The organism is Belliella aquatica (assembly GCF_014637795.1).
Lineage (GTDB): Bacteria > Bacteroidota > Bacteroidia > Cytophagales > Cyclobacteriaceae > Belliella > Belliella aquatica.
The window spans coordinates 1-57,671 of record NZ_BMFD01000010.1; the positions used below are offsets into that span (position 1 = coordinate 1).

A 57,671-nucleotide genomic window follows, 5' to 3' on the forward strand; every position below is an offset into this window, starting at 1 on the left:
ACGTCTTGGATATCTTTATTCTTAATCTATTTCAATACACCTAAATGTATCCAATTGTCGTTTCGTCTTACAATACTTCAATGAACTTGTACACCGTCATTCCGATGTCTTGTCAACAACTCTTCTGTCGCCGTTTTACTCTTGGGTTTGCAAAGGTAAGAATGTTTTTTTATCCCACAAAAAAGAAGTGATAAAAATCTTAAAATTCTTTTCGCTAATCCCTCTTTTCAATCGCTTTGCCCTCGTTTGGGATTGCAAAACTGCAACATATTTCCCGATTTACAAGACATCATCAACAAAGTTTTTTACTCCCTAAACAAACTGCACTGATTATCAACCCTAAAAAGTTTTAACGAAGGGATCTTAATTGTTAATACTTAAATGTAGGAAGCCTTTTTTGACTATTTTTCAAATAATACTGATTGACGAAAGAATACCGGATCGATATCTCATGAGCTCCACCAGAATTTCTCCAACCCAGCTTAGACAAAGTAAAATCATAACTGTAGCCAATATCTAAGCCACTATCTAATGTAATACCAACCATCGTAATCAAAGCTTCATTGTTTGGTAAACCAAAATTAGTGGGCAATCCCCGATACCAAAGTCCAAGGATCAAAGGTTCCAAATACAACTCAGTTCCAATATCCAACTGATCGTAAACACCTTGTTTTTTGTAATTGAATGCAAATGACAATGTTCTTTCTTGTTGGGTATTATTAAAATAATCGTTGATGCTCCCTGCTAATAAATCAAATTTTACTCCACCATGTGCCGCATACTTAATAGCAAGTCGATCTTGGTCGTCTGTTAAGAATGATAATTCAGGCCTGAGAAGATGGTGTCCTGAAATACCAAACCAATACTTATTATTATAGTATAGTAATCCTGTGTGCAAATCAGCAAAGGTCTGATTTCTGTCGTCCATATTATTTATTCCGTTCCCAGGATTTATCACACCTCTATCTATATCAAGTTGAGTACTTAAAATTACTTCATCGAAACTTGCAGATCTCGTCGCGTATGAACCTTGGGCTCCCATATGCAAGAAGCCATTTTCACCAACTCTTAATCTGTATGAATACAATAGTCCTATTTCATTATTTTGAAACCCAGTTAGACTTTCCTTACTCCCATTAACGATAATCCCTATACCTGAATTTTTGCTATCAATGAAATGATCTGCATAAGCGGAAAATACAACAAAAGTCTGATTTAAGGAGGGCCATTGATTTCTAAAATTAAACCCAACTCGTGTCATTTCGGAACTTCCCGTGAATGCAGGATTCAAATACATCGAGGCTGCATAAAACTGAGAAAACTGAACATCCTGAGATTTTGCCATAAAACTCAAGAACATGAATATAATCGTTAAAACATTTCTCATCATCTAATCAATAGAAACCTCCCATTTTCTTCTATCCTATCACCATCAATGGATTCCGTTATCACTTTATATACATAACTTCCACCTGGCATCAATTCATCATTGACTCGACCATCCCAACCTGGTGAATTGACATCTTTGGTTTCAAAAATCAAATTTCCCCAAATATTGAAAATACGTAGTTCCATCTTTGCAATGCCCTTAAACTTTGGCCTGAAATAATTATTTTCTGATTGATTTGGGGTAAAACCAGTTGGATACATGATTCGAAAAGATTGTGTAATTGCAACTTCCGCTTCAAAAACACTTTCACATCCAATACTATTAAATACAGTCAGACTAACTAAGAAAGTCCCTTTTTTACCAAAAACATGAATAGGACTTTCTTCTTCACTTGTATTCCCGTCTCCAAAATCCCAGAACCAACCTACTGCACCACCTGAGGATTCACTAAAAAATCTAATTGGGTCATCAATAAAAACTCCTCCATCTGCATCTGATTTAATCCCCGTTCCGTCTATCTCGTAATCAAAAGCAACAAGTAATTCCTCTTCAACAAGCTGTACTTCAAATTCAATTGGGTCTGACCAACAAGAAAGGTCTTTGTCTTTAATGCTTAAGAAATAAATTCCAGATCTATTGATTTCGGACATTTCTTCATTCATAAAAATTATTCCTTCAGAAGAAAGTAATTGATAATCATAATTTAAAACATCATACTCTACTATAAAATCCCGAATATCAACAGGCACACCTATCTCACAACCTATCACAGGGTTTTCAATTTCTACGGTTGGAAAATCTGGATTTACGAGACTGATAACTTCTGACTCGACCGGGCAACTTTTTGAATTAAACGCTAAAACTTTATAATCACCTGCTGCAGTAACTTCTATTTGTGCGTTTTCGGATTCGGCTATCAATTCCTCTCCAAGAAACCATTGGTATTTTACATACGCTTCTCCCCCAACGGCATTAAGCATTACAAAATCACCTTCACAAAGTCTGATTTCATTTTTATCAAGATTGATTAGTTCACTTTCAATAGCAACAGGAGCAGGAGATTCTTGAACCAATAATTTGATAGAGTTACCTGAAGATGATTTCCCATAGTTATCTGTAATAGTATAAAAGACTTCCACGGTTTCATCAATGAATTCAGGGCTTGGGAAAAAAGTGAAGCCTCCACCTTCTGTATCTGCTTTGAAAACTCCTTGTGGTAATATCAATTCTCGATTCTCAGGTCTACAATTCCCCTGACTGCAAATATCTTCATCTTCCGAAATAATATCTTCTAATGATTCATAGAACTGAATACATCTCAAAGAAGAATTTTCATTCGGCAAATTAATATTCGTATTAAATAAGTTATAGGTATTTTCCTGTCCTGCGCAAGACGCAATGTCATCAATATCAATCCCCATAGGATCAACTAATCCATCATCATTAGAAACTTCCACTATTACATTCCGGATTTCATGAAAATTATTTTCTCCACCAGTAGAGGCTGCAAAACCAATCTTCAATTGATCAGGGGCTATAAACGGATACGGCTCCTGATTGAAAATCGAAACCATTCTTGGATTCCCTGCTTCTGTAGTGACCAGCATTTCAACAGTTAATAAATAGCCAATATCCTCAGGATTGGGTTCCAAGTTTAAAAAAACCTGACGATAGCCAACGTTTTGTGGATTGGTCACTCGATTGGTACCTTGACCACCTGAACTTAAAGGAAATTGCTGCGCTGCAGGCAAACCAAGAACTCCTCCTTCATTTACCTTTTTTCCTACGATATATTGATATCCAGAAAAACCTTGTCCCGGACCTCTAACAACTATTGCGTTGGGATGCGACCCACCTACATTACCTGGAAAACCACCGACTCTTGATTCTGTATTATTTCCAAAATTACCAAACGTATCGAAACCAATCCCCAAATAGGCTCCGGATAACCCAGGCTCATTATTTCTTCTTGCATATCCTAATGACCCTCCAAAACCTCCTGGATTAAAATTAGTCACAGCCCCATCAAAAAGAAAAGCCGTCAAGCCATCAGCTCCAGTTCCACCATAACAGAAATATTCAAATGATGACTTTATGCCGAATGTAGATGAAAATGGGATATCAATATAAACAAAGCCACTTTGATCATTTTGATTGCTTGTCAATCTCAAAACTCCAGAGGTAAGGCTAGCATTTCCTCCAAAAACTGTAGAAGATTGTGTACTGCCCCCATCGAAATTTTCACAATATGGAAATCCTACTTGAGCTATCGAAATAGAGCTATCGAAAATTAAAAGGAAATGTAAGAACAGTATAAAAAATCTAGGTTTTAATAGATTTGCCATCTGGCTTGGGGGAAATATTGACAGTTAAATGAATCGTAATCTAATGAAAACTGTCCGAAAAATAAAAAAAGGCTTCTGAGAATTTCAAAAGCCTTTAATGCAAGTAAGATATTATCTTAAAATTGTTTGATTTCTATCAGGTCCTATAGAGACCATTTTGATTGGGACTTGAAGTTCTTCTTCCAAGATTGTAACATAATCTTTTAACTCTTGAGGAAAACCATCATAATTCGTCACACCTTGGAGTGATTGGTTCCATCCTTTAACGGTCCTGTAAATCGGCTTTACATTTTGATCGTTATGCTCGTAAGTCAATTTGTCTACTCTTGTTCCATCAGGAAGCTCGTAATGTGTACAAATCTTGATTTCTTCAAAAATATTCAACACATCACCTTTCATCATGAAAAGTTGCGTGACACCATTGATCATAATGGAATATTTCAAAGCAGGTAGATCAATCCATCCACAGCGTCTTGGCCGGCCTGTAGTAGATCCAAATTCATTCCCTTCTTTTCGCATGTCTTCTCCATCTTGATCGAACAGTTCAGTTGGAAAAGGCCCACTTCCTACTCGCGTACAATATGCCTTGAATATACCATAAACCTCTCCGATTTTAGAAGGCGATACGCCCAAACCTGTGCACGCTCCTGCAGCCATAGTACTGCTACTTGTGACAAAAGGATAACTTCCAAAATCTATATCTAAAAGAGAACCTTGCGCTCCTTCTGCAAGTATTCTATCTCCTTTTACAAGATGATCATTTACTTGATACTCACTATCAACAAGATTCAAAGTCTTAAAAAACTCAACAGAATCAAAGAAAACCTTTTCTAATTCCGGCAATTCCTCTAAGGGAAAATTGTAAAAAGAAAGTGTTGTTTTATGTCTTTCGACTAAAGCATTATACTTATCTTCAAAATCCTCTGCTAAAATGTCTCCAACACGAAGCGCTACTCTTCCAATTTTATCTTGGTAAGTAGGCCCTATTCCCTTCAGTGTAGAGCCGATCTTCTTATCTCCTTTCGACTTTTCGTAAGCTGCATCAAGAAGCTTGTGGGTAGGGATAATGATAGTTGCCTTTTTCGAAATGAAAAGATTCTTATTAAAATCAATATTAAACTTCTTTAAGCCTTCAATTTCTTTTCTCAATACTACTGGGTCAAGTACTACCCCATTTCCTATAATATTGGTTAGATTAGATCTAAAAATTCCAGAAGGAATTTGGTGTAAAACATGCTTTATCCCATCAAATTCCAATGTATGACCTGCATTCGGTCCTCCTTGAAATCTGGCAACTACATCATATTGGGGAGCAAGTACATCTACAACTTTACCTTTTCCTTCGTCGCCCCATTGTAGGCCCAAAAGCACATCCATTTTCATTTGGTTTAAATTAGTCTGATTTTTTTATTTCTTTTTGAGCAGCGAAGTTTGGAATAAGCTTAAATAATTGCAAGAAAAACAGCTAATTTATTATAGCACTCTGCTGTTTATATTTAAAAGATATATCAATCTAATGTTTTCAAAAATCTATCTCCACAAAATAGTAATTCAAATAATTCTCGTTCTCTTGATTTTTAGCTTTAAAAAACAATTTGTTTTCAACAGAAAAATAAAAAGTACTGAGATCTGGTTCAAGTTCTGTAAGGTTTACTTCTCCAACTTTTTCTAGAAAAGAGTCGAAAACTTCAAGGTTAATTTGATCTGAATTTTGGAGTCCTCTATTTGGAGACTTTACAATTCTGCAGAAGCCTTTTCCATTCGGTAACTTTTCAAAATTCCCAAATGACACATCGCCATCCCATTCTGATAACAATTCCCAAACCTTGGGTGGTAGATACTAGATTATTGAAGTTTTCAATTTTTCTCGGACCATCACTATCATAATAAGGTCCTTCCTTGATTCTTAAGCTATCCGATTCAAAAAAAAGTGTGTCTAGTGAGCTTCTAACCATGTTATGAGCTAGAAGCCTGTTAGAATCAACAAAAGTAAAACGAGGAAAAGGGTGAACAGAGCTTAAGTCGGTATCAGCATAATAAGTTGTGATTTTAGGACCGACTTTAACTTGTATTTCTTTTCCAGAATACTGTTTCGACTCGGAACAGGAAAAAGAAATTAATCCTACAGTTAAGAATAATTGGAAATATTTGAAAATGAAACATTTCAAATCAACATACTTTTTCTTTTGCTTCGTCAAGTGTGTCAAATACTGTAAAAATATTATTCAACTTCGTAATAATCAACAGCTTTTTGACATGCTCTGAAGGAGAGGTAAGGTAGACTTCACCTCCAGAATTTCTCATTTTTGTCAGCATCGTGATTAAAACACCAATTCCACTTGAGGAAATATATCTGACTTCCTTCAAATCTATGACAAAATTCTTCACTTTATCATTTACAGCATTAGTCACAATTTCGACCAATTTTGGACCTACATCATCTCCAATCAAGTCTCCTTGAATATGTAAAAATTGCGCTTTCTCTTTTTTCTCTAATTGATAAGTCAGTTTCATAGTGTAGGTCTATTTTCGCATTTTTCTTTTGTACAATTTCCGTAAAGAATCAACGAGTGATGAAGCACCTTGAAATCTAAGATCTCTCCAACTGTATTTTGAATATTTTGTATTCTCGGATCACAGAATTCTTTTACTTGATTGCAATCAACGCAAATCAGGTGATCGTGTTGCTTGTAGCCATATGATTTTTCATATTGAGCTAGATTTTTTCCAAACTGATGCTTGGTCACTAAATCACATTCAACTAACAAATCAAGCGTATTGTAAACAGTTGCACGGCTTACTCGATAGTTTTTGTTTTTCATACTGATGTAGAGAGATTCCACATCAAAATGACCTCCACGACCATAAATCTCTTCCAAGATTGCATATCGCTCAGGTGTTTTTCTAAGTTTTTTATTTTCCAGGTATGCTGTAAATATTTTCTTTACCTCTTCAAATAGAGTTTCATTCAGGGCCATCGTCAAGATTTTTGTTTCAAATATAACTGTTCTTATTTAGAAATAATTCAAATAAACCTAATCAAAAACCGTGGTGAAGAATTAATAGTCAAAACGAGTGATTTTGATGATCCCTTCTACTTGTGCTAAGTTATCCATCAGTTTTTCTAGATGCTGTGTACTGTGCACATACAATTTGATAGTCCCCTCAAATATTCCAGCATCTGAATCAACAGTGATGGAGCGCATATTAACTTTAAGTTCGTTAGAGATTACTTTCGTAACATCATTGATCAATCCAACACGATCGGTTCCTACTATTCTTAATCCTGCTAGGAATGCGATTTCTTGTTGACTAGTCCATTTTGCCTTAATAACTCTATTCCCATGATTCGACAAAAGTTCCAGTGCATTTGGGCAAGATGTCCTGTGAATTTTGATTCCTTCGTTGATGGTCACAAAACCGAAGACATCATCTCCTGGAATTGGATTACAACATTTGGCAAGTACATAATCCACCAGGTCCATGTCTTCACCGATCAACAATTGATCATGGTCTGGGCCTTTCAGGTTCTTAATTTCTTTGGTAAAACTTGACTCGTCTTTTACAACTTCAAATGAAGCCTTCCCTTTTTGTCTCTTTTCTTCTTTAAAATCTTTAAATCCTTTGATTGAAGTCGATTCAATGATTCCTTTACCAACCTTATAATAAAACTCATTGGCAGTTTTTGTCTCGAAATAAGCGCGAAGTTGTTCTACTGTCTCAGAATTAAAATCCAACTTCATCTGCTTCAGCTTGCGCTGGACAATCTCTCTCCCATCCAAAATCGAAGATTTTTTCTCTTCTCTAAGCGCATCTTTGATCTTGGCTTTCGCTCTTGAGGTGACGACTTGATTTAGCCAGTCTTCTGTTGGTTTTTGCTTACTTGATGTAAGAATTTCTACTTGATCACCATTTTTTAATTTGTGGCTGATAGATACCAATTTTTGATTGACCTTGGCACCGATACATTTTGCTCCTACCTCAGTATGGATTTCAAAAGCAAAATCAAGTGCTGTGGCACCAATTGGCATTACTTTCAAATCTCCTTTTGGTGTAAAAACAAATACTTCATCATGGAACAAATTGCCCCTGAAATCATCCATAAACTCAATTGCAGACCCATCATTTGACTCCAATAGTGTCCTAACTTGAGTGATCCAATCATCGAGTCCTGTAGTTGATTTGGTCGATGCTACTTCTTTGTCCTTATATTTCCAGTGAGCTGCATATCCTCTTTCAGCAATATCATCCATCCGCTGACTTCGTATCTGAACCTCCACCCACTGACCTGTATTACTCATAGCCGTGGTATGCAAAGATTCATACCCATTGGATCTTGGTGTGCTAATCCAATCTCTCAGTCGATCTGGATTAGGTCTATAAAAATCAGTAACTACGGAATAAACTTGCCAGCAATCTGCTTTTTCATTTTCTACTTCCGTATCAATAATAATTCTCACAGCAAAAAGATCATAAACCTCCTCAAAGGGAATGTTCTGCTTCTTCATTTTATTGTAAATAGAATAAACTGATTTAGGCCTTCCTTTGATAGTGAAATTAAAACCTTGCTCAGTTAGTTCTTCCTCTAAGGGAGCTATAAAGCTTTTAATAAACTTATTTCTAGAGAGCCTTGTCTCATTGATTTTTTCTACAATAAAATTGTAAGTATCTGTATCTGTATATTTAAGATATAAATCTTCTAATTCAGACTTAATCGTATAAAGACCAAGTCTATGCGCTAAAGGCGCATATAAATACATAGTTTCAGAGGCAATTTTGAGCTGCTTATGCCTTGGCATGCTACTCAAAGTCCTCATGTTATTAAGTCTATCAGCTATTTTGATCAATATCACTCTCACATCATCTGAGAGTGTCAATAACATTTTCCTGAAATTCTCTGCTTGTTGAGAGGAACCATAATCAAAAACACCTGAGATTTTGGTCAATCCGTCAATAATCTGCATGACTTTATGTCCAAATTCCCTCTCAATATCCTCAAGCTCCCAGTCAGTATCTTCTACCACATCATGTAATAGTGCTGCCACAATGCTCGTAGGACCTAAACCTATCTCTTCAACACAAACAAGAGCAACTTCTAGGGGATGATAAATATAAGGCTCACCGGATTTTCTTCTCATCTCCTTATGAGCCTCATTAGAAACATTGAATGCTTTTTTAATAGTTTTCGCATCATTCCCCTTTAACAAGGGTTTTGCTAGCTTCAACAACTTCCTATATCTCTTTAGAATCTCTTTTCTTTCTTCTTCCAGATCAACTTGTATCATATATTCGAAGGTAAAAACAATTCTGAATTTAATTTAAATCAATATCTAATATTTTACTCAAGAATTTTTTCATTTTTTTTCATGACAACTTTTGCAAGTTTCAAAATCATGATTACCTTTGCGTCCACATTAGATAAGCGGATGTGGCGAAATTGGTAGACGCACTAGACTTAGGATCTAGCGCCGTAAGGCATGGGGGTTCGAGTCCCTCTATCCGCACGTTTTCAAACCCTCAATCACGGTTCCGATTTCGAAGAAGCTAAAAGCAATTCGAATGAAGAAAAGAGATTGAGGGTTTTTAGTTAAAGACAAATCAAAATCAATAATACCTTGGAAATCACATTAGACAAGCATTCAGCAAATCAAGCTTCAGTTAAAATTAAACTAAACGAAGCAGATTATCAACCAAAGGTTGATGCTAAAGTTAAAGAATACGCAAGGAAAGCCAATATAAAAGGCTTCAGACCAGGAAAAGCGCCTATTACCATGGTAAAAAAGCTTTATGGAACCTCTGTATTGGTAGATGAAATTAACAATGTTCTTTCTACTTCTTTAAATGATTATTTGAAAGCCCAAACTTTTAGAATCCTAGGAGATCCGCTTCCAGTAATCGAAGATGCTGATAAAATTGATTGGAACAATCAGAAAGAATTTGATTTTGAATACAAAATTGGTTTCGTAGAAGATGTGAAGGTTGCCATTGATAAAAAAATTAATGCAACAAACTATTCTGTAGAAGTGGATAAAGCAACGATCAACGATGCTGTTTCAAATTTGAGAAGTCAATATGGAAAAATGACAAATCCTGAAGAAAGCCAAGAAGGTGATTTCCTTTATGGTGATATTAAGGCTGTTGATGGTTCATTTGAAAAAACATTCTCCCTTCCTCTTTCTAAAGTAGATGGCAGATCTTTAAAGAAATTTGTAGGATTGAAAAAAGGTGACATCATCGAATTTGATCCTTCTAGAGCTATTAAAGAAGATTTGGCAGAAACAGTTGGAATCGAAGAGTCTGAAGTTGAGAAATTAGCTGGCAAATTCACTTTTGTGGTCCAAAATATCAATAGAACTGAGTTAGCTGAGTTGAACCAAGAATTTTTCGATAAAGTATTTGGTCCAAACCAAGTGGACTCAGAAGAAGCATTTATGGAAAAAGTAAATGCAATCATGGCTGACAATTATAACAAAGAAATCAAAGTATTCAGTGATGAGAAAATCAAAGATGCTTTGGTAGCAAAAGCAAAGATTGATCTTCCTGAAGCATTCTTAAAAGAATGGTTGTTTAAAGCAAACGAAGGAAAAGTTACTCAGGAGCAAGTTGATCAAGAGTATCCAATTTATGCTAAGCAATTGTCTTGGACCATTATTTCCAATGAAATCGCTAAAGACAATGACATCAAAGCAGAACATGCTGATGTGATAGAAAAAACCAAAGAAATGGTTCGCGAGCAATTTGCATCTTCTGGATTAGGGGCACAATTGGAAGACAGCATGGATATGTTTGTTGACAATTACCTCCAAGGAAACGAAGGTCAAAATTATATGCAGATGATGACTTCTGTTCAGAATGAAAAAGTCTTAGCTTTCGTCAAGGAAAATATAGATTTGACCGAAGAAGTCATCACTATCGAAAAGTTCAAAGAGCTTTTAGAAAACTAATCTTCGAACAAAATCGTTATCAAAAAGTCCTTCTTTAAGGGCTTTTTTTATTTTTGTAAACGACTAAAAAATAATAACATGTTCAATAAAGACGAATTCAGAAAATACGCAGTTCACAATCAAGGAATTAGCGGCAATGCTTTTGATCAGTACGATACCTTTATCAACGGAATGACTCGCTCGGTAATTGAAGAAAGACCGACAAACTTCCGTGAAATTGATGTGTTTTCGAGATTAATCATGGATAGAATCATTTTCTTGGGTACTCAAGTGGATGATTTTATTGCCAATATCATTACTGCACAATTACTTTTCTTGGAATCAACAGATCCTAAGAAAGACGTATTGCTTTATGTAAATAGTCCGGGTGGATCTGTTACTGCAGGATTGGGGATTTATGATACAATGCAATACATCAATCCTGATGTAGCAACGATCTGTACAGGTATTGCAGCTTCTATGGGGGCAGTGCTATTGGCAGGTGGAGCAAAAGACAAAAGATCTGCGCTTCAGCATTCAAGAGTCATGATTCATCAGCCTTCAGGAGGAATGCAAGGTCAATCTAGAGACATGGAAATTTCTCTTAAATTGATCATGTCAATGAAAAAAGAACTTTATGATATTTTGGCGATGCACTCAGGTAAATCTTATGAAGATATCGAGAGAGATTCTGACAGAGATTATTGGATGAAAGCGCCCGAAGCCAAAGAATATGGCTTAATTGATGAAGTTTTGATAAGAAAAGCAAAATAATGGCTCAAATTACATGCTCCTTTTGTGGAAGGAATAAAAAAGACGTAGATCTGATGGTGTCGGGAATCTCTGCACACATCTGTAATTTCTGTATAGACCAAGCCTATCAGATCTTAGGTGAAGAGCAGAAGACAAAAAAGCCTGAGAAAAATCAAAAATTTAAATTAAAAAAACCAAAAGAGCTTACTGAGTTTCTCAATGAATATGTCATTGGACAACTTGAGGCAAAAAAGGTTTTGACAGTAGCTGTTTACAATCACTATAAGAGGCTACAACAAAAAACCAATGATGATGAAATCAAGATTGAAAAATCTAATATCATCATGGTAGGAGAAACAGGTACTGGAAAAACATACTTAGCAAAAACACTTGCAAAAGTTCTGGAAGTACCATTCTGTATTGCTGATGCGACTGTTTTAACTGAAGCAGGATACGTAGGTGAAGATGTAGAAAGCATCCTAACTAGACTTCTCCAAGCTGCTGATTATAATGTAGAAGCAGCAGAAAAAGGCATCGTATACATTGATGAACTTGATAAAATCGCTAGAAAATCAGATAATCCATCTATCACTAGAGATGTAAGTGGAGAAGGTGTTCAGCAAGCATTACTCAAATTGCTAGAAGGAACTGTTGTCAATGTGCCACCTCAGGGAGGTAGAAAACATCCTGATCAAAAAATGATCGCAGTAAATACAGAAAACATCTTGTTTGTTTGTGGTGGTGCTTTTGATGGAATTAGTAGACACATTGCAAGGAGGTTGAATACGCAGCCTCTAGGTTTTGGAAAAGCAGAAGATAAAGCACATGCTGACAGAGACAACTTATTGCAGTATGTCACAGCCCAAGATTTGAAGTCATTTGGCTTGATTCCTGAGTTGATCGGTAGATTGCCAGTAGTTACTCACTTAGATCCTTTGGATAAGGTAGCTCTAAAAAGCATCTTAACAGAACCAAAGAATGCCCTTATCAAGCAATATCAAAAATTGATGGATATGGAAGGCGTGAATTTGATCTTTGAAGAAAGTGGAATAGACTATATTGTGGAGAAAGCGATGGAGTACAATCTAGGTGCTCGTGGATTGAGATCCATCTGCGAAGCAATCATTACAGATGCCATGTATGAAATGCCTTCTAATGATACGATAAAAGAACTGATAATTGATGCAAAATATGCGCATGAACAGTTTGATAAGTCGAAATTCAAAAAGTTGCAAGTTGCATAATATCAAAAAAGTCAGACTTTCCAGTCTGACTTTTTTACTTTTAAGTCTTGTTCAAACTTTCCCACATCAATTGGGCTGTCGTATCTGAAGCGCGCTGTTCTCCGATTTTTTCTTTGATTTCATCATAACCCTGCAGCATCATTCCTCGATAAACAGTATTCGACAAAATCTTATTCAATTCTTCTGCGACATTGTAGACACTAAAATCATCTTGGATCAACTCTTTTACCACTTCCCTATCAGCAATTAAATTGACTAGAGAAATGAAAGGAACACGAATCAGATTTTTCGCAATCGTATAACTCAATCCGCTAGTTTTATAAACCACTACCTGAGGCACACGTAGCAAGGCTGTTTCCAAAGTGGCCGTTCCTGAAGTTACAATTGCCGCATTGGCATGGTGAAGGAGATCGTAAGTTTGGTCATAAATTACCTTGATTCCTGCTTTGATAGCAGGTTGGTAAAGCTCATCTGAAAGGTTCTTTACTCCTGCTATGATAAACTGTGCATTCGGGAATTTCCCTACCACTTGAAGCAAGATTGCAAGCATATTCTGTAATTCCTGTTTACGGCTTCCTGGCAATAAAGCAATGATGGGTTGATAGCTCAATTCGTTTTTCTGATGAAAAAATGAATGCGGCTCAAAGGCCTTTAGCTCGTCAAGCAAAGGATTCCCAACATAGTGCGTTTGCATCTCAAACTTCTTGAAAAAATCGGTCTCGAAGGGTAGAATACAATAAATCTGATCCGTATATGCTTTGAGATTTAGTGCTCGTTTCTGATTCCAAGCCCAAACTTTTGGGGGAATGTAATAATGAACTTTGATATCGTGTGCTTTAGCAAATTTGGCGATTTTCATGTTGAAACCTCCGTAATCGACCAAAATCAAAACATCAGGTTTATATGTAAGAATATCCTTTTTTACTAGAGATAGATATTTCAGGACTTTTCTAAAACCGAGAACTACTTCCAAAAACCCCATTAATGCGACTTCATCATAATGCACATGAAGATACTGACCTTGAGCCTTTGAATAATCTCCTCCCATACCTCTGAAATTGGCATTTGGATCAAGCTTATTCAAAGACTTGATCAGATTTGAAGCATGAAGATCTCCGGATCTTTCCCCTGAAATAAGGTAATATTTCATTTATTTCGAATTAAATGGAAGGCCAAAGGTCGCATTTTTCGAACAAAACTTAATCACGAATTATTCCCTTCCTCTAAATGTGTAGCGAATTCCTAAATTTGCTCGCAGATTGAAATAAGAACTCAACGTAAAGACATTGGGTGTTGCTTCCATCAAAATCGCAAAATTTCGGTGATTTTCTATTGGTTTGATGGTGAAACCCAAAGGAATTCCAAAACGAACTTCATCATAAAAATAGTAACCCAGCATCAAACCTGCATGAAAATTAAACCAATCACTTTGATGAATATTTCTATTAAAATGTCCTTCTATTCCAAATCTACTTTCAAGAACGTCATTTGCTCCGAAGCGAAGCTCACCAAAATGCTTCTTTTCTATATCAGTCCCTATTCCTACCTGCCCCACTAGCCCACTTTGATAAACTCCAGCAAATGTCGGTCTCAACGCACTCTGAGCATAAGTACTAGAATAACTCAAAGCAAAAATAAGGAAAGCGAAAATTACTGTTTTTTTAATCATAATTTTTATTCTAATTTTTCAAATGAAACCTAAAAAGACAACTATATTATTAGAATTCCAAGTTTTATCCTCTTAATATTTCCATCGGTGGTTTCTTGATAATCTTTCTGCCATTGAGCCATCCCAGTATGATAGTCAAAACTGTGATGCTGATATAAACGATAAATGCTTCAAAATAAGCCCCTCTAAATGGCAAATTAAAGACAAACTCACTGAGCAGATAAGTAGCTAAAAATGACAAAACAATTCCACTTAAAGATGCCAATGAACCCAAGAAGAAATATTCCAGTGTATTGATCTTTCCAACAACAGAACTATCTGCACCAAGCGTTCTCAATAAAATACTTTCTCGCATTCTTTGATATTTACTGATAATCAGCGAGCTGATCAAAACCAATATTCCAGTAGCAATACTAAAGAATGCCATAAATTGAATCACAAAGCTGATTTTACCCAATATCTCTTCTAAAGTTTCTACAATAGCACCTAAATTGATGACAGAAATATTCGGAAATTTCCGAACAATCTCAGATTGAACATCAGCGGCTTGCCGATCATTTTTGGTTTTGGTGATGATTACATGAAATTTCGGGGCTTTGTCAAGCACTCCCTCAGGAAATAAAACTAGAAAATTTGTAGAAACCTGATTGAATTTCACATCTCTGAAACTTCCAATATAGGTTTTGATGGGACGACCCTGAACGTTGAAAATGATTTCATCGCCCAATTTCAAACCTGTTCTCAAAGCATAGCCTTGATCAAAAGAAACAAAAATCGAATCTCCTTCATTTTCGACTTTCCTCAATTTGCCTTTGAGCAAGCGCTCTGAAGAAATTAAAGTATCTCTATAAGTCACTCTAAACTCACGATTATACAAGCCTCTTGATCTTCTATCATCCTCAGGAAGTGTATCATTGACCAGCTTAGTAAGGCCATTAATGGATTCTAAGCCCATCGTAATAATCGGGACTTGCTGAAGAATTGGAATATCACGCGCTTTCACACTTGCTACAACTTCTTCTATTTGATAATCTTGAATATCAAATAACAACATATTCGGCTGATCTTCTTTATCAGCAAACTTTGCTTCATCTAACAATTGACCTTGGATAAAGAAAAGTGTACTGATCATCGCTGTCCCCAAACCAATCGTCGCAATCAAAGAAATTGTCTGATTATTTGGCCTATACAAATTAGCCAAAGCTTGTCTTATCGTGTAAGTCAAATTGATTGGGAGAAATCTTTTGATTAGCCACATGATTCCTAGAGCCACTGCCCAAAGTACCGCAAAAGCAAAAACGACAAATCCAGTAAATCCAAGAGCTGACTTCCAGCCATCCAAAAGGGCAAAGCTAAAACCAAAAATAAATAAAAGGATGCCTGCTATCACTGCCCATCTCAAAGGATCTTTTTTCAAGGTATTCTCTCCTTCTTCAGGTCTCAAAGTGGCCATTGGAGATACTTTCCGCATTTTCAATAAAGGGAGGAGGGCAAAAAGAAATGCCACAATCAAACCTGTGAGAATTCCAAATCCAACACTTGACCAAGAAACAGCCATGCTGACTTCTACGGGAAGAAAATCCTTGAAAACCGCAGGTAGTGCAAATTGTAATCCTGTACCCAATAAAGCTCCCAGAACAGAGCCTACAAATCCCATCAATAAAATCTGAAAAAGATAAATTCTCATCGCATCCCAAGCAGAAACGCCCAAACATCTCAAAACTGCAACGGATGCCAATTTCTCTTTTACAAATACATTTACGGCACTTGCTACTCCCACGCACCCTAACAAAAGCGCAATAAATGCAACCAAACTCAAAAAGTTGGTCAAGTTATCAAACGAACGTCCCGTTTGTCTTCTTTTGTCTTCAACTGTATCAGCGTCTACTCTTTCTTCATCCCATTGCGCCTCATATTTCTTTACCAATTCATCGGGATTAATATCATCTGCTAATTCGTAATATCTAATGTATTGTAATCTACTCCCAAATTGAATCAACCCAGTTTCCTCTGCATAAGCCATGGGAATATAAACTGCTGGGGCTACAGTAGCTGTGATCCCTGTTTGACCAGGGACTTTCTGTAATTCCCCTTCGATTACGAAAGTCACATTTCCGACTTTAATGCTGTCTCCTATCACAGCATTAAATTGAGCCATAAGGATTTTTTCTACCAAGGCCTTCCGACCACCAGCTCTAAACGTTGCTTCCGCTTCAGCTGGAATAGTTTCTAATTTCCCATAAAAAGGAAAATTACCTTCCAAAACTCTAACTTGGGTCAATCTACTTTCATCTGTAGCCGGAAAAGCCACCATACTGGCGAAATTGATTTCATCTGCTTGTGCAATTGCTATAGAATCGATCGGTTGACTTCCGAGTGGCTTACTATTATCCAAAACCAAATCAGCCCCAACTAATTCTTTAGACTGATTTTCTATGTCACTTTTTAGATTATCCCCAAAAGAACTAATACCTACTAATGCTGCTATCCCGATTACCATGGAAGAAACAAAAAGCAACAAACGGGAAAAATTCTTCCTGAAATCCCGAAGGGCCATCTTAAAAACCCAAGCTAAATTACCCATGAACTTCCTCCTGAATTTTACCGCCCTTTATATTGATTATTCTATCTGTTCTTTTAGCCAATTCAGGATCGTGAGTTACCAAAATCAAGGTTGTGCCTTTTTCTTTATTCATATTGAAAATCAAGTCTTCGATCATTTCGCCCGTTTCAGTATCCAAATTCCCTGTGGGTTCATCTGCAAAAAGTATCTTTGGCTCGTTGGCAAACGCTCTCGCAATGGAAACTCGCTGCTGCTCACCTCCCGACAACTGTGTCGGGTAATGGGTCACTCTATCCTTCAAGCCAACTTTATCCAAAAGTTCCAGCGCTTTTTCTTTTGCATCTTTTCTCTTTTTCAACTCCAAAGGAACCATCACATTTTCCAAAGCTGTAAGTGTAGGAAGCAATTGGAAATTTTGAAAAATAAATCCAACATCCCTGCTCCTCGCTGCTGCACGCTGATCTTCTGTTAACTGCTCGAAAGCGTTTCCGTTGAGCACAACTGATCCTGTGGTTGAGGAGTCCAATCCGGCACAAAGTCCCAATAAGGTTGTTTTTCCTGAGCCCGAAGGGCCGACGATGGCAATACTTTCGCCTGATTGAATATCAAAATTCACTTGATCGAGGACGGTTAATTTTCTGTTTCCACTTTGATAGGTTTTGGAAACATCTTTCACACTAAGAATGCTCATAAATTTGGAGTCGTTAGATTTTGAGGATTACAATATGCAACTTACAAAAGGTTTGGAACATAAAGAATATTATAAAAGTTGAACGGATGAAGTATATCAGATAGTTGTAAAAAAATATGCATTACCAGTATGGTGGAAGTAATAAAATAAAAGCTCGGTTTTTAATTCAATCCCAAAATGACTGTACAGTAGATGTTTATTGATGTTGATCCGATTCAACTATTCATGATGTAAATTGAGATTATTAGCAAAGAATTGTATAACCATATAAAACAATTGATCTGGATAAGGATTAATTTCATAAGTTGTACTTTTGCTAGAGTTCTATTTATAAAAACAGGATCAAAATGAAATTATCATTCAATAGCTTTTATATAATTTTAGGTGTCATTTTCTTTTCTTGCTCTTCTCCCAAAGAAGAAAAAACCAAGGAGGTGCAGGAAACAGAAACTATAACCCCCGTCCCTACCAAAAAACTAATCCTTTTTTTCGGGAATAGTCTTTCTGCTGGATATGGAATAGAGGCTGAAGATGCTTTTCCAGGATTGGTTGCAGCTAGAATTGATAGTCTTAATCTCAATTATCGTGTCATTAATGGTGGCTTGAGTGGAGAAACTACTGCAAGTGGACTCAGCCGTCTCGATTGGTTTTTGGAGGAAGAGCCATCGATATTTGTTTTAGAATTGGGAGGAAATGATGGTTTGAGAGGTATTGATTTAGCTGAAACCAAAAAGAATCTCAAGGCAATCATACAGCTTGTGAAAAGTAAATATCCTGAGACAAAAATATTGCTCGCAGGAATGCAGATCCCACCAAATATGGGTCAAGAATACACAAGTGATTTTCAAAAGCTCTATCCACAAATTGCCCAAGAAGAAGATGTAGAATTAATTCCTTTTCTTTTGGAAGGAGTTGCAGGCGATCCAGACCTCAACCTTCCCGACAGAATTCATCCGACGGAAGAAGGACATCAAATTGTATTTGAAAATATTTGGCCATTTATTGAGACGATGCTAGAGAGGTAAGTGGCACGCGGATGATGCTGATTGAGCGGATGGTCGCTGATTTTTATTGTACCAGGTACCAAGTACAATGTACAAAGAAGCCACAAAATGAATTGGGTTCTAGACTTAATCTTAGACCCTAACCAGTACAATTTTTGACTTTTTTAATATTTTATTATTTCCCTTTTGGCATTTGACGTTATAAAATCGTGGTTTCAATTATTACAACCAATTATCCGTGAAAATCCGCATCATCCGCGTTATCTGTGTTCTATTGGAATCATCTGTAGTAATCCGCGTTATCTGTGTTCTATTGTTGGATTCTTTGAGTAGCATATTCCGTAATTTCCATTTTTCATTTTTTTTGACAATCTTACCTGTCAAACCCAACAAATAATATCCTAATAAATGAGTTTTCAAATCAAATCTTCATCTGAGCCTTATGATGTGATCATTGTAGGTTCAGGAGCTGGAGGCGGAATGGCCTCTAAAATTTTATCAGAAGCTGGATTGGCAGTAGCAGTAATTGAAGCAGGTGGTGATTTTGATCCTGCTAAAGAGGAAGATCGCACACAAATGCGCTATCCATGGGAATCTCCACGTCGTGGAAGTGGAACTAGAATAAGACCTTTTGGTGACTTCGATGCTGCAATCGGTGGATGGGATATAGAAGGAGAGCCCTATACGCGTGGAAAAGACACTGAATTCGATTGGTTCCGGTCGAGAATGGTAGGAGGTAGAACCAATCATTGGGGAAGAATCTCGTTGAGATTTGGCCCTAACGATTTCAAAAGAGCAAGTATAGATGGATTAGGACACGATTGGCCTATTGGTTATGATGAACTAAAGCCATATTACGACAAAGTAGATAAACTGATTGGCGTATTTGGGTCAAAAGAGGGGATTTATAATGAACCAGATGGTTTTTTCCTCCCTCCTCCCAAGCCTCGCTTGCACGAACTTTTTATGATGAAAGGGGCAAATAAGGCTAATATTCCAGTAATCCCATCTAGACTATCCGTTCTTACAAAACCAATAAATAACGAAAGAGGTGTTTGCTTTTTCTGTGCACAATGTAACAGAGCATGCCAGGCTTATGCAGATTTTTCATCAGGAACATGTCTTCTTCATCCTGCCATGAAAAAAGGGAAAGTTGATCTTTATACCAACTCCATGGTGCGGAAGGTAACCACTGACGATTCAGGAAAAGCTACCGGAGTTTCCTTTATAAGTAAAATGGATATGAAAGAATATAAGCTCAAAGCACGTGTAGTTGTACTCGGCGCTTCCGCTTGCGAATCGTCCAGAATTATGCTCAACTCCAAATCAAAATCTCATCCTGATGGCATTGGAAATAGCAGTGGAATGGTTGGTCGATATCTGCATGATTCAACCGGCGCTGACCGTATGGGGATTTTGCCAGATTTGATCGATCGAGAAAAATACAATGAAGATGGAGTTGGGGGTATGCATGTGTATACTCCATGGTGGTTGGATAATAAAAAACTAGATTTTGCTAGAGGTTATCATATAGAATATTGGGGAGGAATGGGGATGCCTTCCTACGGCGTGGGCTTTTCGATGGACACCATGCGCAAGTATGTCAAAGACGAATTTGGTAACCCAAGTCCAAATGGCGGTTATGGTGAAGGGTTGAAAAAAGACATCCGCAGAATGCGAGGATCTACTCTAGGAATGTCAGGAAGAGGAGAAAGTATTCCTCAATACAGCAATTATTGTGAAATAGATCCAAATGTGGTGGACAAGTATGGCATCCCTGTTTTGAAATTCCATTATCAATGGACAGACCATGAAATCAAACAAGCCAAACACATGCATGATACATTCGAGGAAATTCTAACGAATGCAGGTGCAGTATTACTTGGCAATAAACCTGGTCCAGAATCCAAATATGGCTTGGCAACTCCAGGAAGAATTATTCACGAAGTAGGTACAACGAGAATGGGAAATGATCCCGCTACATCTGTATTGAACAGCAATTGTCAGGCTCATGATTGCGACAATTTATTTGTAGTAGATGCAGGCCCATTTGTATCCCAAGCGGATAAAAACCCAACTTGGACTATCTTGGCTCTCAGCTGGAGAACATCTGATTTCATCGTGTCAGAATTAAAAAAGAAAAATATATAATTTTAAGAATATGAACAGAAGAGAAAATTTAAAGCTCCTATTCACTGGTACGTTGGCATCAGGATTCTTATTGACAAATTGTGCTCCAGAGGATAAAAAACTTGATTATTCACCTCGGATAGAAGGCGGAACTGCTGGGGGTAGAACAGAGGAAGAAAAACTATACGATCAAAAGCTACTTTCAGAGACCTTTTTGACAGAAGACGAAAGAAAAAAATTAAATGTGTTGGTAGATATCATTATGCCAGCAGATACAGATTCCCCTAGCGCTACTGAAGTGGGTGTTGTTGATTTTATAGAGTTTATGGTCAAAGATTACCCAGGCTATCAAACACCGATGCGAGGTGGATTGATGTGGCTTGATCATTACAGTGAAGACAATTATGGTAAAATATTTTTAGCATTGGATCAATCTGAAAAACTAGAAATCATAGACCAAATAGCTTGGCCTGAAAAAGCCAAATCGGAAATGGAGGGTGGTGTCAAATTTTTCAACATGTTGAGAAATCTCACTTCAACAGGATATTTTACGACCGAAGCTGGGTTTAAATATTTGGGTTATGTAGGAAACCGACCTAATGTTTGGGATGGAGTTCCAGAAGAAGTGATGAAAAGACATGGATTTGAATTACCTAAAAAGTATCTTGACACTTACCTCAAACCAGAGGAAAGGGGAGAACTTGCCCAATGGGATGATGAAGGGAACATACTTAGAAAAGTTTAAAATATTTCAATAAAAAGCCACTGCATATCAGGGGCTTTTTTAATTTTGACTGAATTTTAATGTGATTATGAAAAATATACAGTTTCCCATTGTTTTTATTCTCTTTTGCGTGCTGCCTATCTTTCTTGGCTCTTGCACGAAAAATATCAGCATGTCAAGACTCATGCCTGCAGAAATTGACGTCCCGAACCATGTTCAAAGGCTCTTAATAGTTGACAGAACGGCTCCTCAAAATGAAAACCTTGCTGTTTTGGAAGGTCTGATTTCTGGAGAAGCTCCTTTCGAAGTAAGAAATGCTGTCGAAGCCACCATCGCCACGGTCCAACAAGAATTAAATTCCTCTCCTCGTTATGAAATAATTCGAGCCAGAGAAAGGTTGCGCGGAGGTTTATTTGCACAGACTTTCCCTACTCCACTGACCTGGCCTCAAATTGAGGCGCTTTGTAGAGAATACGATGCAGATGCAGTTTTGGCATTAGAGAAATTCAGCTCTGATTTTATCGTCACTGATAAGCGACAGATTATCAAAAAAACAGAAGGAGAGGGAAGAAATTCTAGAACGGTAGAAGTTCAAGGTATATATGCCGAGGGAGTAGCTTCTGTTCAGGTAGGTTTCAGGTTATACGACCCTATCAGCAAAAATATAACTGATCAAAGAGATTTTGAAAAGACTAATTTGTGGTCAGCAGAAGCTGAGACAAAAACCCAAGCTTTGGCACTTCTAATAGACAAAGTAAAGGCGACTCAATACGTAGGTCAGTTAGCTGGCGCCAGCTATGCTAGAAGAATTGCTCCAATGTACCTCAGATTAAATAGGATGATGTACCAAAAACCAAATGACAATCCCGCTTTAGCAAGAGGTGCAAGACTGGGTGAGGTCAATAGATGGGAAGAAGCTGTAGAAGTATGGGAAAATGGACTTAACTTTCCACATAAAGACAAAACAGGAGGAAGAATCTGTCATAACATTGCCGTCGGATATGAAGTACTTGGAGATCTGGAGTCTGCAAAATATTGGGCAGGGAAAGCATATACTGACTATGGATTAAAGCAAGGACGAACATATGCTCGATCGCTAAACACAAGAATGATTCAAGAAGAAAGATTAAGACAACAGCTATCAAGAGAACAGTAAAATCAAAAAGAACTAAAAATGATTTAAGCTAAAAAACCATAAGCAGTTTGGATTTGTTTACTATAGCGATACCTAACTCAATTCTTCACACAAAATAAATTTTAAATAATTTACACAGCAGTCAGTCGTTAGCTGTCGATGCAATCTAAATGGACTGTATCAACGATAAACTAGGATAAGCCATCACGTCTAATTTCACTTAGCTTATTCTGTTTAGTCAAAATGATAGGGAAGATGGAAGAAAAACTAACAGATATAAAAGAAAATACAATGGATGATTTTTTAGAGTTTTTCAATGGTTTTCTCGACTTGAAGCTATTTAAAGTCGGTGAATCCAGTATCACCGTAAGCATAATCTTGACACTTCTAGTATCAATAATCTTACTATTGATTGTATCAGAGCTAGTCAGAAAGTTTTTAGTAAAAAAAGTTTTGATTAGATACCAAATCACTCAAGGGACAAGACAATCTGCTGGAACTATTGTCAAATACCTCATCATCTTCGCAGGGATGTTTTCAATTTTACAAACAAGTGGAATTGATTTAAGTGCCTTTGGGATTTTAGCAGGTGCGTTAGGTGTGGGTATTGGTTTTGGTCTTCAAAACATTACAAATAACTTTATTAGTGGGCTTATTATTCTTTTTGAGCAGCCCATCAAAGTAGGTGATCGAATAGAAGTTGGAGATATTTCAGGAGATGTCATTGTGATTTCAGCACGGTCAACAACTATTGTAACCAATGATAACATCTCAGTTATTGTACCTAATTCTCAATTTATTGATAGCCAAGTGATCAATTGGTCTCACAACGATAGAAATATAAGATTTAATTTCCCTGTAGGGGTTTCTTATAAAGAAGACCCCGAAAAAATAAAGTCTATTTTATTAGATGTAGCAGCACGAAATGAAGGTGTTTTAAAGAGTCCAAAGGCCGACGTTCTTTTCGATGAATTTGCAGACAGTAGTCTAAACTTTACTTTGAGAGTTTGGTCGTCTGATTATATCAATAAACCGAAAGTCCTGAAAAGCGAACTTTATTATGAAATCTTCAAAAGATTCGCTGAAGAAGGAGTAGAAATTCCTTTCCCTCAAAGAGATATTCACGTAATCACGGGTGGAGAAAAATTGAAAAGCTAAAGATTATTACTTTATTTACATGTTAAAATTACAATCGCACCTTTAATAATGTGAGGTAAAAGTTTACAAATGCTAAAAATGCTCAGAAATATCATTCTATTTTTCATACTATTTATAGTAGCTGAGCAGGCTTATACTCAAAGTTTATACCGCTATAGGTTTGAAGAACCTTGGTCAATTTCCGTTTCGACGGGACCTACTCAATATTTTGGAGAACTTTATTCTCTTTGGAAATATAATGAAGGGATTCAACCAGATTGGAATGCGAATATTGCTTTAAGAAGAACTCTTGGAACAAGAATTCGTGCTAGAGCTGAATTTTCTTATTACCAAATATCTGGTCAAGACCCCCCATCTGATCCTCGGGCTTTTAGATATCCAAGAAATCTTCATTTCAGAGCAAGAAATATGGAAGCTTCAATGATTGGTGAGTTTCATTGGAAGCCTGTAAAGGTTTATAATATTACCAGAAGTTATTTCAATCTCTATGCTTTTGCAGGAGTGGGAGTTTCTTCCAATGATCCAAAAGCGCTTGATCCTAGAGCTGCTTTAAGAAACGAGGATCTGTGGGTTCCCTTAAGACCATTACAAATTGAAAATAATCCTTACAACAAATACATTGTAGTTTTCCCAACAGGAATTGGAGCAAAATACAAACTCAGTGTCTATGCTGATCTAATTTTAGAGTTAAACTACAGATGGACTTTGACAGACTACATGGATGATATTAGTGCTTTCAATATCAGTGAGTTTTATCAAGATTTATTAGCTGATTACGGTGTCAATGGAACTGGTCCAAATCCTGACAGATTACTTTTCGCTATCAGAAATCCTGATTTTTACATAGATGACGAACTCACAATACCTGATGTTGATAGAATCATTAGCAATAGAGGCAGAATTCGTCGTGGTTCAGGTCTTACAGAAAGATTTGACGGCTACATGAGCTTGAATTTGGGTATAGAAATCTATCTTTCACCTGACATCTGGGACAACTGGATTTTCAGAAACAGACTTTACGAAAAACGTTTCAGATTCTGGTAAAATTTAGCCAAATCTATTTTTTCAACTTCATATACAATTTAGCTTTAGACAAAATACTCCTTGAAGTATTGATGATCCTACCCTCTTTTCCCGCATATTTTTCTATTTTTGCAAGCAATTCACAAATAATAAAGCGCAAATTCAAAAATGGCTGATTATAACTCGCAGGTAATAGAGAAAAAATGGCAGGCATACTGGGAAAAGAACCAGATTTTCAATGCCAAAGTTGATGTAAGCAAACCTAAATTCTATTCTTTGGATATGTTTCCTTATCCCTCCGGAGCAGGATTACATGTCGGTCATCCACTAGGTTACATTGCCTCAGATATCATTACTCGATACAAAAGACTTCAAGGTTTCAATGTCCTCCATCCAATGGGTTATGATTCTTTTGGACTTCCTGCAGAACAGTACGCTATTCAGACAGGTCAGCACCCTGCTGTAACTACCGAAGAAAATATCAGAAGATATGCTGAGCAATTAAAAAATATCGGCTTTGCCTTTGACTGGGACAAAGAAGTGAGAACTTCCGACCCAGCCTATTACCGCTGGACACAGTGGATTTTTATGCAGCTTTTCAATAGCTATTATGACAAGGACGAAGACAAAGCCAAAAGCATTGATTCTTTGATTGCTAAGTTTGAAAAGAATGGAAACGCCGGAGTCAATGCTGTGTGTGATGAAGATACAACCGAGTTTTCAGCTGAGGATTGGATTAGTTTTTCTAAAGAAAAGCAGCAAGAAATACTTCTAAAGTATAGATTGACTTTTTTGGCAGAAACCACGGTAAACTGGTGCGCTGTCTTAGGAACTGTACTCTCCAATGACGAAGTCAAAGATGGCTTTTCTGAAAGAGGAGGACATCTTGTAGAAAGAAAAAAGATGATGCAGTGGTCCATGCGAATCACTGCTTATGCAGATAGATTACTAAGAGGTTTGGACACAGTAGAGTGGACAGAACCAATTAAAGAAATGCAGCGCAACTGGATTGGAAAATCCAAAGGTGCGGAGATAGTTTTCCAAGTCAAAGGACATGACAAGCAAATCAAGGTTTTTACAACGAGAATAGATACTATTTATGGTGTAACCTATTTGGCATTGGCTCCTGAACATGATTATGTAGAAGACTTGATCACAGAAGATCAGAGAACCAAGGCAGAAGCTTATGTAGAAGTTGCCAAAAACCGCTCAGAAAGAGATAGGATGACAGATGTCAAGACCATTTCGGGAGCATTTACAGGTTCTTATGCCATCAATCCATTCAATGGAGAAGAAATTCAGATATGGATCGCTGATTATGTCTTAGCAGGATATGGGACAGGTGCTGTGATGGCTGTTCCCGCACATGACGAAAGAGATTATAACTTCGCCAAGCACTTTGGACTTGAAATCCGTCAGGTGATCGAGGGCAGCATGGAAGAAGGGTCTTTTCCTGGAAAAGGCGGAACTATCATCAATTCAGATATTTTGTCTGGCATGGAAATGCAGGCAGCAATGGACAAAGCCATTGAATTCGTAGAAGAAAGAAAAATCGGGAAAGGTAAAATTCAATTCAGAATGCGTGATGCGATTTTCACACGTCAGCGCTATTGGGGTGAGCCACTTCCAGTTTATTTCAAAGATGGACTTCCTTATTTGATCGAAGAAAAAGATTTGCCTTTGGTGCTTCCTGAAGTAGATAAATATCTTCCAACCGAAGATGGTGAACCTCCTTTGGCTAGAGCAAAAAACTGGAATTACAAAACAGCTGAAGGTGAATTTCAATTGGAAAGAAGCACCATGCCAGGCTGGGCAGGTTCGAGTTGGTATTTCTTCCGCTACATGGATCCAAAAAATGAAACTCAATTTGTAGATCAAGAAATCGCTAAATACTGGGGAGCAGTTGATTTATATATCGGTGGAGCTGAACATGCTACCGGACATCTTTTGTATTCAAGATTTTGGACGAAGTTCCTATTTGATATCGGCGTAGTCAATATCGAAGAGCCATTCCAAAAAATGATCAACCAAGGGATGATCCAAGGAAGGTCAAATTTTGTGTACAGAATTAAAGGAAGCAACAAGTTTGTCAGCTTGGGATTGAAGGATGATTATGAAACTTCTGCTATGCATGTGGATGTGAATATTGTCCACAATGATCAGTTGAACTTAGATAAATTCAAAGCTTGGAGACCGGATTTAGCAGATGCTGAATTTATTCTCGAGGACGGAAAATACATCTGTGGAGCTGAAGTAGAAAAAATGTCCAAATCGAAATATAATGTCGTCAATCCAGACGATATCATAGAACGATATGGCGCGGATACTTTGAGACTTTATGAAATGTTCTTGGGACCTTTGGAGCAATTCAAACCTTGGAACACCAATGGAATAGACGGCGTATCGAAATTCTTAAAGAAGCTTTGGAAACTTTACCATGACAGTAATGGTGAAGTATCTATTTCCAATGAAGCTCCAAGCAAGGAAGAATTAAAAACATTGCATAAAACTATCAAAAAAACTGAGGAAGATTTAGAGAATTATTCATTCAATACTTCAGTAGCTTCTTTTATGATTTGTGTGAATGAACTGACTGCACTCAAATGCAATAAAATAGAAATTTTAGAGCCACTTGCAATTTTGATTTCTCCCTATGCACCACATATTGCAGAAGAATTATGGGCAATCTTGGGCAATGAAAAATCTATCATTTATGCAAGTTTCCCAGAATTCAAGGAAGAGTTTTTGGTAGAGAACAGCCATGAATATCCAGTTTCCATCAATGGAAAAATGAGGACAAAACTTTCACTTTCTTTGAGTTTGACAAAAGAGGAAATAGAAAAAGCAGCTTTGGAAGACGAAATCGTACAGAAATGGTTGGAAGGCAATACTCCTAAGAAGATGATTGTTGTACCTGGAAAGATTGTTAATATTGTTATTTAAAAATAATGATTATCCGCAATGACAGCAGTATACAATTTTATCACAAATAATCTTGCGGATAATTGTCAACAGTCAACGGCTTTCAGTCCACACTTGTGCGCCGTGGCGTAGCACTCTAAATATAGTATTTACATTATTTTTAAGTGGCTATTGGTTTGAAAGCGGATATACATATTATAAATAAAATAAAAGTTGGATTGTTCTGAAGAGCAATTCAACTTTTTGAAACATTTGAATTTTGGACAATATTCTTAAATCTCCACAAATTGTAAATCTGCCGTTTTAGTCCAAACTACATTTCGTTTAGCCATTCTAGGTTCCTCTTATCCATTAACTCTTGTGAGATCAATTCTCCATTTTTGATGTTCTTCTCACTAAGTTCTAAAACAGCTTTTTGTTCTTTTGTTAAAACAACAATATCAGATTGAGATGAACTTGAAGTTATAAGTTTATCTAGTGCTTCTAAAAATTCTCGATTAGTTATACATGATATTTTATCGATTAAACCGCTTCTTATTTTTTCTATTGATGCCATTTTTCTATAATTTTCACTTATAAATATCCAAAAACCCAATCAATTTCCCTAATATTGACCATAGGAATATTATGAATAGATTTTTTATCACATTTGCAGCATTGTCGGCTTCCGGGATTTTTACTTATGCATATCTTAGAGAATGGATTGGGATAAAATTCTTTAGTGAAAAGCTCCACCTTCAAGTTGATAATCCTGAAGCGCCTTATTTCCATGCCTCAGAGGACTTGTACGTCTTGAATATCCTTGTTTTCGGATTGCTTTTCTTATCCATTTTCGGTTTGGCTGTTTATGGTACTTGGAAGAAAAAAAGTGGCTTAATCTTTTTAGCCTTTGTATTAAGCATGCTCGGAATGTTCGTCATCATGCTCAATGGCGCAATCAAATAAGGAAATCAGATGATTCTCAGGCCATTTATCAAAATAAATGTACCTTTGCAATCTGAAAAAATCAATATGAAAATTACAAACAACTCAGTAGTAGGGCTTACCTATGAACTCAAAGTAAGCAAGGACGAGGAAGAAGTGGAGTCTGCACCATTTAGTGTAGAAGTAAGAGACGGGGAAGATCCATTTTATTTCCTTTTTGGAAATAGTGGTTTACCTGAAAAATTCGAAGAATTGCTAGCTGGAAAAGGAAAAGGAGACAGCTTCAATTTCATCATCACTTCAGAAGATGCTTATGGAGAAGCAGATGAAGAAATGATCATGACTTTGCCAAAAAGTCAGTTTACTTCTCAAAATGGATTTGAGCCAAACATGCTTGAAGAAGGTAATTTCCTTCCTTTAGTAGATGAAAATGGCTTCCCAATGCAAGCAAAAGTAATCAAAGATCTTGGTGAAGAAATCTTGTTGGATTTTAATCATCCTTTAGTAGGATTTGACCTTCACTTCGATGGAGAAGTGTTTGAAGTAAGAGAGGCTACTACAGAGGAATTAGAACACGGTCATGTTCATGGAGAACATGGTCACGAGCATTAAAAATCTCTTGAAATAATACATTTTATAAATTAGAAAGCCCTTCTGAATCAATTCAGAAGGGCTTTCTAATTTAAGGATTTAACCTTGCTAAAATATCTTTGGCTTCGTGCCATTGTAATCGCGGACCAAATTGGCTTACGATTTTTGAACTTGCCATGGATGCTAACTTCCCACTTGAAGCATACGAATGCCCATTAGTGATCCCATACATAAATGCTCCTGCAAACATATCTCCTGCTCCATTACTGTCAATAGCAGTTGTTGAATACGGCTCAATATCGATAAAAGTATCCCCATCATAAATCATCGCTCCGTTTTTCCCTTGCGTAATCACAAAATGCTTAGCTACTTTCTTCAATTCTTCTCTCGCTTCTTTCAAATTATCCTTACCAGTGTAAAGCATAGCTTCTTCTTCATTGGCAAAAAGCATGTCAACACTATGACCAATAACGTCATCAAATGCCTCTTTGAAATACTTCACCATAGCAGGATCAGAGAAAGTCATGGCTACTTTTACTCCATTGTCTTCCGCTAATTTCTTGGCGTATCGCATAGCTGCTTTACCATTTTCGGAAGTCACCAAGTAGCCTTCGATGTATAGATATTTTGAATCTTTTATAGCTGCTTCATTGACATCCGCAACAGAATAGGTTTGAGTGATTCCCAAGAAAGTATTCATCGTACGCTCCGCATCTTCTGTGACCATCACCAGACATTTTCCAGTGATTCCTTCTTCCAGTTTTTCAGGATTCAGGTTATTTTCCACACCTGATTCTTTCATATCTGCTACGAAAAATTTACCCAATTCATCATTGGCTACTTTGCAAGAATAATATGACTTTCCACCGAATTGACTCACTGCAATTACAGTGTTAGCAGCAGAACCTCCACATTGTTTTTTAGCTTCAGCTGTATCGATAACATTCATCAAGGCATTCTGCCTGTCTTCATCTACCAAAGTCATCAAGCCCTTTTCAACTTGATTGTCGATAAAAAACTGATCTTTAACTTTAAACTCAATATCTACAAGTGCATTTCCAATGCCTGTTACGTCGTACTTCTTCATTCTATTATTTTTTCTATTTAATTGTCTCTCCGAAACACACTGTTCGGTAATTTGATTTCAATTGTTTAATCTGGACTTAATTATTCGAAAATCGGGTGTCTTTCAAATGTTTTTTCTCTGTCAAAAAGATACCTGTATGTATGGTGTGTTTTATAAATCTCTGCATTGAGTTGCTCACAGACACGCATCATTTTCGGATTAAAATCTCCGATCCAGTTCATCTCTATCGTCTTATATGGAAAGGAATCATGCTTCGCGAATTTCTCATTATAAGCCATGATCATCGCACTTTCTACACCTTTTCCTTGAAATTCAGGAACAACTCCGAAAACCAACCCTAACATCTTATTTGGTGGATTGAAAATTTTATTCCAAACAAATTTCAATTTCCCAATCAAATCCATTTTTCCATTTACAAATTTGAAAAGCTGATTGATCTCTGGAATGTTTATAAAAAAAGATACTGGCTCGCCTTTATGAAATCCGAAATAAATCAACCTCCCATCCATGATAGGCTTCATTTTTCCAAACATCAACTGAGTTTCCCGAAGTGTCAAACTTTTCCCCATGTGTCTCGCCCATGCTTTATTGTAAACAGTCATAAAGTACTCAGGAGCTTTTTCAGAAAGCTCTTTTCCAGTCATGTGCTTGAATTCAAAATCAGGATCACCAATGATTTTGTTTGCTCTTTCGATCATCTTCGGATCAAAACCAACTCCCTGAACAGGACGCATGTAGGTGAATTGCTTGAAATAGATTTGGAAGCCATAAGCTTCGAAGAAATCTTTATAGTATGGAAAGTTCCAAGGCATATTGTAATTAGGAGGCGAAAAGCCCTGAACTAACAAACCCCACCATTTGTCTCTTTCACCAAAATTGACTGGGCCGTCCATCGCTTCCATGCCTTGCTCTTCGAGCCAATTTTTGGCAGTATCCATCAACAGAAATGCAACTTCTTGATTTTCTACACATTCAAAAAATCCCAAACCACCTGTTGGCTGTTTCTCTTTCCATTTTGGATTCACAAATGCAGCAACTCTACCTATTGTTTTTCCTTTTTCATCTTGAAGCAGCCACCTCTTAGCTTTACCACCCAGCTTGAATAATTTGTTGGTATCAGCATGAAATAAACCCTCAATATCTTTATCCAAAGGACGAATCCAGTTAGGTTCATTTTTATAAAGCTGAACTGCCATTTCTATAAATTCCTTTTGATGCGCAGGGCTGCTTACTTCTACAATCTTCATGCTTTGCTTTTGATTAAGAAAAGCCAAAAATAAGCATATAATCTGAAAGTCCGAAGTTTGAGGTTTTTTAGGAAAAAGAGATAAATATTTTTATTTCACGGAGAGGCTAGGAAGAGGCTAGGACAAAAATAAGAGAGTTTTATTTGATTACTTGAAATAAATCACCGTAAAGTTTATTTTCATCCTTAAGAGTAGATATTTCATGCGGTATCCACAACCCTTTTGAAAACACAAAACTTCTTGATGGATCATATTTCCCTTTAGGGAGTGACTGATTAAAAACCACATTAAATTCATCGTCTAAAATTGTGAGGTACAGTTCTCTATTTTTAATTAAGAAATCATAGTAATAATCATCGCTATTTGGGAATTTATTCAAAGAAGACTGTGAAAATCTATAATATAATTTCCTAAATGGATCGTAAATTATCTTGAAGTAGTTAGGAGATGATAGAACCCAGTTTTCAAAATAATTTGATGTCCATTCATCCCTGTTAGTTTGTGGTTCTGCTGACTGTTTTCCGTCAAAGCTTGTAATGCGAAACTCCTTCTGAATTTCTGAAACTGTATCTATATTTACAATTGTAGGTGAAATAGAATAAATATAACTAAATCCATTTGGGCTCCATGTGACACTTGGGTAAGTTGTATAATTTAACGGAACATTATTATACTCTTCTGGATGGTAAGAAGGAAGGCTTTCCCATTCCCCATTTTTTAAATTGATTCTAGCAAAGACTTTTTTTTGCTTAAACTCACTTTTTTTCGCAAAATAAAATAAGACTGATTTAGAGTTCCTATCATAAAATAAATGTTGAGAAAACCCATCAAACGGGTATTCAGAATACACTTCATTTTTGATTTTGTCAAGTTTACTAAAAAGTCTAACGGAGTGGTACTGACTACCTTTTTGATCAGATATAAACAATGTATTTCCAGTTGAAAAAATTATAGAATCCGAATTGACATAATAAAATGTACTAGGTTGTTCATCAAAACTAAAAGAGAGAATAAGCTCATTGCCTTCCTCGCCATTTAGAGGAGTTTTTATAATTTTACTCTGATACGAATCAAAACTAAACAAAGTGTCATTAAAAATATGATAGGGCTTGTCAAAAATCAAATCGCTAGAGCCTCCCAAATTATGACTGATTGTTTCTAGAGAATAATTAAATGATTTTTCTTTTTTTGACTGACATGAAAGTGCCGCTAAAAGGCAGATAATTAAGAATTTTTTTAACATAAATAAAATTGGGGAAAGATTACCCTCTCCCCTAATAAATTTTAAGGACAATTGGTTATATGTGTTAGATGGCAATCTCCCCCTTCAGATCTATACTTGCATGCATAGGATTTTTTTTGATAGCTACAGTAAATTTTTCTCAGAGTAGGTTCTGAAAAATCAAACACATCTCACTTTTTAAGCACTCAATAAACAAAGAAACACTTTGGTTTTTTCATTCTGACTAAATCTCCTCAGTGAAACTCTGTGACTTCTCAGTGCCACTCTGTGTAATAGAATTCTCAAACTATTTCTTTGGTGCCAAATTAGGAAAATCTGTGATGATTCCATCTACACCCATATCTAGCAAGTTTTGCATTTGTTCAGTGGTATTCACAGTCCAAGGAATTACTTTCATACCTTTTCCCTTCAAATCACTAACCACATCCTTTGTCAAAGCCACGAAATAAGGAGAATAAATCTCTGGCTGAAAACCAAGTTCCTTCAATTGCTCCTGTGATTTCCTTGAGTCAGTAATGAGCATCGCCAAAGTCACCTCAGGATATTTTTGATTGTAATATTTCAAAACACGGAAATCGAAAGATTGAATATTCACTCGATCCCAAGAAATACTGGAATCTATTAATTTGTAAACCATATCCGAAAACTCAGCCGGACTAGGATGATAAACACCATCACCTTCAGGGCTACTTTTGATCTCGATATTGTAATTTGGCTTCGGTAAATTATGATCCGTCACATATTTCTCTACCACTTCAAAAAGGTCTTTCAGTCTTGGTTTGGTCACATGAAACTTGACTTGCTGTGGAAATCCTGAATGATATTTCGAGCCTGAATCGTATTGCTTCACCTCTTCGAATGTCATTTGATAAATATTATGACTTCTATCTCCTTCAGGAATTTCTTTCCCCTCAGGTGTTAGACAAATCAATGGATTCATATAAGGTTCATGCGAAATGATGACCTCTCCATCTTTGGTCACTGCCAAATCCAATTCAAGTGTGGTCACTCCCAAGTCCAAGGCTTTAATCATTCCTGGAATAGTATTTTCAGGCATCAGACCACGCGCACCTCGGTGGCCTTGAAGATCATAAGAAAACTGTGCTTGTGTGATCATTGGCAGCATCGCTAAAACTAAAAGGAGAATCTTTTTCATGTTTTTTTGTTTGCAAATTACACTTTGTCTGAAAACAAAAAATCACCACAATATGAATTAATTGTGATGATTTTTTAACCTTGGATTATTGAGTGTCTTGCACATCTCCATATAGGTCAAACTCTGTAGCGTCTGTGATTTTGACATTAACAAAATCTCCAACTCTGCAATAATGTTTGGCTGCATCAATGAGCACTTCATTATCGACTTCGACTGAGTCGTATTCTGTTCGCCCGACAAAGTGCCCTCCTTCTTTTTTATCAATCAAAACCTTGAAAGTCTTTCCGATTTTCTCTTGATTGAGATCGTAAGAAATCTGCTCCTGAATACCCATCAAATGATTGGCTCTCGCTTGTTTTTCCTCTTGCGGGATCGTGTCTTCCATCGTACCTGCATGGGTATTTTCCTCATGCGAATACGTAAAGACTCCTAAGCGCTCAAACTTCATTTTCTCCACAAACTCTACCATTTCTTGAAACTCAGCTTCTCCTTCACCCGGATGTCCAGCGATCAAGGTGGTTCGAATAGCAATATCAGGCATAATATCTCTGATAGAGTGAATCAGCTCTTCCTGCTTTTCTCTTGTCGTTCCACGACGCATGGTTTTCAATACAGAAGTGGATCCATGCTGCAAAGGAATATCGAGGTAATTACAAATATTCGGTCTTTCCTTCATCACATCTATAACATCCATTGGGAAACCCGTAGGATAGGCATAGTGCAAGCGAATCCAATCGATGCCATTCACATCTGACAAAGCACGCATCAAATCAGCCAATCTCCTTTTTTTATACAAGTCAAGTCCATAGTAAGTCGAATCTTGAGCAATTAAAAGGAGTTCCTTCGTTCCATTAGCGGCTTTATGCTCAGCTTCTTTGACTAGATCGTCGATGGAGCGGGAAATATGACCTCCACGCATCAGTGGAATCGCACAGAAAGAACACGGCCTGTCACAACCCTCGGAAATCTTCATGTAGGCATAGTGAGAAGCATGCGTCAATAAGCGCTCTCCTACCAATTCATGTTTATAGTCTGCTTTGAATTTTTTCAAAATCGCAGGTAAATCTCTAGTACCAAAAAATGCATCTACTTGAGGGATTTCCTTTTCCAAATCATCCTTGTAACGCTGAGAAAGGCAGCCTGTCACATAGACTTTATCTACCAAGCCTTGCTCCTTGGCATCTACATATTGGAGGATGGTATCTATAGATTCTTGTTTTGCATTGTCGATAAACCCGCATGTATTGATGATGATGATATTATTATCGTCCCTATCGGATTCGTGGCTGGCATTGATGCCATTTCCTTTGAGTTGGGTCAAAAGCACCTCGGAATCTACCAAATTCTTGGAGCATCCCATGGTGATGATATTGACCTTGTCTTTTTTTAATGTTCTCGCTTTCACTGATTTCTTACTTTGATGCAAAGGTAAGGATTTTAAAGCAACAGAAAGTTCAATTTCAGTATAACTTAATTCATGATATATAGATGAAATCCACCCAAGATTTGTTGCTCAAAATTGACCGGAGATTTACGAAATAAGGCAACCTGTCTTTTGAGTAAAAAGTAGTATTACCAAAATATTAACAATCCTAGAAAGAGTAGCCTTTTAATTAAAACTTCCTTAATGATTTGTTTGCATTTGATGGATAGATTCTTTCTACTTTTGAATTCGTACAGCAAACGAACATTTTTTCAACTCCTTGCATTACTTTTTAGCGTCGATGTGAATCGACGCTTTTGCTTTTTATCTTAAAAATGTCCCAAGTACCAAGTAGGATGTATAAAGAAAAAAGTCAACCAATCCGATCGATCCTCAAACTTTTAAATTTCCTTCCAATCCAAAAAAAAACTAAATCAGAAAGGTCTCTCGATCCCCGAACTTTCAAACCTTACAACTTTTCAACTTTTAAACCATCCCCAATTCTCACCTCCATCCTTCAGGACTTTTTTTAATCATCTTCTTGTAATCCGATGGAGTCATTCCCGTAACTTTTTTGAATTGGGAAGAAAGGTGTTGGACAGAGCTGTAATCGAGTTTGTAGGAAATTTCACTCAGATTCATTTCTTCATAAAACAGCCATTCCTTGACTTTATCGATTTTCAGACTGATAAAAAATTTCTCAATCGTCACACCTTCCATACTGCTAAAAAGGTGACTCAATTTGCAATAATCTTCATTGAGATTTGATTTGATATACTCCATAAGATTAAAACCCGAAGGAATCTCACCCGATTGCAATACTTGGTGAAGGCTAGACTTAATTTTTTCAATCCTTTGCACATCCTTGTCTTGGAGGATCTCGAAACCCATTCGTATGAGATCAGCTTCCAATTCAACCATCAGTTTTTTACTCGGCTTTTGCAGGAGAATCGCTTTTCCCAAAACCACCTTTTCGAAAGCAATTTGCTTGTCAAAAAGCAGATTTTCGACAGCCATAATGCATCTCGGGCAAACCATATTTTTGATTTGAAGCTCTTCCATCTATCTAATTTACTGAAAGATTGTCAATCTTGAGATATCCTGACCCGAATCATCAGAAAATTGCATAATTAACTCTATTTTGGTATCGTAAAATAAACCCACAATGAATAGAGATATTACCGCTACCACACCAGTGACTTTTGAAAGGAAAGGATACAGTGATGAAACCTTACTAAAACTCTACAAATCCTTGTTAGTCCCGAGAAAAATTGAGGAAAAAATGTTAATTCTTCTTAGACAAGGGAAAATATCAAAATGGTTTAGTGGTTGGGGGCAGGAAGCAATTTCCATTGGAGCTGTCAATGCGTTGGAAAAAGACGAGTTCATTCTCCCTATGCATAGGAATTTAGGGATTTTCACAGGAAGAGATATTCCTTTAGAAAAGCTATTTGCGCAGTTTCAGGGTAAAAGATCAGGTTTCACGAAAGGTCGTGATCGTTCCTTTCACTTTGGAAGTAGGGAGCATCATATTGTGGGGATGATTTCGCATTTAGGGCCACAGTTGGCCATTGCTGATGGAATCGGCTTGGCACATAAATTATCCAAAGAAGAAAAAGTCACCCTTGTCTTCACAGGAGATGGAGCAAGTTCGGAGGGAGATTTTCATGAAGGTTTGAATGTAGCTGCTGTTTGGAAACTTCCTGTAATTTTCGTTGTAGAGCACAATGGCTATGGGTTAAGCACACCAAGTGAAGAGCAATTTGCTTTCCGCTATTTCACTGAAAAAGGTCCTGGCTATGGCATGGAGACGATAAGAGTAGATGGCAACAATGTGATTGAAATGTACGATTGCATCAAAAATCTAGCAGAAGATATCAGAAAAAACCCAAGACCTGTTCTCGTAGAAGCCATCACTTTTAGAATGCGAGGACATGAGGAAGCTTCGGGAACCAAGTATGTTCCCAAAGAACTGATGGAAACCTGGTCGCTCAAAGATCCTGTTGATAATTACGAGAAGTTTTTGTTGGAATCAGATGTATTAAGTTCAGAAGAAAAAGAAAAGATCCATGCTAAAATCAAATCAGCGATCAACCAAGGATTAGATATTGCTTTTGCAGAAGAAGCTGCAAAACCCAATACTAAGGAAGAAATAGCTGATTTATTTTTCCCATTTAAACAAAATGCTATCGCTCCCAAAACTGATCAAAAATCCGAAAAGCGATTTATTGATGCGATTTCAGATGCACTAAGTCAGTCCATGGAAAGGTATCCCAATTTGATCTTGATGGGACAGGATATTGGAGAATATGGAGGAGCTTTCAAGATCACCGATGGCTTTAAGTCCAAATTCGGTGCAGATCGAGTTCGCAACACACCACTTTGCGAAAGTGCAATCATCGGTGCAGGCTTAGGCCTTTCCATCAAAGGTTACAAGGCCATGGTTGAGATGCAATTTGCGGATTTTGTCTCTGTGGGATTCAATCAGATTGTGAACAATCTTGCCAAAATCCACTACCGCTGGGGACAAAATGCCGACGTAGTCGTTCGTATGCCAACAGGTGCGGGAGTTGCGGCAGGCCCATTTCATTCCCAATCCAATGAAGCATGGTTTTTCCATACACCGGGATTGAAAATCGTCTATCCTTCCAACCCTTACGATGCCAAAGGATTGCTCAATGCAGCATTGGAAGATCCGAATCCATACTTATATTTTGAGCATAAAGCACTTTATCGCTCCTTGACAGCGGAAATCCCTGATGATTATTACACAGTGGAAGTGGGGAAAGCAAATCTTGTAGCAGTAGGCCACGAGCTTTCCATCATCACTTACGGCATGGGAGTACATTGGGCGAAAACTGCTGTATTAGAAATGGGAATTGATGCAGATATTCTGGATTTGAGGACATTACTTCCTTGGGATGAAGAAGCTGTCAAAGCGACTGTTCAAAAGACGGGAAAAGTAATTTTCCTTCAAGAAGATTGTCTGACTGGTGGTATTGGAGGGGAGATTTGTGCCTGGATTTCTGAACATTGCTTCGAGTTGCTCGATGCTCCTGTGATGCGCGAAGGAAGTTTGGATACTCCTGTTCCATTTGCACCTAATTTGGAGAAAAACTTTCTTCCTCTAGAGAGATTTAAAGAGAAGCTATTGAAGCTAAGAAACTATTGATATAAAGATCAACAGTAAAGATTATGTGATTAGAACCTAAATTTTAATCACATAATCTTACAAAAATTGAGAGACTTTATTTTTTCTTTTTAAACAATGAATCAACAAATTCCTTTCTGTTAAAAACCTGAAGGTCAGTCATCTTTTCGCCTACACCAATGTACTTTACTGGTATTTTAAATTGATCTGAAATACCAATTACAACACCTCCTTTAGCGGTACCATCAAGCTTGGTGATTGCCAATGCATTGATATCCGTAGCTTTAGTAAATTCTTTAGCTTGTAAAAAGGCATTTTGGCCCGTCGAACCATCAAGCACAAGGAGAATCTCGTGGGGAGCATCATCGATAAACTTTTGCATCACCTTTTTAATTTTGGTAAGCTCATTCATCAAGTTTATTTTAGTGTGCAACCTACCAGCAGTATCTACTATTACAACATCAGCATTCATTTCCACAGCTTTCTTCACCGTATCAAAGGCAACAGATGCAGGATCGGTATTCATACCATGTGAAATCACAGGGACATCTACTCTTTTTCCCCAAAGAATCAATTGATCTACAGCAGCAGCCCTAAAAGTATCAGCAGCACCGAGCACCACTGATTTCCCAGCTTGCTTAAATTGATGAGCCAATTTCCCAATAGTTGTTGTCTTACCTACTCCGTTAACACCGACTACCATAATCACGTAGGGCTTTTTATCGGCTGGAAGATCAAAATCTGCTAAATCTACACTTTGATTTTCTTCTAATAAACCAATCACCTCTTGTCTGAGAATGAGATCCAACTCGGCAGTATTGATATATTTATCTCGGGAGACTCGTTCTTCTATTCTTCTTATGATCTTAATAGTAGTGTCTACCCCTACATCCGAAGTAATCAGAATCTCTTCGAGTTCATCTAGAATTTCTTCATCGACTTTAGATTTACCAACAACGGCCTTACCGAGTTTTGAAAAAATATTTTCACTAGATTTTTGAAGCCCTTGGTCAAGACTTTCCTTTTTCTCTTTGGAGAAAAATCCGAAAATTCCCATAATTTTTACAATTTGATCCCGAATATAATAAAAAAGTCCCTCTTGAGTCTTACTCAGAGGGACTTTATGTTTGCATCGAAGTGCAAAATATTATTTATTCAATGTATCCTGTACCATAGTGGTTGGAACCATTTCTTCTCTGAAGGTGTAAGCACCAGTTTTTTCAGACTTAACAGCCTTGATAACTTTAGCGTAAGTTACACCACCTTCTTTCTTTAGGGTTGCTACTACTTTCTTAGCCATATCTTTGAGGTTTATATAATGTCTTTCGACAGTATGCCTTGATTATTTAATTTCTTTGTGAACCGTTACTTTCTTCAAGATAGGGTTGAATTTTTTCAATTCCAATCTCTCAGTTGTATTCTTACGGTTTTTTGTTGTGATGTATCTTGAAGTACCTGGAACACCAGAAGCCTTATGCTCTGTACATTCCATAATCACTTGTACTCTGTTACCTTTCTTAGCCATAGCTCTGATTCTTTATAAAGAGTAATTCTAATTATTTAATGATAATGAAACCTTCGTTCTGAGCTTTTTTCAAAACTGAGCTGATACCATTTTTATTAATGGTTCTCAAAGCCTTTGAACAAACTTTCAAAGTGATCCAAGCATCTTCCTCAGGCACATAGAATGATTTCTTATGCAAGTTTGGAAGGAATTTACGCTTGGTCTTGTTGTTCGCGTGCGATACATTGTTACCTACTTGAGGTCTTTTACCGGTGATGTCACAAACTCTTGCCATGATATATGATCGTATTATTTAAGACGTTTTTATAATTGAGTCTGCAAATATCGGAGTTTTTGGTGAATTACCAAAAGACCTCAACAAAATAATTCCGTAAAGTTTTAAAAATGTGGGGGATTCGGGTAGATAAGAGATATGAGACGTAAGATGAGAGACTGTACAAATTGATAGTTTAGAAAATAGATGCTAGAGTTGAGAACATTCAGGAGATGAAACACCTCTTTAGCAGGAAAACTTTTATGGTAGTGATGTAAGCTAACTTTAAAATTTTTAACCTTTCAGTTCATCTTTGTATGGACAATGCTTGCAGCCACTATTACAACAATACCCTCTTCTAAGGTGATATTGTGCCGTGAAGACCATCAAACCATTTGAATTTATATAATAATCTCCAGGAATCAGCTTCATTGGTTCTGTCGGCTTCTTTTTTGAATTCATTCTATATCCTCTCTTGCTTTTACTATATTTGTGTGATTACAGTTTAATGTGCACTCCGCATTAAACTTAATACAAAGTAAAATTACAAATATTATGATGGAAACAATAAACTCAAGCAAACAAGCCATTGAATTGGAAGATAAATATGGTGCGCATAATTACCATCCGCTACCTGTAGTCCTTGCCAAAGGTGAAGGTGTATTTCTTTGGGATGTGGAAGGTAAAAAATACTTTGACTTTCTATCAGCCTATTCTGCTGTCAACCAGGGTCACTGCCACCCAAGAATCAAAGATGCTTTGATTGAACAAGCTGGAACTCTTACATTGACTTCCAGAGCTTTTTTCAACGATGTGCTTGGTCCATTTGAAAAGTATATTACTTCATACTTTGGGTTTGACAAGGTTCTGCCTATGAATACTGGTGCTGAAGGAGTAGAAACTGCCCTGAAAATCGCAAGAAAATGGGGTTACGAGAAAAAAGGCGTTGCTGAGAATGAAGCAGTGATCATAGTTGCGGAGAATAACTTTCATGGTAGAACGACTACAATCATCTCATTCTCCAATGATGAGAATGCTAGAAAAAACTTCGGCCCATACACACCAGGATTTGTCAAAATTCCTTACGACGATATCTCAGCCTTAGAAAAAGCATTGGAAGATAAAAATGTAGTGGCTTTTCTTGTAGAACCCATCCAAGGTGAGGCCGGTGTGTTTACGCCTGCTGATGATTATGTTAGAAAAGCTGCTGAAGCTTGTAAGGCTAAGAATGTTCTTTTCATCGCAGATGAAATCCAAACTGGAATTGCAAGAACAGGTTCTTTACTTGCAGTCTGTGGAAATTGTACCTGTGAAGCGCATTGTGAGAAACAAGAAACTTACACACAACCTGACATGCTGATTTTAGGAAAAGCAATTTCTGGTGGATTCTATCCTGTTTCAGCAGTGCTCGCCAATGATGATATCATGAATGTAATTAAGCCCGGGCAACATGGTTCTACTTTTGGAGGAAATCCACTAGGGGCGAAAGTTGCAATGGCTGCATTGGAAGTAGTGAGAGACGAAAACTTAGCTGTGAATGCTAGAAAACTTGGAAATATCTTCCGAGAAAGAATGCAAATACTTGTAGATAAGCATAACATTTTGAAATTAGTAAGAGGAAAAGGCCTACTCAACGCAGTAGTTGTCAACGATTCTGAAGAAAGCTCTACCGCTTGGGATATGTGTGTAGCCTTGAAAGACAATGGTCTCTTAGCCAAACCAACACATGGTAACATCATCCGCTTTGCTCCACCTTTAGTCATGACTGAGGATCAATTGCACGAGTGCTGTGATATTATCGAGAGGGTTGTTAAGCAATTTGATAATTGAATTATCACTTCGTCGCAATAGAGTAGAAAGGTTGAAATAACATCGAAATATCTTAGAGATAATTTGAAAGGGAATGTTTATGGAATTTAAATCCATAGCATTCCTTTTTTTAATGGTTTAATTTCTTGGATTGAAATTTTTCAAAAGCTTGCCCTTCATTTATAATACTTGATGGCACTTGTATTCAAAAACCTTAATACAATAACATCCTGTGACATTCCAATTGTAAGCTTTACCTTTGCCCGTAAATAATAACAAAACCTATTTCCCTATGCTAAAAGCAATTATTTTCGATATGGACGGAGTGATCTGCCATACAAATCCATTTCATTCCATGGCATTCAAGTCATTTTTTGCGAAAAGAAATATGCACCCCACAGAAGATGAATTTGTCAAACACATGTATGGCAAAAGTAACTCATATATCATGAGCCACTTCTTTGAGCGACAAATCGAAGGTGAAGAACTCTTGAGACTTGAAAACGAGAAAGAGAGCTTGTTCAGAGAAATCTATGTTGATAAAGTCGACCCTATCGCAGGCTACATGCAATTCCTAGAGAGCATTAAATCCAACAAACTACTTACTGGAGTCGCAACATCAGCACCTTTAGCAAACTTGGAAATGATAGCTAGCAAACTTAACCTATTAGACAAAATGGAGTCTACATTAGCAAGTGAGCATGTCAGCAAACATAAACCGGACCCCGAAGTCTATTTGAAATCCGCCGATAATCTCAAGGTTTCTCCAAAAAACTGCCTTGTCTTTGAAGACTCTTTTTCTGGAGTTTCAGCTGCTTTGAATGCAGGTATGAAGGTAGTCGGAGTACTCTCTTCACACACCAAAGAAGAACTGCCTCCTTGTGATTTGTACATTGATGATTATAAAAACCTCAAACTAGAGACAGTATTAAGACTATTTTAGTCTAAGCTTGACACTCTACGCTGTCTAAATGTTATGAAACATTTGACAGCGTTTATTTTTTGAGTTTTGTAGATCCTTCTTCTTTGAAGTAAGTGTCTTTATGAAATTTTTCAAATCAAATCGTATATTAAAAACAAATAGATTGATCATCAGAAACGATTTTGGGCTTAACAATTTTTTGCCCTAAACTTAACATTCCAATTTTCTTAACAATTCGATAATGATGAAAAAAAGTCTAATATTACTTTTTCGATTGATTTATAATGATTTGAATAAAGTATGGAGCTAATAACATTTTTTGAAGCTTGCTCTACATAACAAATAATTAATCTCTACATCATCATAAAGAAATATTAGCTCCTCACCTTTGTGGCGCTGTACAATACTTCTTATTTAAAAATACTTTCCGGTATGCGAATCAAAATCGCTATGGCTATCGTCTTAGGATTGATAGTCTTCTCCAAGGATGTTTTTGCAAGGGACATCCAAAGAGATTCTACCGCAGTGGAAGAGGTCCTAGCCCCTTTGAAAAAAGGTTGGTTTGAAACTATTCAATTGCGTGGCTATGCCCAGTTGCGGTATAACAGATTATTTGAAACCAACCCCAACTTATCATGTGATCAATGTGACAAGTCATGGGGTGACAATGGGGGATTTTTCTTTCGTCGAATTAGACTTATCTTTTTTGGTCAAATCCATGAAAGAGTTTATTTCTATATCCAGCCAGATTTAGCTTCCGGAGGAAATAATTTTGCTCAAATCCGAGATGCTTATTTTGATCTTGGCCTTGATGCAAAACAAGAATTCAGATTAAGAATTGGACAAAGTAAAGTTCCTTTTGGCTTCGAAAACCTGCAATCTAGTCAAAATAGAATCCCACTTGACAGACATGATGGCCTTAACTCCGCAGTCGCCAATGAACGTGATATTGGAGTAATGTTTTACTACGCACCAACTGTAGCAAGAGAACGGTTCCGCCATTTGGTATCCTCAGGACTTAAAGGGTCAGGAGACTACGGGGTCTTTGGATTAGGCCTGTACAATGGGCAAACCGCAAACCAGCCAGATAAGAACAATTCCCTACATGTTGTCTCCAGGTTAACTTATCCTTTTGAATTACCATCAGGCCAAATCATCGAAACCTCACTTCAAGGATACACTGGGAAGTTTGTCATAAACAGAAATCCGCAAACAGATTTTGATCAAACAGAATTCAGGGAATTTCGATACGGCCCAAGTTTCATTCTCTACCCCCAACCTTTTGGTATTCAAGCTGAATTCAATTGGGGAAGAGGTCCTGAATATGACCCAGAAACAAATACCGTAAATGATGCACCCTTGGAAGGCGGCTACGTTTTAGCTTCATATTTCCTTAAAAAAGGCGGAGATGTATTTATCCCATTCACCAGATATCACTACTACAAAGGTGGCAAGAAACATGAATTAGATGCGACCAAACATCGCGTAAAAGAACTTGAAATTGGTGTAGAATGGCAACCACATAGAAACTTTGAATTGGTAGCTATGTACACCATATCGGATAGAACATTTGAGAATTCTCTTAACCCTAATAACAGGCAAAACGGCTCCTTGCTGAGGTTACAAGCACAAGTCAATTTCTAAGAAATTAAGTTTAGTATATTTATCTATTAAAGCAAGCGGTTGTATCGCTTGCTTTTTTTTGTTTTTTAAACTAAAGATTATATATTTAAAAACACTTAACACACACACTATGAAAATTCTTGTTTCAATACTTACAATTTGCTCCTTCCTTCTTTTTTCTGGAAATGAAAAAGAGCATGTCAATTACAAGGAAGAAATGAATAAAACATTTGGCAAAAACTCCGAAATCCCTGAGCTTTTAGCTGGAGAAGTTGCTGTCATCAATATCTGGGCAACGTGGTGCGGACCTTGTATTCGTGAAATTCCTGAGATGAATAAAATTGTCAAAGAATACGAAGGCAAAAGTGTAAGGTTTTTGGCATTTTCAGATGAACCTATGAGTACATTCAAGGCTTTTCAGAAAAAAAGACCCGATTTTGAATTCGCCTACGAAGTCAGTTTTGGAAATCAAAAAGCAATCAACCTTCTCAAATCATTAGAAAAGCAAAGAGGAGGTTCAGCGATTCCAATTCATATTTTGATTGATAAAGAGGGCCAAGTAGTAGACGTGTTTATTGGAGCATCTTCTGCAAATATTCAAAAGATTAAGCGCTTTCTAAATGAACACGCTTCTGCTGAATAGTGTTAACTTTGTGTCAAAATCAACCAACTATGCAAAGAAGACCAAGAAGAAATAGAAAGTCTCAAGCCATTAGAAATATGGTAGAAGAAACGCGGCTTTCTGTCAAAGACTTTATATTTCCCATGTTCCTAATCGACGGGATCAATCAAAAAATAGAAGTGGCTTCCATGCCAGGAATTTATAGATATTCTTTGGATTTGATGTTGAAGGAAATAGAGGAATGTGTCAATTTAGGTATCATGGCTTTTGATATTTTCCCTGCCTATCCCGAATCTAAAAAGGATAAATTTGCTACAGAAAGCTATCAATCTGACACTTTTTACCTCAAAGCAATTCATAAAATCAAAACCACATTTCCAGAAATTGTTGTCATGACTGATGTTGCCATGGATCCCTATAGTTCTGATGGACATGATGGCTTGGTAGAGAATGGCAAAATCCTCAATGATGAAACTTTGGAGATCTTAGGGAAAATGTCACTTGCACAGGCCCAGGCCGGAGCAGACATCCTTGGTCCCTCTGACATGATGGATGGAAGGGTTGGATTCATCAGAAATGTCTTGGACGAAAATGGCTACACAGATGTGTCAATCATGTCCTATACCGCCAAGTACGCATCTGCTTTTTATGGTCCATTTAGAGATGCACTTGATTCTGCACCAAAATCTGGAGATAAAAAAACTTATCAAATGGATTCTGCCAACTATCATGAAGCCATGATTGAGGCAGATTTGGATACGGAAGAAGGGGCTGATTTCTTAATGGTAAAACCTGCCCTAGCATATTTAGATGTGATCCGACTTTTGAAAGACAACTCCAATTTACCCATCGCTGCATACAATGTAAGTGGAGAATACGCCATGATCAAAGCTTCTGCAGAAAGAGGTTGGCTGGATGGAGAACGCGCCATGTTAGAGTCCCTCCTCAGCATCAAACGCGCCGGAGCAAATGTGATTTTGAGTTATTTCGCAAAGGAGTTTGCTCTTCTAAATAAAGGATAGAAGAACTTGTCCGCAGAGTCGGATTGGAAGATTTAAAAATTTTGAGATTATCAATTGGAATGGTGCTTTAGCCCATCCTTACCAAGCATCTCCATATATTTAAGGCTTTAGCCAAACCCTATTATTTCAGAATGTGCATTCTGGGAATATTTTTTGGCTAAAGCCCTTTCCCAATTTATATCTTATTTTCCTCCAGCTAAAGCAGGAGGCAATTCAAAAGGAATTCACCCTTGTTACTAGCGATTTGAAAATTTTTGAGAATATCAATTGGGATGGTGCTTTAGCCCATCCATTTGAAATATTGATATGAATCAAAAGGCTTTAGCCAAATATTTTTCCTTTTTAGTGATCTTTTGGCTAAAACCTTCTCTCAATTTATATCTTCTTTTCCTTTAGCTAAAAAAGGAGGAAATTGAAAAACATATACTCGGTTTCCCAGAACCCTTGAATCTCATATCTTACATCTTGTTTCTTATATCTCAAACATACCTCGTTAGAACGAGACCTCTCCTAGCGTCGAGGTGACGCAATCCATAAAATACTATAGGCTCTCTCGAGCTAGTAATTCTTGTGTCTTATATCTTATGTCTTGCATCATGATTCTCATATCGAAAAAAAAAAAAGGCACCCGTATCAGATACAGGTGCCTTTTCTATTAATTAGAAGCTAAATTAACTTACTTTTTATCTTCTGATACTTCTTCGTAATCTACATCAGAAACACCATCACCAGCTTCTGCTGAACCTCCAGCATTTGCTTCAGCTCCCGGCTGTGCACCTTCAGCCCCAGCCGCACTATACATTTCCTGAGAAGCTGCTTCCCAAGCCTTGTTTAGTCCTTCCATTGCCGAATCAATCCCTGCCAAGTCTTGAGACTGATGTGCAGTTTTCAATGTCTCCAATGCAGAAGAGATATTCGCTTTATTACCATCGGATAACTTATCACCATATTCTTTCAACTGTTTCTCAGTTTGGAAGATTAAGCTATCAGCTCCATTGAGTTTTTCGATTTTCTCTTTCTCAGCTTTATCGCCAGCAGCATTTGCTTCTGCCTCTTTTTTCATTCTTTCGATATCATCCTGAGACAATCCTGAAGAAGCTTCGATTTTGATTTTTTGCTCTTTTCCAGTTCCTTTATCTTTCGCAGATACATTAAGGATACCATTTGCATCAATATCGAAAGTTACTTCGATTTGAGGAACTCCTCTTTGTGCTGGTGGAATATCGCTCAATTGGAATCTACCAATAGATCTGTTGTCTTTTGCCATTGGTCTTTCTCCTTGCAATACGTGGATATCTACAGCAGGCTGATTGTCAGCAGCGGTAGAGAATACCTCAGACTTTTTAGATGGAATAGTCGTATTTGACTCAATCAATTTAGTGAATACTCCACCCATGGTTTCGATACCAAGAGATAGAGGAGTTACGTCTAGCAACAACACATCCTTAACCTCTCCAGTCAAAACACCACCTTGAATTGCAGCACCAATAGCTACTACTTCATCAGGATTTACACCTTTTGAAGGCTTCTTTCCAAAGAATTTTTCAACTTCTTCCTGAATTTTAGGAATCCTTGTAGAACCACCTACTAAGATGACTTCATCTATATCAGAAGCTGTCATTCCAGCATCTTTCAAAGCTTTGATACATGGATCCATAGATCTCTTTACCAACGACTCAGAAAGTTGCTCAAATTTCGCTCTACTCAATGTCCTTACTAAGTGCTTTGGGCCTGTTTGTGTCGCAGTGATATAAGGCAAGTTGATTTCAGTAGAAGAAGAACTTGACAACTCAATTTTAGCTTTTTCCGCTGCCTCTTTCAGTCTCTGAAGTGCCATTGGATCTTGCTTTAGATCAATTTGCTCCTCTGATTTGAACTCGTCAGCAAGCCAGTTAATGATTACTTGGTCAAAGTCATCGCCACCTAGGTGAACATCACCGTTGGTAGATTTTACTTCGAATACACCATCACCCAATTCCAAGATAGACACGTCAAATGTACCACCACCAAGGTCATACACTGCGATTTTCATATCCTGATTTTTCTTATCCATTCCGTATGCCAATGCCGCAGCAGTTGGCTCGTTGATGATTCGTTTTACTTCAAGACCTGCAATTTGCCCAGCTTCTTTAGTCGCTTGACGCTCAGCATCATTGAAGTATGCTGGAACAGTGATCACTGCTTCAGTAACTTCTTGTCCCAAGAAATCTTCCGCTGTACTCTTCATTTTTTGAAGAATCATTGCAGAAAGCTCCTGAGGAGTATAAGATCTATCGCCTATTTTTACTACAACAGTGTCGTTAGATCCCTGCTCTACTTTATAAGAAGCGTGTTTCTTGTCTTCTGATACTTCAGAAAACTTCTTACCCATAAATCTTTTTACGGAGGAAATTGTATTTGCTGGGTTTGTGATTGCCTGACGTTTTGCAGGATCACCTACTTTTCTTTCACCGTTTCCATTATCCAAGAATGCCACGATAGAAGGTGTTGTTCTTCTACCCTCACTATTTTGGATGACCACTGGCTCGTTACCTTCCATTACAGCAACACAAGAGTTCGTAGTACCCAAGTCTATACCTATGATTTTTCCCATGATTTTATATTTTTATTTTTTGATTACAGAATTTAAACTACAAATCACCTATTGACAAGGGTTGTGCCAAGGGACTTGTGGTCAAAAATCACGTCAGATTGTCAGTTTGAATTGTCAAAATAAAAGAAGAAGCCTGACATGATTTTCCAAAATCATAAAAAGTACATGACAAAAACTCCTTCATATTTGAACTTAATTTGACATCACATGCAACCATTTTATTAAATTCTGTATCTTAGTGTTGTGGTTAGCAATAATTTAAAGAAACGGGAAAAAGAGAGATTAAGATGGAGCATGGCTTTTCTTATCTGTTTGGCTACGGCACTATTTTTTTCTTACGAGCCTTCACAAAGCAATTTTTTAGGGAGAATAATCAACCCCATAGAATTTTTGAAAATGGAACAAGAAAATCAGTTCCAGAAAATATTCACCAAATTCTTCACTCCAGAAATCCCTGAAAGATTTAAAAGATTGTAATTTTAGCTTTATTCACTTTATCCTGTCAACATGCATTTAAGCGGCATTTATATTTACCCAATCAAATCTTTGGGAGGCATCAGTTTGTCTGAAGCAATTTTAGAAGAAAGAGGAATTCAACATGACCGAAGATGGATGCTGGTGGATGAATCAGGGATGTTTTTATCCCAAAGAACTTTTCCAAAAATGGCCCTTCTTCAAGTCAATCTTATTGCTGATGGACTTTTGATAACAGACAAAAAAAACAGTGAAATCAGCATTTCAATTCCCTTTGAACCAAAAAGCACCTTAAAAAAATCAGTAACTATTTGGGAAGATACCGTCGAAGCTCAATTGGTGGACGATAAGGTCAGCCAATGGTTTTCTGAGCAACTTGGTATGACCTGTGACTTGGTAATCATGCCTGATAGTACACAGAGAAGGCTAAAAGAAAAATATGCTGTCAATGGTGAGTCAGTCAGCTTTGCAGATGGTATGCCATACCTTGTAATCGGGCAGTCCTCATTAGATGATTTGAATGAGAAGCTAGAAAATCCAGTTCCGATGGATAGATTTAGGCCGAATTTTATCTTTGAAGGAGGTGAAGATTTTATTGAAGACTCTTGGAAAGAAATCCAAATTGGGGATGCAGTTTTCAAAATCACAAAGCCTTGTGCACGCTGCGTCATGACCACAGTAAACCAAGATGACGCAAGTAAAAGCAAAGAGCCACTTAGAACTTTAGCGAGCTACAGAACAGTAAATGGAAACGTAATGTTTGGTCAAAATATGCTATTGCTAAGTGGTCAAAAAGTGAAAATTGGTGATCAAATAGGGCCAATAAAAAATTAATATAATTTGCTGTATTGACATTTGACACAAATATTTAAATCAAATTCAGGTAAGGGCATTTTGTCAACAGTCAGCGACTAACGGTCCACAGCATAAAAAATATTACACTTATAGAATTTTCATTAACTATTGATTTGAAAGCGGATATCCATTTTCAATAAAAAAGCCCACTCTTTATACAGAGTGAGCTTTAGATTAGATCGTATGATTTTCTTAGAAGCTAAATCCTGTGGTCACCTTGAAGAAAGAATCATTTCCCTCAACTAAGTCAGTACCAAAAGACAACCTCGCGAAAGCACCACCTGATGGCTTACTAAATTGGACATATGGACCCAACCATTGATACACATCTGTAGAACTAGTCACTTCCGATCCACCTGTGTTGATCAAGTGTTCGTAATGTGCTCCGATAGATAAGAATTCAGAAGCCTTAAAACCGAAGTTTGCCCAATAATGCAAATAGGACAGTGTGGTTCCACCTGTTGGCGCTTCATTCCTTAAAGGCGCATAAAACCCTAAATAAATCTCTCCTTCAGTTTTAGCTTTATCCAAACCAATAGTCAAGTTTGGGACAATACCATCACCAAAGATTGAAGGTCCTGCTGTCCCTGAGGAAAGCAAATTACCACCTGTAATTCCGATTTGAGGGCTCACACTGATACCTTCGGCAGGTTCAAAACCTACTCCAACTCCGAATTCAGTCCAGTTTCCCCAACCTCCACCGGAACCTTGATTACCTCCTGTACCACCTGACCAAAGTATGCCGTAAAAAGTAAAGTCAACTTTTTCATTGACACTGTAAGAACCAGAGAAGAATGGATAGAATCCAAAGAACTGATCTGAGTTGAGCGTAACACTCATACTGAATTTATCATCGGCTTCTTGAGCATATGATGGAGAGTAAGCAATCGCTGCGCAAAGCATGGTCAAGGTAAATACCTTTGCAGCCATTTTTGTAAATCTGTTTTTCATTTGTTTAATAGGTTTTGTTAGAAATAGGTTTGAAATAAACCATCAAAAAACATTTATAATGTATTATTAATGATTTATGGTTTTAAATTTAACCACTATTTCATAAAATACAATATTTTTTAATTTTTATGATCTAAATTTCAACCAATTCAATCAATTATTACAGATTTTTTAATAAAATCGATTGAATATTACGCCGCGAAAGAAATGCTAGTACACAATGGGAAATAAAAAAAAGCCCCAAGGGTAACTTGGAGCTTTCTTATTTTCTCAAATGAGATTATGCTTTTTAATGAAAATCTACTTGATTATTTACTCAGTGGCAATGTCTGAAACGGATCAACACCGTATTCAAGGTTATCTATAAGCTTTTACAGTTTCAATAAATACTTTCACCATTTCAGGATTGATATCAGGATAAACACCATGACCAAGATTAGCAATATGTCTCGTTCCTTTGAACTGATCAAGCATCAAGACCGTGGCAGCCTCTACTTCTTTTGGTGATCCATAGAGTGCGGCAGGATCTAGATTACCTTGTAGCGTCTTGTTTGCTCCAATCATCTTCCTAGACTCGGCGATTCCCATATTCCAATCCAACCCAATCGTCTCGCAATTCAATTTTCCCATTTGTTCTCTTGCGAAGAAGGCACCTTTAGCAAAAACAGTTTTGGGGACTTCTGTGACCGCATCACAGATCTGGGAGATATATTTTAAAGAAAACTCCTCATAATGGTTTGGAGGAAGTATTCCAGCCCAGCTATCAAATAACTGTACGAGATTAACTCCAGCGGCTATTTGTGCTTTGAGATAATTTATCGTACTGTCTGTAATCATTTGGAGCAATTGATGAGATAATGCTGGCTCAGTATAAAGCATCGCTCTCGCTTTTGAAAAAGTCTTGCTTCCAGAACCTTCGATCATGTAAGCAAATATCGTCCAAGGTGCTCCAGCAAAACCAATCAATGGCACTCTGCCATTCAATGCTTTTTTAGTGATTTTGATGGCTTCGATTACATAGCTGAGATCATCAACACCATCTGCAATTCTTAGTTTTTTCAAATCTGCAGCTGAACTCACCACATTTGGAAACCAAGGCCCACGCTTTTCGACCATTTCGTAAGGCAAGCCCATGGCTTCGGGAATAACCAAAATATCAGAAAAAATAATCGCTGCATCCACTCCAAGTAAATCTACTGGCTGAATAGTCACTTCAGCAGCCAATTCAGGTGTCTGCGCTAATTCTATAAATCCACTAACACTATTTCGTACAGCTCTATACTCAGGCAAAATTCTACCTGCTTGTCTCATCAGCCAAACAGGAGTTCTTTCTACAGTTTCGCCTTTGGCGGCTCTTAATAGGAGGTCGTTTTTTAAATTCATCGTGCAAAGATAAGATAGGAAATTTTATTTCGTGATATACGGAGAAAAAATCAAAATAGACCAAAAATAAAAAGCCTCGCTAGGAGGCTTTTCAAAAGTTAATTTTTCGGCTGAAGTTTGATAACATCAGCATCTGTTTTCCCAAGCATGTCCATGACAGCATCATAATCATCAAAGTTTACTCTAGAGTTAGCTGATGCAAAGTCTGCCGGTATGATGACAACCCTAAAGACCTGATTTGTTGTAAATTCAGAAGGAAGCGTACTTAGATTAAAATTACCCTCCATAAAGAAGGTAAAATCGAACCTTGTGAAGTCATAATTATAAGAGAAAACCCCATTAGAAAACTCAAAGTTAACCTGTGGCAGCGCTCTCCAAACATCTGTATTATTCTCCACATCCCATAAAATAAACGCAAGCAATTTATCACTAGGCTCTATAGGTGGATTAAATTCAAAGATGTCTGACTTAAAACCATTGACTGAATTAAAGTTAACATTTTCGACTTCGAAAACTTCGCCAAGAATAGTTATACCATCTAAACCATCTCTTCCATCAAATCCTGGAGGGCCTGGAGGGCCTTCACATGCAAAAAAGGCACTTAAGCCTAAGACCATTATTACTTTGATTAGATTTTTCATAGGAATGTGATTTAAGGTGAAATATAAGTTAAGGACGAATCTAAAGAGATAGGGTTGCTATTCCTGTCTTTAAGAAATCGAATTGCTAAAACTGTACCAATAATTTTAACAAAGTGAATTTAATTTTCAATAATTCCAATCACATGTACCTCTTCTTTTGCAACAATTTTATCGATAAAAATAGTTGGTGACTTAAGATTATTCTCTTTTGAGAATTCAAATATCTTATTTTTCACTTTATTTGGACCTGGCATTACAAATCTATGTGCATTTATTTTTGCTAAGACAGCTTGACTGGATTGAAATGATTTTTTTTCGAATTCAGATAAAATTCTATCAAATTCTACCCCGACAAAAACTTCCATCGTATCTAATTTTCCTGCAGGCTCGGTAACGTAAATTGTATAAAAGGGAATACTTTCTTCTTTTGCCAATTTTATTACTTGCTCAAAAGTTTGACCCAATTTTTCATCTTGTGGTGTACCTCTATATGCTAAGCCTTGCAACTTCAGTTCAAAAGATTCCAGTGATTCAACTTCAATCTCGTTAAAACCTCCCAATCTATCGAACTGAAAAAGTCCCACTGCTACCAATACAAGTAAGCTAGTAACGCCAATTATCCACTTTTTCATGTTAGAATAAATATCTCACACCTAGGCCACCTTGCAATTTTAAATGACCAAATCTATCCAAGAACTCCACAAACATTCCTATTTCAGCAAATACACTAATTGGCAAATCATCAAAATAGTATTCCCCACCTCCGAAAATCTCAGGGCCGAAGTCAATATTTCTTCTGCTGTCTCTCAAAAGTATTCCAGCTGATCCATCCGTGTAAGCATAATCTACTCTCGTTGATCTCAATTGAACACCAACTCCCGCGTAGGCTAGAAAATAACCTACTTCAATATTCAAATCATCTGTAATATCTTCATGATATGCCGCTCTTAAATTAAAAGCAAAAGAACTCCCTGTACTGTGACTAGTATAAAAAGCATTTGGGCTTGGCCTGTTATTGTCAAAAGACCTTTGATAGTATTGATTACTATTGATCCCAGCTCTTCCAAACATTCCCTCGATGGCAATATTATCATCTAGAAACTTTTTGTAGGTGATTGATAAGGGTTCTCCCAATCTCAATCCAATTCCATCTTCTTGTGCATTTGCAAAAATAGGGGCCAATAAGATGGCGAAAATCAGTAACTTTTTCACTTTATATTTATTTATTGGTTTAGTAATTGAATTTTAAACGTCGACAAAGGATGACCTGTTGCCTATTTATTTTGATTTTATTCCTAAAAAACAAAATCCCAAGGATTTCCTAAAGAAACTGAAACGACTTCGTAATAATCAACCAACAGATCAAATGACCATGGATTTCATTTGCATTTTATGAAGGTTAGCATAGTAACCATCGAGTTCTAATAAAGAATCGTGCGTACCAACCTCTTTAATCTCTCCTTGATGAAGGACTATGATTTTATTTGCTTTTTGAATAGTGGACAACCTGTGTGCTATGACGATCGAGGTCCTACCTGTCATCATTTTATCAATCGCTTTCTGAATTAAGCCCTCTGTCTCCGTATCAACTGATGAAGTAGCTTCATCCAAAATGATAATCTCAGGATTATAAACCATCGCCCGAACAAAGGAAATCAGTTGCCTTTGACCAACAGATAAGGTGGCACCACGTTCCATCACATTGTAATCCAATCCTCCAGGAAGACGTTCGATAAACTTCTTCGCCCCAACCAATTTAGCTGCGTGCATCACCTGTTCTCTACTTATATCAGGATTGCCTAGCGTGATATTGTAATAGATTGTGTCAGAAAACAGAAACACATCTTGTAAGACTACCCCAATATGCTTCCTCAGCGTGCCCAACTCAAAATCTTTGACGTCGGTTCCATCGATTTTAATAGAGCCCTTATTGATTTCGTAAAATCTGCTGATCAAGTTGATAATTGAAGATTTCCCAGCCCCTGTTGCTCCCACTAATGCAATGGTTTCTCCATGTTTTACTTCAAAATTGATATTTTTCAATACGTATTCTTCATCATTATAGGCGAACCAGACATCTTTCAGCGCGATGTCTCCTTTTAGTTTTTCAGGTTTAAAATTACCCTCATTAGCAATATTTTCATCGCTATCGAGTAGTTTGAAAATACGAGATGAACTTACTACGCCAAGCTGAAGCGTATTGAATCTATCTGCAATCATTCTAATGGGACGAAAGAAAAGCTGCAGATACATGATAAATGAAATCAAGACACCCACCTGAATATCCAAATCAAAAACACCCGTTGCTCCATACCACACAACCAATCCTATTCCAAAAGCTTGAATAATCTCTGCTACAGGGAAATAAATTGAATAATAAAGAACAGATCTTACGTGTGCTTTTTTATGGTCAATATTGATGTCTTTAAATTTTTCATACTCTCTCTTTTCGCGATTGAATATCTGAACAATGTTCATCCCTGTGATATGCTCTTGCAGAAACGAATTAAGATTAGACACTGCATTTCGAACATCATTGAAGGCAACTTTGATTTTTTCCTTGAAAACATAGGTCGAAATAATCAAAAAAGGAAGCGTACACAAACTCACTAAGGTCAGCTGCCAATCAATATAAAACATTACAGCCGAAATCGTCACCAGCTGCAATAAATCACCAATAATCGCCGCTAAGCCTTCACTGAAGACATCAGCAAGCGTTTCAATATCTGAAACATTTCTTGTTACCAACCTACCTATTGGTGTATTATCAAAAAATTTCAGCCTCATTTTTAATAAATGTCTGTAAAGTTTGATTCTAATATCTCTAATAATCACCTGTCCAATCCAACCAGACAAATAGGTGTGGACAAACTGAACGAAAGCTTGGAGAATCATCAAGCCGACTAAAAGATAGATAATTTGAACTAAACCAGCCTTATCCCCTAGAGCCACATAATCATCTATCGCTATTTGAATGAAATAGGGCCTAGTCGGCGCAAGTATTGCCAAGGCCAATGTCAAAAAGATCAACAGGTAAAACTTCCCCTTGTAAGGTTGAATAAACTCATAGAGCTTTTTCAACACCTTTGTATCAAGGATTTCACCGCTTTTTATATTTTCTTGTTCAAGACTCAAGTTGAAATTTATTTAAATGAAAATATCCTGAGGGTAGTGTACTTCACACAAAAACAAACCTCTAGCAGGTGCTGAAGAGCTTGCTTGATTTCTGTCTTTACTTTCTAAAATAGCTTTGAATTGCGCCTCTGACAGCTTTCCTTCACCTACATCAGTCAAAGTACCAACGATAGCTCTTACCATTCCCCTCAAAAACCTATTGGACGTTATATGAAATAACAATTCCTGTCCATTTTGTTCCCAATATGCTTCTTTTATTTTGCAACCAAAATGACTAACGTCTGTTTTGATCCTAGAGAAACACTGAAAATCCTCTTGTTCTACAAGCAAACGCGCTACTTCATTCATTTTTTGCACATCCAAATCTCTGAAATAATGCCAAGATAGCTCTTCCTCAAAAGGAGTTTTTCTTGTTGTGATCTTATAAACGTAGCTTCTAATGGTAGCGGAAAATCGTGCATGTGCCTCAGGCTTGACTTCCCGTATTGAATATACAGCTATATCTTTGGCAAGTAGAGAATTTATTTTCTTCAGAAAGTCAAATTGATTTAATACTCCTTCAAAATCAAAATGCGCAAACTGCTGTGAAGCATGAACGCCGGTATCTGTCCTACCCGATCCCATAATAATAATCGGCGTTTTTAGTAAGATTGAAATCGCTTTTTCAATCTCTCCTTGGACAGAAACCGCATTTTTTTGTGTCTGCCAGCCGTGGTAGTTTGTGCCCTTGTAGGCTATCTCTAGAAAGTATCTTTTCATATCTTTTGTCACGGTTGCAAAGATACCATTCCCATTCAAAATTAAATGCCAAAATGACTAATCCTTGCGATTCATGAAATTACCCTGTTTCTTTGTCAAAATTTAAAAATGACATGATACAAAGAATTCAAACCGTATTTCTGTTTCTAGTTGCAGTGGCAATGATTTTGGTAGTAACCTTCCCTATTTGGCAGCAAGTAAATCCTGACCAAAGCCAGATGCTAACACTTACTGCCTGGAGTTTAGATAAAATTGACACCCAAACTCAAGAAGTTATCCAATCAGATGGTAACATATACTTAGGAGTACTGGCACTTGTAGCAGCTGTATTGGCGCTATTTAGTTTGACTCAATACAAGAATAGAACTAAGCAGATGTTTATCAACATGATCAATTCAATAGTAATGGTTGTCACTCTTGCTCTTATTATTTGGACAAGTCACCAAGCCAATGCAAGTTTCAATCCTGAGGTAAATGGTGCTTTTGTGGTCGGCTTTTGGGCAATATTTGGAGGAATGATCATGAATCTCCTTGCCAACAGATTCATCAGAAAAGACGAAATGCTGGTTAGATCAGTAGATAGGATTAGGTAATAAGGATTGGCAGAT

Annotated in this window: 52 protein-coding genes and 1 tRNA gene; 21 read left to right on the plus strand and 32 right to left on the minus strand. The window is 37.1% G+C overall.

Features of this window, described 5'->3' with window-relative positions; genetic code table 11:
• Positions 1-370 precede the first annotated feature (370 nt).
• From IEV57_RS13350 to IEV57_RS13380, 7 genes are all read right to left on the minus strand, one after another.
• A complete protein-coding gene (locus IEV57_RS13350; RefSeq protein ID WP_188443546.1) occupies positions 371-1,390 on the minus strand; it encodes a PorP/SprF family type IX secretion system membrane protein in 1,020 nt (339 codons plus the stop codon).
• Positions 1,387-3,735 carry a PKD domain-containing protein gene (locus IEV57_RS13355; RefSeq protein ID WP_188443547.1) on the minus strand — a complete coding sequence of 783 codons (2,349 nt, stop codon included), beginning with the start codon at positions 3,733-3,735 and terminating at the stop codon, positions 1,387-1,389. Before IEV57_RS13355 ends, IEV57_RS13350 begins: the two co-directional genes overlap by 4 nt.
• A 111-nt stretch (positions 3,736-3,846) precedes the next feature.
• Positions 3,847-5,118, minus strand: a complete 1,272-nt coding sequence (locus tag IEV57_RS13360) for an adenylosuccinate synthase (protein ID WP_188443548.1) — start codon at positions 5,116-5,118, stop codon at positions 3,847-3,849.
• A 139-nt stretch (positions 5,119-5,257) separates the two neighbouring features.
• Positions 5,258-5,551 carry a hypothetical protein gene (locus IEV57_RS13365; RefSeq protein ID WP_188443549.1) on the minus strand — a complete coding sequence of 98 codons (294 nt, stop codon included), beginning with the start codon at positions 5,549-5,551 and terminating at the stop codon, positions 5,258-5,260.
• A 353-nt stretch (positions 5,552-5,904) separates the two neighbouring features.
• Complete coding sequence (locus IEV57_RS13370) at positions 5,905-6,249, minus strand: STAS domain-containing protein (RefSeq protein WP_188443550.1); 345 nt, start codon at positions 6,247-6,249, stop codon at positions 5,905-5,907.
• Positions 6,246-6,713, minus strand: coding sequence for a Fur family transcriptional regulator (locus IEV57_RS13375; RefSeq protein ID WP_188443551.1), 468 nt, complete (start codon positions 6,711-6,713; stop codon positions 6,246-6,248). The genes IEV57_RS13370 and IEV57_RS13375 overlap by 4 nt, the downstream gene beginning before the upstream one ends.
• An 81-nt stretch (positions 6,714-6,794) precedes the next feature.
• Positions 6,795-9,020 (minus strand): RelA/SpoT family protein, encoded by a 2,226-nt coding sequence (locus IEV57_RS13380; RefSeq protein WP_188443552.1) that lies wholly within the window; start codon positions 9,018-9,020, stop codon positions 6,795-6,797.
• 137 nt (positions 9,021-9,157) lie between these two features.
• On the opposite strand from IEV57_RS13380, the gene IEV57_RS13385 reads away from it, so the two are divergent.
• The 4 genes from IEV57_RS13385 (at position 9,158) to clpX (ending at position 12,655) form a co-directional block, all read left to right on the plus strand.
• Positions 9,158-9,239: transfer RNA gene (locus IEV57_RS13385), tRNA-Leu, on the plus strand.
• Between the two features lie 111 nt (positions 9,240-9,350).
• Complete coding sequence (gene tig, locus IEV57_RS13390; RefSeq protein WP_188443553.1) at positions 9,351-10,679, plus strand: trigger factor; 1,329 nt, start codon at positions 9,351-9,353, stop codon at positions 10,677-10,679.
• Between the two features lie 78 nt (positions 10,680-10,757).
• Positions 10,758-11,432, plus strand: a complete 675-nt coding sequence (locus IEV57_RS13395) for a ClpP family protease (protein ID WP_188443554.1) — start codon at positions 10,758-10,760, stop codon at positions 11,430-11,432.
• A complete protein-coding gene (gene clpX / locus IEV57_RS13400; protein WP_188443555.1) occupies positions 11,432-12,655 on the plus strand; it encodes an ATP-dependent Clp protease ATP-binding subunit ClpX in 1,224 nt (407 codons plus the stop codon). Before IEV57_RS13395 ends, clpX begins: the two co-directional genes overlap by 1 nt.
• 40 nt (positions 12,656-12,695) lie before the next feature.
• Here the strand turns inward: clpX and lpxB are convergent, their stop codons facing one another.
• The 4 genes from lpxB to IEV57_RS13420 form a co-directional block, all read right to left on the minus strand.
• Positions 12,696-13,805 carry a lipid-A-disaccharide synthase gene (gene lpxB, locus IEV57_RS13405; RefSeq protein ID WP_188443556.1) on the minus strand — a complete coding sequence of 370 codons (1,110 nt, stop codon included), beginning with the start codon at positions 13,803-13,805 and terminating at the stop codon, positions 12,696-12,698.
• A 60-nt stretch (positions 13,806-13,865) separates the two neighbouring features.
• Positions 13,866-14,324 (minus strand): hypothetical protein, encoded by a 459-nt coding sequence (locus tag IEV57_RS13410; protein WP_188443557.1) that lies wholly within the window; start codon positions 14,322-14,324, stop codon positions 13,866-13,868.
• 64 nt (positions 14,325-14,388) lie between these two features.
• Positions 14,389-16,908 carry an ABC transporter permease gene (locus tag IEV57_RS13415; protein ID WP_188443558.1) on the minus strand — a complete coding sequence of 840 codons (2,520 nt, stop codon included), beginning with the start codon at positions 16,906-16,908 and terminating at the stop codon, positions 14,389-14,391.
• The gene (locus IEV57_RS13420; RefSeq protein WP_188443559.1) at positions 16,901-17,578 is read right to left on the minus strand and encodes an ABC transporter ATP-binding protein; all 678 of its coding nucleotides are present in this window, start codon (positions 17,576-17,578) and stop codon (positions 16,901-16,903) included. Before IEV57_RS13420 ends, IEV57_RS13415 begins: the two co-directional genes overlap by 8 nt.
• A 347-nt stretch (positions 17,579-17,925) precedes the next feature.
• On the opposite strand from IEV57_RS13420, the gene IEV57_RS13425 reads away from it, so the two are divergent.
• Positions 17,926-18,603 (plus strand): arylesterase, encoded by a 678-nt coding sequence (locus IEV57_RS13425; protein WP_188443560.1) that lies wholly within the window; start codon positions 17,926-17,928, stop codon positions 18,601-18,603.
• Between the two features lie 201 nt (positions 18,604-18,804).
• Here the strand turns inward: IEV57_RS13425 and IEV57_RS19390 are convergent, their stop codons facing one another.
• Entirely contained in the window at positions 18,805-19,002 is a 198-nt protein-coding gene (locus IEV57_RS19390) for a hypothetical protein (RefSeq protein WP_229744463.1), read from the minus strand.
• Between IEV57_RS19390 and IEV57_RS13430 the strand changes: the two genes are divergently transcribed.
• The 6 genes from IEV57_RS13430 to leuS all read left to right on the plus strand — a co-directional run bounded on the left by IEV57_RS13430 (position 18,991) and on the right by leuS (position 27,695).
• Positions 18,991-20,733: a GMC family oxidoreductase gene (locus IEV57_RS13430; protein ID WP_188443561.1), complete on the plus strand. Its 1,743-nt coding sequence runs from the start codon at positions 18,991-18,993 to the stop codon at positions 20,731-20,733. The two genes, IEV57_RS19390 and IEV57_RS13430, sit on opposite strands and share 12 nt — an antisense overlap.
• Positions 20,734-20,743: 10 nt before the next feature.
• On the plus strand, positions 20,744-21,457 hold the full coding sequence (locus tag IEV57_RS13435) for a gluconate 2-dehydrogenase subunit 3 family protein (protein WP_188443562.1): 714 nt from the start codon (positions 20,744-20,746) through the stop codon (positions 21,455-21,457).
• A gap of 151 nt (positions 21,458-21,608) precedes the next feature.
• Entirely contained in the window at positions 21,609-22,592 is a 984-nt protein-coding gene (locus IEV57_RS13440; protein WP_229744466.1) for a DUF6340 family protein, read from the plus strand.
• A 234-nt stretch (positions 22,593-22,826) separates the two neighbouring features.
• Entirely contained in the window at positions 22,827-23,729 is a 903-nt protein-coding gene (locus IEV57_RS13445; protein WP_188443564.1) for a mechanosensitive ion channel family protein, read from the plus strand.
• A 78-nt stretch (positions 23,730-23,807) separates the two neighbouring features.
• Positions 23,808-24,773 (plus strand): hypothetical protein, encoded by a 966-nt coding sequence (locus IEV57_RS13450; protein WP_188443565.1) that lies wholly within the window; start codon positions 23,808-23,810, stop codon positions 24,771-24,773.
• A gap of 147 nt (positions 24,774-24,920) precedes the next feature.
• A complete protein-coding gene (gene leuS, locus IEV57_RS13455) occupies positions 24,921-27,695 on the plus strand; it encodes a leucine--tRNA ligase (RefSeq protein ID WP_188443566.1) in 2,775 nt (924 codons plus the stop codon).
• Between the two features lie 292 nt (positions 27,696-27,987).
• Here the strand turns inward: leuS and IEV57_RS13460 are convergent, their stop codons facing one another.
• Positions 27,988-28,230, minus strand: a complete 243-nt coding sequence (locus IEV57_RS13460; protein ID WP_188443567.1) for a hypothetical protein — start codon at positions 28,228-28,230, stop codon at positions 27,988-27,990.
• A 71-nt stretch (positions 28,231-28,301) separates the two neighbouring features.
• Between IEV57_RS13460 and IEV57_RS13465 the strand changes: the two genes are divergently transcribed.
• Positions 28,302-28,619 (plus strand): hypothetical protein, encoded by a 318-nt coding sequence (locus tag IEV57_RS13465; protein WP_188443568.1) that lies wholly within the window; start codon positions 28,302-28,304, stop codon positions 28,617-28,619.
• A gap of 66 nt (positions 28,620-28,685) precedes the next feature.
• Complete coding sequence (locus IEV57_RS13470; RefSeq protein WP_188443569.1) at positions 28,686-29,210, plus strand: FKBP-type peptidyl-prolyl cis-trans isomerase; 525 nt, start codon at positions 28,686-28,688, stop codon at positions 29,208-29,210.
• 70 nt (positions 29,211-29,280) lie between these two features.
• Here the strand turns inward: IEV57_RS13470 and IEV57_RS13475 are convergent, their stop codons facing one another.
• From IEV57_RS13475 to IEV57_RS13500, 6 genes are all read right to left on the minus strand, one after another.
• Positions 29,281-30,276 carry an adenosine kinase gene (locus IEV57_RS13475; RefSeq protein ID WP_188443570.1) on the minus strand — a complete coding sequence of 332 codons (996 nt, stop codon included), beginning with the start codon at positions 30,274-30,276 and terminating at the stop codon, positions 29,281-29,283.
• 80 nt (positions 30,277-30,356) lie between these two features.
• Entirely contained in the window at positions 30,357-31,523 is a 1,167-nt protein-coding gene (locus IEV57_RS13480; protein WP_188443571.1) for a hypothetical protein, read from the minus strand.
• Positions 31,524-31,662: 139 nt separating this feature from the next.
• Positions 31,663-32,766: a DUF4221 family protein gene (locus IEV57_RS13485; protein WP_188443572.1), complete on the minus strand. Its 1,104-nt coding sequence runs from the start codon at positions 32,764-32,766 to the stop codon at positions 31,663-31,665.
• Positions 32,767-33,052: 286 nt separating this feature from the next.
• Positions 33,053-33,922, minus strand: coding sequence for a glycerophosphodiester phosphodiesterase (locus IEV57_RS13490; RefSeq protein ID WP_188443573.1), 870 nt, complete (start codon positions 33,920-33,922; stop codon positions 33,053-33,055).
• Positions 33,923-34,007: 85 nt separating this feature from the next.
• Positions 34,008-35,327: a 30S ribosomal protein S12 methylthiotransferase RimO gene (rimO, locus tag IEV57_RS13495; RefSeq protein ID WP_188443649.1), complete on the minus strand. Its 1,320-nt coding sequence runs from the start codon at positions 35,325-35,327 to the stop codon at positions 34,008-34,010.
• Between the two features lie 522 nt (positions 35,328-35,849).
• Complete coding sequence (locus tag IEV57_RS13500) at positions 35,850-36,407, minus strand: helix-turn-helix domain-containing protein (protein ID WP_188443574.1); 558 nt, start codon at positions 36,405-36,407, stop codon at positions 35,850-35,852.
• A gap of 103 nt (positions 36,408-36,510) precedes the next feature.
• Between IEV57_RS13500 and IEV57_RS13505 the strand changes: the two genes are divergently transcribed.
• The gene (locus tag IEV57_RS13505; protein WP_188443575.1) at positions 36,511-38,517 is read left to right on the plus strand and encodes an alpha-ketoacid dehydrogenase subunit alpha/beta; all 2,007 of its coding nucleotides are present in this window, start codon (positions 36,511-36,513) and stop codon (positions 38,515-38,517) included.
• Positions 38,518-38,593: 76 nt separating this feature from the next.
• On the opposite strand, the gene ftsY is transcribed toward IEV57_RS13505, so the two are convergent.
• From ftsY to IEV57_RS13530, 5 genes are all read right to left on the minus strand, one after another.
• Positions 38,594-39,553, minus strand: coding sequence for a signal recognition particle-docking protein FtsY (ftsY, locus tag IEV57_RS13510; RefSeq protein WP_188443576.1), 960 nt, complete (start codon positions 39,551-39,553; stop codon positions 38,594-38,596).
• Positions 39,554-39,643: 90 nt separating this feature from the next.
• The gene (locus IEV57_RS13515; RefSeq protein ID WP_089242417.1) at positions 39,644-39,796 is read right to left on the minus strand and encodes a DUF4295 domain-containing protein; all 153 of its coding nucleotides are present in this window, start codon (positions 39,794-39,796) and stop codon (positions 39,644-39,646) included.
• A 42-nt stretch (positions 39,797-39,838) separates the two neighbouring features.
• The gene (gene rpmG, locus IEV57_RS13520; protein WP_014770901.1) at positions 39,839-40,021 is read right to left on the minus strand and encodes a 50S ribosomal protein L33; all 183 of its coding nucleotides are present in this window, start codon (positions 40,019-40,021) and stop codon (positions 39,839-39,841) included.
• Between the two features lie 31 nt (positions 40,022-40,052).
• Positions 40,053-40,295 carry a 50S ribosomal protein L28 gene (gene rpmB / locus IEV57_RS13525; RefSeq protein WP_188443577.1) on the minus strand — a complete coding sequence of 81 codons (243 nt, stop codon included), beginning with the start codon at positions 40,293-40,295 and terminating at the stop codon, positions 40,053-40,055.
• Positions 40,296-40,568: 273 nt separating this feature from the next.
• Positions 40,569-40,736: a C1orf53 family protein gene (locus IEV57_RS13530; RefSeq protein ID WP_188443578.1), complete on the minus strand. Its 168-nt coding sequence runs from the start codon at positions 40,734-40,736 to the stop codon at positions 40,569-40,571.
• Between the two features lie 93 nt (positions 40,737-40,829).
• Here IEV57_RS13530 and rocD point away from each other — a divergent pair, with 93 nt between their 5' ends.
• From rocD to hemB, 5 genes are all read left to right on the plus strand, one after another.
• On the plus strand, positions 40,830-42,104 hold the full coding sequence (gene rocD / locus IEV57_RS13535; protein WP_262916544.1) for an ornithine--oxo-acid transaminase: 1,275 nt from the start codon (positions 40,830-40,832) through the stop codon (positions 42,102-42,104).
• A gap of 271 nt (positions 42,105-42,375) precedes the next feature.
• Positions 42,376-43,026: an HAD family hydrolase gene (locus IEV57_RS13540; RefSeq protein WP_188443579.1), complete on the plus strand. Its 651-nt coding sequence runs from the start codon at positions 42,376-42,378 to the stop codon at positions 43,024-43,026.
• 411 nt (positions 43,027-43,437) lie between these two features.
• On the plus strand, positions 43,438-44,649 hold the full coding sequence (locus IEV57_RS13545; RefSeq protein WP_188443580.1) for a porin: 1,212 nt from the start codon (positions 43,438-43,440) through the stop codon (positions 44,647-44,649).
• 109 nt (positions 44,650-44,758) lie between these two features.
• A complete protein-coding gene (locus IEV57_RS13550) occupies positions 44,759-45,271 on the plus strand; it encodes a TlpA family protein disulfide reductase (RefSeq protein ID WP_188443581.1) in 513 nt (170 codons plus the stop codon).
• A 29-nt stretch (positions 45,272-45,300) separates the two neighbouring features.
• Positions 45,301-46,272 (plus strand): porphobilinogen synthase, encoded by a 972-nt coding sequence (hemB, locus tag IEV57_RS13555; RefSeq protein ID WP_188443582.1) that lies wholly within the window; start codon positions 45,301-45,303, stop codon positions 46,270-46,272.
• 676 nt (positions 46,273-46,948) lie between these two features.
• Here hemB and dnaK read toward each other — a convergent pair.
• Positions 46,949-48,865, minus strand: a complete 1,917-nt coding sequence (dnaK, locus tag IEV57_RS13560) for a molecular chaperone DnaK (RefSeq protein ID WP_188443583.1) — start codon at positions 48,863-48,865, stop codon at positions 46,949-46,951.
• A 507-nt stretch (positions 48,866-49,372) separates the two neighbouring features.
• On the opposite strand from dnaK, the gene IEV57_RS13565 reads away from it, so the two are divergent.
• On the plus strand, positions 49,373-50,173 hold the full coding sequence (locus IEV57_RS13565) for an MOSC domain-containing protein (protein ID WP_188443584.1): 801 nt from the start codon (positions 49,373-49,375) through the stop codon (positions 50,171-50,173).
• A 213-nt stretch (positions 50,174-50,386) separates the two neighbouring features.
• Here IEV57_RS13565 and IEV57_RS13570 read toward each other — a convergent pair whose 3' ends face one another.
• From IEV57_RS13570 to truA, 7 genes are all read right to left on the minus strand, one after another.
• The gene (locus IEV57_RS13570; protein WP_229744468.1) at positions 50,387-51,145 is read right to left on the minus strand and encodes a DUF6733 family protein; all 759 of its coding nucleotides are present in this window, start codon (positions 51,143-51,145) and stop codon (positions 50,387-50,389) included.
• 357 nt (positions 51,146-51,502) lie between these two features.
• Complete coding sequence (gene hemE / locus IEV57_RS13575) at positions 51,503-52,528, minus strand: uroporphyrinogen decarboxylase (RefSeq protein ID WP_188443585.1); 1,026 nt, start codon at positions 52,526-52,528, stop codon at positions 51,503-51,505.
• Positions 52,529-52,626: 98 nt separating this feature from the next.
• Positions 52,627-53,169 (minus strand): hypothetical protein, encoded by a 543-nt coding sequence (locus IEV57_RS13580; protein WP_188443586.1) that lies wholly within the window; start codon positions 53,167-53,169, stop codon positions 52,627-52,629.
• A gap of 119 nt (positions 53,170-53,288) precedes the next feature.
• Positions 53,289-53,801, minus strand: a complete 513-nt coding sequence (locus IEV57_RS13585; protein WP_188443587.1) for a hypothetical protein — start codon at positions 53,799-53,801, stop codon at positions 53,289-53,291.
• A 1-nt stretch (position 53,802) separates the two neighbouring features.
• Positions 53,803-54,381, minus strand: coding sequence for a hypothetical protein (locus tag IEV57_RS13590; protein WP_188443588.1), 579 nt, complete (start codon positions 54,379-54,381; stop codon positions 53,803-53,805).
• Between the two features lie 150 nt (positions 54,382-54,531).
• Positions 54,532-56,304, minus strand: coding sequence for an ABC transporter ATP-binding protein (locus IEV57_RS13595; protein ID WP_188443589.1), 1,773 nt, complete (start codon positions 56,302-56,304; stop codon positions 54,532-54,534).
• A 12-nt stretch (positions 56,305-56,316) separates the two neighbouring features.
• Positions 56,317-57,063, minus strand: a complete 747-nt coding sequence (gene truA, locus IEV57_RS13600; protein ID WP_188443590.1) for a tRNA pseudouridine(38-40) synthase TruA — start codon at positions 57,061-57,063, stop codon at positions 56,317-56,319.
• A gap of 113 nt (positions 57,064-57,176) precedes the next feature.
• Between truA and IEV57_RS13605 the strand changes: the two genes are divergently transcribed.
• Positions 57,177-57,656, plus strand: a complete 480-nt coding sequence (locus IEV57_RS13605; RefSeq protein WP_188443591.1) for a DUF4293 domain-containing protein — start codon at positions 57,177-57,179, stop codon at positions 57,654-57,656.
• The last annotated feature ends 15 nt before the right edge of the window (positions 57,657-57,671 follow it).

Excerpts from the sequence above, each read along its gene's own strand:
- IEV57_RS13490 (WP_188443573.1), bottom strand. The coding sequence starts at position 33,922 with ATGAAAAAGATTCTCCTTTTAGTTTTAGCGATGCTGCCAATGATCACA.
- lpxB (WP_188443556.1), bottom strand. The coding sequence starts at position 13,805 with ATGAAATATTACCTTATTTCAGGGGAAAGATCCGGAGATCTTCATGCT.
- IEV57_RS13440 (WP_229744466.1), top strand. The coding sequence starts at position 21,609 with ATGTCAAGACTCATGCCTGCAGAAATTGACGTCCCGAACCATGTTCAA.
- IEV57_RS13485 (WP_188443572.1), bottom strand. The coding sequence starts at position 32,766 with ATGTTAAAAAAATTCTTAATTATCTGCCTTTTAGCGGCACTTTCATGT.
- IEV57_RS13460 (WP_188443567.1), bottom strand. The coding sequence starts at position 28,230 with ATGGCATCAATAGAAAAAATAAGAAGCGGTTTAATCGATAAAATATCA.
- IEV57_RS13585 (WP_188443587.1), bottom strand. The coding sequence starts at position 53,801 with ATGAAAAAGTGGATAATTGGCGTTACTAGCTTACTTGTATTGGTAGCA.
- hemE (WP_188443585.1), bottom strand. The coding sequence starts at position 52,528 with ATGAATTTAAAAAACGACCTCCTATTAAGAGCCGCCAAAGGCGAAACT.
- rpmB (WP_188443577.1), bottom strand. The coding sequence starts at position 40,295 with ATGGCAAGAGTTTGTGACATCACCGGTAAAAGACCTCAAGTAGGTAAC.
- IEV57_RS13420 (WP_188443559.1), bottom strand. The coding sequence starts at position 17,578 with ATGAGCATTCTTAGTGTGAAAGATGTTTCCAAAACCTATCAAAGTGGA.
- IEV57_RS13395 (WP_188443554.1), top strand. The coding sequence starts at position 10,758 with ATGTTCAATAAAGACGAATTCAGAAAATACGCAGTTCACAATCAAGGA.
- IEV57_RS13540 (WP_188443579.1), top strand. The coding sequence starts at position 42,376 with ATGCTAAAAGCAATTATTTTCGATATGGACGGAGTGATCTGCCATACA.
- IEV57_RS13550 (WP_188443581.1), top strand. The coding sequence starts at position 44,759 with ATGAAAATTCTTGTTTCAATACTTACAATTTGCTCCTTCCTTCTTTTT.
- IEV57_RS13605 (WP_188443591.1), top strand. The coding sequence starts at position 57,177 with ATGATACAAAGAATTCAAACCGTATTTCTGTTTCTAGTTGCAGTGGCA.
- IEV57_RS13375 (WP_188443551.1), bottom strand. The coding sequence starts at position 6,713 with ATGGCCCTGAATGAAACTCTATTTGAAGAGGTAAAGAAAATATTTACA.
- ftsY (WP_188443576.1), bottom strand. The coding sequence starts at position 39,553 with ATGGGAATTTTCGGATTTTTCTCCAAAGAGAAAAAGGAAAGTCTTGAC.
- rpmG (WP_014770901.1), bottom strand. The coding sequence starts at position 40,021 with ATGGCTAAGAAAGGTAACAGAGTACAAGTGATTATGGAATGTACAGAG.
- hemB (WP_188443582.1), top strand. The coding sequence starts at position 45,301 with ATGCAAAGAAGACCAAGAAGAAATAGAAAGTCTCAAGCCATTAGAAAT.
- IEV57_RS13430 (WP_188443561.1), top strand. The coding sequence starts at position 18,991 with ATGAGTTTTCAAATCAAATCTTCATCTGAGCCTTATGATGTGATCATT.
- IEV57_RS13475 (WP_188443570.1), bottom strand. The coding sequence starts at position 30,276 with ATGAAGAAGTACGACGTAACAGGCATTGGAAATGCACTTGTAGATATT.
- IEV57_RS13470 (WP_188443569.1), top strand. The coding sequence starts at position 28,686 with ATGAAAATTACAAACAACTCAGTAGTAGGGCTTACCTATGAACTCAAA.
- IEV57_RS13435 (WP_188443562.1), top strand. The coding sequence starts at position 20,744 with ATGAACAGAAGAGAAAATTTAAAGCTCCTATTCACTGGTACGTTGGCA.
- IEV57_RS13410 (WP_188443557.1), bottom strand. The coding sequence starts at position 14,324 with ATGATTAAAAAAACAGTAATTTTCGCTTTCCTTATTTTTGCTTTGAGT.
- IEV57_RS13565 (WP_188443584.1), top strand. The coding sequence starts at position 49,373 with ATGCATTTAAGCGGCATTTATATTTACCCAATCAAATCTTTGGGAGGC.
- IEV57_RS13500 (WP_188443574.1), bottom strand. The coding sequence starts at position 36,407 with ATGGAAGAGCTTCAAATCAAAAATATGGTTTGCCCGAGATGCATTATG.
- IEV57_RS13545 (WP_188443580.1), top strand. The coding sequence starts at position 43,438 with ATGCGAATCAAAATCGCTATGGCTATCGTCTTAGGATTGATAGTCTTC.
- leuS (WP_188443566.1), top strand. The coding sequence starts at position 24,921 with ATGGCTGATTATAACTCGCAGGTAATAGAGAAAAAATGGCAGGCATAC.
- truA (WP_188443590.1), bottom strand. The coding sequence starts at position 57,063 with ATGAAAAGATACTTTCTAGAGATAGCCTACAAGGGCACAAACTACCAC.
- IEV57_RS13530 (WP_188443578.1), bottom strand. The coding sequence starts at position 40,736 with ATGAATTCAAAAAAGAAGCCGACAGAACCAATGAAGCTGATTCCTGGA.
- IEV57_RS13480 (WP_188443571.1), bottom strand. The coding sequence starts at position 31,523 with ATGAAGATTGTAGAAGTAAGCAGCCCTGCGCATCAAAAGGAATTTATA.
- clpX (WP_188443555.1), top strand. The coding sequence starts at position 11,432 with ATGGCTCAAATTACATGCTCCTTTTGTGGAAGGAATAAAAAAGACGTA.
- IEV57_RS13350 (WP_188443546.1), bottom strand. The coding sequence starts at position 1,390 with ATGATGAGAAATGTTTTAACGATTATATTCATGTTCTTGAGTTTTATG.
- IEV57_RS13465 (WP_188443568.1), top strand. The coding sequence starts at position 28,302 with ATGAATAGATTTTTTATCACATTTGCAGCATTGTCGGCTTCCGGGATT.
- IEV57_RS13515 (WP_089242417.1), bottom strand. The coding sequence starts at position 39,796 with ATGGCTAAGAAAGTAGTAGCAACCCTAAAGAAAGAAGGTGGTGTAACT.
- IEV57_RS13505 (WP_188443575.1), top strand. The coding sequence starts at position 36,511 with ATGAATAGAGATATTACCGCTACCACACCAGTGACTTTTGAAAGGAAA.
- IEV57_RS13380 (WP_188443552.1), bottom strand. The coding sequence starts at position 9,020 with ATGATACAAGTTGATCTGGAAGAAGAAAGAAAAGAGATTCTAAAGAGA.
- IEV57_RS13360 (WP_188443548.1), bottom strand. The coding sequence starts at position 5,118 with ATGAAAATGGATGTGCTTTTGGGCCTACAATGGGGCGACGAAGGAAAA.
- IEV57_RS13425 (WP_188443560.1), top strand. The coding sequence starts at position 17,926 with ATGAAATTATCATTCAATAGCTTTTATATAATTTTAGGTGTCATTTTC.
- rocD (WP_262916544.1), top strand. The coding sequence starts at position 40,830 with ATGATGGAAACAATAAACTCAAGCAAACAAGCCATTGAATTGGAAGAT.
- IEV57_RS13415 (WP_188443558.1), bottom strand. The coding sequence starts at position 16,908 with ATGGGTAATTTAGCTTGGGTTTTTAAGATGGCCCTTCGGGATTTCAGG.
- IEV57_RS13580 (WP_188443586.1), bottom strand. The coding sequence starts at position 53,169 with ATGAAAAATCTAATCAAAGTAATAATGGTCTTAGGCTTAAGTGCCTTT.
- IEV57_RS13450 (WP_188443565.1), top strand. The coding sequence starts at position 23,808 with ATGCTCAGAAATATCATTCTATTTTTCATACTATTTATAGTAGCTGAG.
- dnaK (WP_188443583.1), bottom strand. The coding sequence starts at position 48,865 with ATGGGAAAAATCATAGGTATAGACTTGGGTACTACGAACTCTTGTGTT.
- IEV57_RS13445 (WP_188443564.1), top strand. The coding sequence starts at position 22,827 with ATGGAAGAAAAACTAACAGATATAAAAGAAAATACAATGGATGATTTT.
- IEV57_RS13355 (WP_188443547.1), bottom strand. The coding sequence starts at position 3,735 with ATGGCAAATCTATTAAAACCTAGATTTTTTATACTGTTCTTACATTTC.
- IEV57_RS13370 (WP_188443550.1), bottom strand. The coding sequence starts at position 6,249 with ATGAAACTGACTTATCAATTAGAGAAAAAAGAGAAAGCGCAATTTTTA.
- IEV57_RS13570 (WP_229744468.1), bottom strand. The coding sequence starts at position 51,145 with ATGAAAAACAGATTTACAAAAATGGCTGCAAAGGTATTTACCTTGACC.